The organism is Rhodobacter maris (genome assembly GCF_900217815.1).
In the GTDB taxonomy this organism is placed as follows: Bacteria; Pseudomonadota; Alphaproteobacteria; order Rhodobacterales; family Rhodobacteraceae; genus Rhodobacter; species Rhodobacter maris.
In genome coordinates this window covers 1-55958 of sequence record NZ_OBMT01000006.1, presented here as the reverse complement: position 1 = coordinate 55958, position 55958 = coordinate 1, and the positions used below count along the sequence as shown (strand labels likewise).

Here is a 55958-nt window from a genome sequence, read left to right as displayed (position 1 = left end):
CGGATCGCGGGGAACATCACCGCCGAGGCCCTGGTGGCGCAGCTTTTGCCGGAAGCCCCCGGCGGACGCTTTGCCGATGGCTTCTTTGCCGGGCCCTCCGGGTCGGACTGGTCGCATCCGGTGCCCGCGGGCGCCTGAGCCTTCGGCACAGTCTCGCAAGGGGGCGCGGCGCAAGCTTCGCCCCCTTTGCGTTGGCGGATCGCAATTTTGTGCGCCCCGTCACACCGCCCCGGCTGATCTATGTCATGCAAGCCCCCGCGCCCTCTCGCTAATCTGGCACCGCCTGCCAGCAGCGCCAGCGGAGGACGAGCATGAGCACACGCGTACCGGATTTCACCCCCTCGGTCAGCCCGCAGGGGAATCGTGGCACGGGGCCCGTGCGCAGCCAGCACCCCGGCTATGTGACGCTCACCGCGCCCTGCACCGCGGCCTGCCCCGCGGGCGAGAACATCCGCGCCTGGCTCGCGCTCGCCATGCAGGGCCGCTACCGCGCGGCCTGGGAAAAGCTCACCGAAGACAATCCGATGCCCGCCGTGCATGGCCGTGTGTGCTACCACCCCTGCGAGGCGGGCTGTAACCGCGGCGCGGTGGACAGCCCCGTCTCGATCCACGCGGTCGAGCGGTTTTTGGGCGATATGGCAACGCGCGAGGGCTGGGAGTTCCACAAGCTGCGCTCGGAGACCGACAAGCGCGTGCTCGTGGTGGGCGCGGGGCCTGCCGGGCTTTCCGCCGCCTATCACCTCGCCCGCCTTGGCCATAAGGTCGAGATCCGCGAGGCCGGGCCGGTGGCGGGCGGGATGATGCATTTTGGCATTCCCGCCTACCGGATGCCGCGGGCCGAATTGGCCGCCGACATCGCGCGGATCGCCAATCTTGGCGTGCGGATCACGCTCAACCACAAGGTCACGGATCTGATGGCCGAGAAGGAACAGGGCGGCTTTGACGCCGTCTTTCTTGCCATTGGCGCGGGGCTTGGCAAGCGCGTCGAGATCCCGGCGCGGGATGCGGCCAAGGTCTTTGATGCGGTGAGCCTTTTGCATGACACCTCCGCCGAGGCGCCGCCGATGCTGGGGCGCCGGGTGGTGGTTTATGGCGGCGGCAACACCGCGATGGATGCCGCGCGCACCGCCAAGCGCCTTGGCGCAACGGAGACGATCATCGTCTACCGGCGCGACCGCGCGCATATGCCCGCGCATAGTTTTGAAGCCGACGAGGCGATTGAAGAGGGCGTGAAGATCCGCTGGCTCACCACGATCAAGGAAATCTCCGGCTCCGATCTGCAGGTGGAACGGATGGAGATCGACGCAGAGGGCCGCCCGCAACCCACCGGCGAGATCGAGACGCTTTCGGCGGATGCAGTGGTGCTGGCGCTCGGCCAGCAAAGCGACAGCGGCTTTTTGCACACGGTGCCGGGGCTCGACTTCACCCCCGATGGCGCGCTGATCGTTTCGGGCGAGATGATGACCGGCGCGGAGGGGGTGTTTGCCGGCGGCGACATGGTGCCCGCGCAGCAATCGGTGACGATCTCGACCGGGCACGGCAAGCGCGCCGCGCGCTACATCGACGCCTGGCTCCGGGGCGAGCACTATTCCGAGCGCACGGCGCCGCCAGTGGCAGATTTTGCCACGCTGCATCTGCCGGTCTATTCCGATGCCGAGCCGAGCGCCCAGGCGCGCCTTGCCGAGGCCGCACGGATGGGCGGCTTTCAGGAGATCATCAAGGGCCTCACCACAAAGGAGGCCCGCTATGAGGCGGCGCGCTGTTACTCCTGCGGGCAATGTTACGAATGCGACAATTGTTACGCCGCCTGCCCCGAGGAAGCCATTGTGAAACACGGCCCCGGCCGCGGCTATTCCATCGACCTGACCAAGTGCACCGGCTGTGCAAGCTGCTCCGAGCAATGCCCCTGCGGCGCGCTCGACATGATCCCCGAGGAGGCCCCCCATGCGTGACACGGCTGTGCAAAAGGACGCCTCGAAGGAAACGGAGGTGGCGCGCGCGGTGATGGATGGCAACACCGCTGTGGCCCATGTCGCTTACCGCGTGAACGAGGTCTGCGGCATCTATCCGATCACCCCCTCCTCCACCATGGCCGAACTCGCCGACGAATGGGCGGCGCGCGAGATCCCCAACATCTGGGGCAATGTGCCGGTGGTGCAGGAGATGCAATCGGAAGGGGGGGCCGCGGGGGCGGTGCATGGCGCGCTACAGGCGGGCGCGATGACCACCACTTTCACCGCCTCGCAAGGGCTCATGCTGATGATCCCCAACATGTTCAAGATCGCGGGGGAACTCACGCCCACGGTGTTTCATGTTGCCGCCCGCGCGCTTGCTACCCATGCGCTCTCGATCTTTGGCGATCATTCCGATGTGATGGCGGTGCGGCCCACCGGCTTTGCCATGCTCGCCTCCGCCTCGGTGCAGGAGGCGCATGACATGGCGCTGATCGCGCAGGCGGCCACCTTGCGCGCCCGCGTGCCCTTTGTGCATTTTTTTGACGGGTTCCGAACCAGCCATGAGGTGAACACGCTCACCCTCATTCCCGATGCGCAGATCCGCGCGATGATCGACGACGATCTCGTGCGCGCCCACCGTGCCCGCGCGCTCTCGCCCGAGAACCCGGTGGTGCGCGGCACGGCCCAAAACCCCGATGTGTTCTTTCAAAGCCGGGAGGGGGCAAACCCCTGGCATGCCGCCGTGCCCGGCATCGTGACGGCAGAGATGGAGCGCTTTGCCGCGCTCACCGGGCGGCGCTATGGGCTGTGCGATTATCTGGGCGACCCGGAGGCCGAGCGGGTGATCGTGATCATGGGCTCGGGCGCCGAGGTGGTGGAGGAAACGCTCACGGCGCTGAACGCCAAGGGCGCAAAACTCGGCGCGATTGTCGTGCGGCTTTACCGCCCCTTCCCGGCAGAGGCCTTCCTCGCCGCGCTCCCTGCTGCTTGCACCAAGCTTGCCGTCCTCGACCGCTGCAAGGAGCCGGGCGCGCCCGGCGAGCCGCTCTTTCTTGATGTGGTCACCAACCTTGCCGAAGCCACCGCAACCGGCCTCCGGCCCGCCATGCCGCGCGTGGTGGGCGGACGCTATGGGCTTTCGTCGAAGGATTTTGACCCCGCGCAGGTCAAGGCGGTTTATGACGAGTTGGCGAAGGCCGCGCCGAAACAGGGCTTCACCGTCGGCATCACCGATGATGTGAGCTTCACCTCGCTCCCCGTCGATGCGGGCTTTGTCACCGAACCCGAAGAGACCGTGCGCGCGGTCTTTTATGGCCTTGGCGCCGATGGCACGGTGGGGGCGAACAAGAACTCGGTGAAGATCCTCGCCGAGGAGGCCGGGCGGTTCGCGCAGGGCTATTTTGTCTATGACAGTCACAAATCGGGCGCGCAGACGGTCTCGCATCTGCGCTTCGGGCCGCGGCCGATCAAGGCGCCCTATCTGATCCATGCGGCGAATTTCGTGGCCTGTCACCAGTTCCACTTCATGCAAAAGATCGACGTGCTGAAGGTTGCCGCCCCCGGCGCCACCTTCCTGCTCAACGCCCCCTTCGGGCCCGACAAGGTCTGGGACCGGCTGCCGCGCTCGGCACAGGCGGCAATCCTCGAGAAGGGGCTGAAGTTCTATGTGATCGACGCGAACCGCGCCGCGCGCGAGGTCGGGCTCGGGCGGCGCACCAACACGATCCTGCAGACCTGTTTTTTTGCCCTGTCGGGGGTGCTGCCGCGCGAGGCGGCGATTGCCCAGATCAAGGCCTCGATCAAGAAAACCTATGGCCGCAAGGGCAAGCGGGTGATCGAGCAGAACTGGGCTGCCGTCGATGGCGCGCTGGAGCGGCTCCATGAGGTGACGGTGCCCAAGGCGGTAAGCGCCACCGAGGACCGCGCCCCGGCGGTTCCCGCGACTGCGCCCGAGTTCGTGCGCAAGGTCACCGCGCTGATGATGGAGGACCGCGGCGACGAGATCCCGGTAAGCCTCCTGCCCGCCGATGGCACCTTCCCCACCGGCACCGCCGCCTGGGAAAAACGCAATGTCGCGGATGAGGTGCCGGTCTGGCGCGAGGATCTGTGCATCCAATGCGGGCAATGCTCCTTCGTCTGCCCGCACAGCGTGATCCGCGCGAAATACTTTGACGAAGACCTGCTGGAAGGCGCGCCCGAAGGGTTCAAATCCGCCCCCGTCAATGCGCGCGGCTACCCCGGCGCGCGGTTCTCGCTGCAGTTCCATGTCGAGGATTGCACCGGCTGCGGGCTTTGCATCGAGGCCTGCCCCTCAAAAAGCCCGACCGAACCGGGAGTGAAGGCGATCAACCTCACCGAGAAGGCGCCGCTTGTCGCCGCCGCGCGCGAGGCGATCACCTTCTTTGAGCATCTGCCGGTGAATGACCGCGCGCGGGTGGATTTTGCCAATGTGCGCGGGGTGCAGTTCCTTGAGCCGCTCTTTGAATTCTCGGGCGCCTGCGCGGGTTGCGGCGAGACACCCTATGTCAAGCTTCTGTCCCAGCTTTTTGGCGACCGGCTGATGGTGGCCAATGCCACGGGCTGCTCCTCGATCTATTCGGGCAACCTCCCCGTCACGCCCTGGACGAAAAACCGCGAGGGCCGCGGCCCGGCCTGGGCGAACTCGCTTTTCGAGGACAATGCCGAGTTCGGGCTTGGCTTCCGGCTTGCCGCCGACAAGCATCTCGACTTTGCGCGCAGCCTGGCACAAGAGATGGCGCCGGACCTGGGCGAGGATCTCGTTGCCGCGATCCTTGCCGCGCCGCAGATCCGCGAAAGCGAGATCCGCGCACAGCGCGAGCGAGTGGCGACGCTGAAAACCCGGCTGCTCGCGCATCGCGAAGCGCCAAGGGCGCAGCATCTTCTGAGCGTTGTCGATCATCTGGTGCGCCGCTCGATCTGGATCGTGGGCGGCGATGGCTGGGCCTATGACATCGGCTATGGCGGGCTTGATCATGTGCTCGCCTCCGGGCGCAATGTGAACGTGCTCGTGATGGACACGGAGGTCTATTCCAACACCGGCGGGCAGGCCTCCAAGGCCACGCCCTTGGGCGCGATTGCCAAGTTTGCCGCCGCGGGCAAGCGCACGGCGCGCAAGGATCTGGCGCTGCAGGCGGTGGCTTACGGCAACGTCTATGTGGCGCAGGTGGCGATGGGCGCGAACCCGCAGCAAACGCTGCAGGCCTTCCGCGAGGCCGAGGCCTATGACGGGCCCTCGCTCATCCTCGCCTACAGCCATTGCATCGCGCATGGCTTCGACATCCGGCAGGGGCTCGGCCAGCAAGACCGCGCCGTGGCCTCCGGCTATTGGCCGCTTTTGCGCTACGATCCGCAATTGCGCGGCACCGGCACCGCGCCTTTCAGGCTCGACAGCCCCCGCCCCGTTCTGCCATTCAAGGACTATGCTTATAACGAGCTGCGCTACTCGGCCCTTGCCGCGAGCCGGCCCGAGGAGGCAAGCGCGCTATTGGACGAGGCACAACAGGCGATCCGCGAGAAATATCGCACTTACGAAGATTTCGCCGCAATGGATGGCGGCCCCGGTCCGGCGCAGGTGCTGGGCGCGGCGGGCAAGCTCTGAAGGAACGACGATGGAACTGAGAACCCGCTATCTGGGGCTGGAACTGCAAAGCCCGCTTGTCGCCTCGGCGAGCCCGCTCAACGCCAAGCTCGACGTGCTGAAGGAACTCGCCGATCAGGGCGCCGGGGCGGTGGTGCTGCCCTCGGTCTTCGAGGAGCAGATCTGGCACGAGCAACGCATCCTCGACCAGCTTGTCGAGCACGGCTCCGAGAGCTTTGGCGAGGCCTTGAGCTACTTCCCGACGCAGGCGGCCTTTGCGTTTGAAAGCTCGAACCATCTGGCGCTGGTGGAGAAGGCCGCAGCCACGCTCCCCATTCCGGTGATTGCCTCGATCAACGGCACCACCGACAGCGGCTGGACCGATCTCGCGCATGATCTGGCCGAGGCGGGCGCGGCGGCCATCGAGCTCAATGTCTATTTCCTGCCCACCGACCCGGAGGTCTCGGGCTCCGATGTCGAGCGGCGCACGCTCGATGTGGTGCGGGCCGTGCGCGACACGGTGGAGATCCCGCTTGCGGTGAAGATCGGCCCCTATTTCTCCGCCCCCGCACATATGGCGCGGCGGATCGTGGCCGCGGGGGCCGATGGGGTGGTGCTCTTCAACCGCTTTTACCAGCCCGATATCGACCCTGTGGGGCTCACCGTGACGCCCTCGCTCGAACTCTCGCGCCGCTACGAGATGCGGCTGCCGCTTTTGTGGATCGGGGTTCTCTCGGGGCGGATTGCGGGTTCGATCGCTGCCACGACCGGGGTGGAAACCTCCGAGGATGTGGTGCGCTATCTGCTCGCGGGCGCCGATGTGGTGATGACCACTTCCGCACTCTTGCGCCACGGGCCTGCGCATATGGGCGTGTTGCGGCGCGGGCTTGAGGACTGGCTCGCGGTGCGCGGGCTGGCGGGTCCGGGCGCGATCCGCGGTCAGCTCGGCCATGGCGCGATCGCGGATGGCGATGGCTATGAGCGGGCGAATTACATCAAGGTGATGCAGAGCTGGCAGAAGAGCTGACAGCGTGCGGTGAAACCAGAGTCATAACATCTCGAATTAACGTCGCATAAACATGGCGCGCCTAGAGTGGCGGCAAATCCCCATGTTGGAGATATTATGTTGTTTCGCCGTTCCGCTCCCGCTCCGCACGTCGCCATGCATGCGGCGCTTGGCCGTGCAGCAGAAACCGCCCTTTCGGTGGTGCGCTTCGATCTCACCGGCCGGATCATTTCTGCCAATGACGCCTATTGTGCGCTTCTGGGCTATGCGCCGGGCAAGCTCGACGGCGAGATGCTCGGAAAGCTGATGCTTCCCGAAGAGGCGGCCAAGCTCGGCACCGGGCCGTTCTGGGAGGCGCTGCGCACCGGCGAGATCCAGCATCTGGCGGTGACCCGGCGCAATGCCTCGGGCGAACTTGTCTGGCTTGAATCGACTTATGTGCCGATGCGCGATGCCGCCGGCAAAGTGCATGAGGTGGTCAATTTCGCCGCCGACATCACCGAGAAGACACGCCAGCAAAAACATACCGAAGCGCTCGTCGCCACGCTCAACCGCTCGCAGGCGGTGATCGAATTCGATCTCGAAGGCCGGGTGGTCGATGCCAACGAGACCTTCCTGACCGTGATGGGCTACACCCGCGCGGAAGTGGTGGGCCAGCATCACCGGATTTTCATGGCGCCGGGCGAGGCCGAGCGCCCCGATTACGCCGCCTTCTGGACCAAGCTGCGCTCTGGCGAGCCCGCCTCGGGCGCCTTCCACCGCGTTGCCAAGGGCGGGCGGGAAGTCTTTTTGCGCGCGATCTACAACCCGATCTTCGGCATCGACGGCAAGATCTCGGGCGTGGTGAAATTCGCTCAGGACGTCACCGAAGAACGCCTCACCGCGCTCGACCGGGCCGGGCAGGTCAACGCGCTTTCCCGCTCGCAGGCCGTGATCGAATTCGACACGCAAGGCACAATTCTTTGCGCGAATGACAATTTCCTCGATGTGATGGGCTACCGGATCGAGGAGATCCGCGGCAAGAAACATGCGATCTTCATGCCGCCGACCGAACGCGACACCCCGGCCTATGCAAAATTCTGGGATGATCTGCGCGCGGGCAAGCCGCAGGTGGCCGAATTCTGCCGCATCGGCAAAGGCGGCAAGGAAGTCTGGATCCAGGCGAGCTACAACCCGATCCTCGACGAGGAGGGGCGGCCTTACAAAGTGGTGAAATTCGCCACCGATGTGAGCGCGCGCAAGGCGGCGATCCTGGATCTTGAGGGCGGCATCTCGGCGCTGCGGGCGGGCCGGCTCGATCACCGGCTGACGCGGCCGATGCCGGCCGAATTCGAGCATCTGCGCGCCAATTACAATGCCGCGCTCGAGCGGATGGAAGAACTCGTCGGCGCAATCATCGAAAGCGCAGAGGCGATCCGGATCGAAACCTCCAACCTCTCGGGCGCCTCCGCGGAACTGGGGCGGCGCACCGAAACGCAGGCCGCCTCGCTTGAAGAAACCGCCGCGGCGCTCAACGAACTCTCCTCCTCGGTCGAAAGTTCTTCGAGCGGTGCACGCACGGCCGCGGCCGCAGTGACCAAGGCGCGGCACCGTTCTACCGAGGGGCGACGCGTGGTGGAACAGACGATCTCGGCGATGGGCGACATTGCCCAAAGCTCCGAACAGGTCTCGCGCATCACTTCGGTGATCGACGATATCGCCTTCCAGACCAACCTTCTGGCGCTCAACGCCGGCGTCGAGGCGGCGCGGGCGGGCGAGACCGGGCGTGGCTTTGCCGTGGTCGCCTCGGAAGTGCGCGCGCTCGCGCAAAGGTCTTCGGAGGCCGCACGCGAGATTGCGGAGTTGATCGAGACCTCGGGCCGGCAAGTGCGTCAGGGTGTCGATCTGGTCAACGAATCCGGTCAGGCCCTGAGCGAAATCGACGCGCTCGTGACCGAGGTCGACGGTCTGGTGCAAGCGATTGCGGGCTCGGCGGTGGAACAATCCACCGGCCTTGCCGAGATCAATTCGGCGGTGCATCAGCTCGACCAGCTAACGCAGCAAAACGCCGCCATGTTCGAGGAAAGCTCGGCCGCGGTCTCGGTGCTCAACTCACAGGCAGGAGAACTCGCCACGCAGGGTGCGGTGTTCCAGATCGGCGGTGCAGATGCGCCGTTGCGCGCAGCCTCCTGAGCCCTTCAACAGGACTGAAAAGCGCCGCGCAACTCTTGCGCGGCGCTTTGTTTTGCCAACTGCAATTATTCGCAGGGTTCGGGGTTCGCGCGCCGCCAGCGCACCGAGGAAAAGAAGCTCAACCCGATGAACAGCACGCCAAGGAACCCGGTTGCCCATTCCGGCACCGGCATCAAGGTCTGCGCGAACATCGCCACGGAGAGCACGAGGATCGACCAGAAGGCGCCATGTTCGAGGAAGCGGAACTCGGAAAGCGCATGGCGCTCGACCAGCATCACCGTCATCGAGCGCACATAGAATGCGCCGATGCCGAGCCCGATGGCGATCAGGAACAGGTTCTGCGTCAGGGCAAAGGCGCCGATTACCCCGTCAAAGCTGAACGACGCGTCCAGCACTTCGAGATAGAGAAAGGCGCCGATGCCGCCACGCGCCATCTCGGACGAGAGCGAACCGCGGTCGATCACCTGGCCGATCCCCTCGACGGCGAGGAAGGTCAACAGCCCGGTGCAGGCGGCAATGAGGAAGCTGCGCTCCTCCTGCATCGGCTGGATCCAGGCGACGAAGAGCACCAACATCAGCACAAAGCCTATTTCAAGCCCGCGCACCGAGGCGCAGGCGCTCAGGCGCCGCTCAAGCGCCGGAAACCAATGCACTTCCTTGCCGGCATCGACAAAGTAACTCAACGCCACCATCATCAGGAAAGCGCCGCCAAAACCCGCAATCGAGACATGGGCGCCATCGATGATATGGGCATATTCACGGGGTTCGGTCGCGGCGAGCCGGATCGCCTCAAACGGGCCGACATGGGCCGCAACGACCACGATCACCAGCGGAAACAGGATCCGCATGCCGAAAACAGCAATCAAGATCCCCCAGGTGAGGAACCTGCGCTGCCAGATCGGGGTCATCCGGCTCAGCTTGTTGGCATTGACGATCGCATTGTCGAAGGACAGCGAAATCTCCAGCACCGCGAGCACGCAGGCGACAAAGAAGAAGGACATCGCGCCGGAGAATGTGTGCTCATAGACGAAGCCGAGCCAGAGCGCGAGCATCAGACCGAGTGCCGTGAAGCCAAAGGCCCAGCCGAAAAAGTGGAAGGCGCCGCGCATTATGTCCCCGCTTTGGCGGCCGGGCGCCGAACCCGGCCCAAGTGCTTTTGTCCGATGTAGGAAGCGGCGGGGGCGGCTGCAAGCCCCTGACCCGCCCCTGCGCGCTTGTGACCTGATCTCAGCGCGCGCGGCGGGCAAAGCCATAGAGCGCGATCAGTTCGCTCGCCACATGTGCCCCCGCAATCGCCGTGGCGCCGGTGGTGTCATAGGGCGGCGAGACCTCGACCACATCGCCGCCGACAAGGTTCACCCCCGCGAGCCCGCGCAGGAGCGCCGCCGCCTGCCAGGAGGCGAGCCCGCCCCAGACCGGCGTGCCGGTGCCGGGCGCAAAGGCCGGGTCGAGACAGTCGATATCAAAGCTGATGTAGCAGGGCCGGGTGCCGACAATGTCGCGGATGCGCGCGAGCGTCGCCTCGATCCCCTCTTGATGAACGAAGGGCGCATCGAGGATATGCACGCCGCAGGTGTCGGGGTTGTCGGTGCGGATGCCGACGGAGACAGTGGTCTCGGGCGCGACATAGCCAAGCTTCAGCGCCTTGTAGAGGAAGGTGCCATGGTCGATCCGGGCCATGTCGTCATCGGCCCAGGTGTCGGAATGGGCGTCGAAATGGATCAGCGCGACGGGGCCATGTTTCGCCGCCACCGCGCGCAGGATCGGCAGGGTGATGAAATGATCCCCCCCGAGCGTGATCGCCCCCGCTCCCGCTTTGAGAATCGTGGCGATGTGGTCGGTGACGCGGTCGGGGAAGCTCGCGGTATGGGCATAGTCGAAGGCGAGATCGCCATAATCGACGATGCTGAGTTCGCTTAGCGGATCATAGCCCCAGCCATAGGGCGCATCGAAGGCCTGCAGCGTCGAGGCCTCACGGATCGCGCGCGGTCCAAAGCGCGTGCCGGGCCGGTTCGTCACCGCCTGATCGAAGGGAACGCCCGTCACGGCGAGGTCTACACCGGCGAGATCCTTGGTATAGCGCCTGCGCAGGAAGGAGGTCGCCCCGCCAAAGGCATTCTCATAGGCAAGGCCGCGCAACTCCGCCCGGGTGAATGCCGTATCTATCTGATTTTTAGCGTCTTCCAGTGCCATGAGCGCCCTCCGTGAGGGGCCTACTATGCGCCATTCTCAGGTGGAAGTGTCAACCAAAACCTGCGTCAGCCCGCCGCATCTGGAACTATTCCAATTTTGATCTGGATCAAACCTTTCACACCGCCGTGAACTTAGATTTATTCTACCTTTCGATACGGAGGACAGGGTCCATGAAATTCAAACTCGCTGCTGCGCTGGCGTTCACGTCGGCGCTTGCCACCCCCGCCTTGGCCGATGATGCGGCTCTGCGCGAAGAAGCCAAGGGCCTCTTCGAAGTGATCCCGATGCAGGCCCCGCAACTGGCCGACAGCAATGCGATCACCCGCGACAAGGTCGACCTTGGTGCGATGCTGTTCTTTGACCCGCGGATGTCGAAATCGGGCGTGTTCTCCTGCCAATCGTGCCACAACATCGGCCTTGGCGGGGTTGACGGGCTCGAAACCTCGGTCGGCCACGGCTGGCAACAGGGGCCGAGGAACGCCCCTACCATGCTCAACGCCGTGTTCAACATCGCGCAATTCTGGGATGGCCGCGCCCCCGACCTCGCCGCGCAGGCGAAGGGCCCGGTGCAGGCGGGTGTCGAGATGAACAACACGCCCGACAATCTCGTGGCCACGGTGAAATCGATGCCGGGCTATGTGAGCGCCTTCGCCTCTGCCTTCCCGGGCGAGGCCGACCCGATCAGCTTTGACAATTTCGCGCTGGCGGTGGAGGCGTTCGAAGCCACGCTGATCACGCCGAACTCGAAATTCGACCAGTTCCTGATGGGCAATGACGGGGCGCTGAGCGCGGATGAAAAGGCCGGGCTGCAGCTCTTCATGGATACCGGCTGCGCGAGCTGCCACAACGGCATCAACATCGGCGGCAACGGCTATTATCCGTTTGGCGTGGTGGAAACCCCCGGCGCCGAGATCCTGCCCGAGGGCGATACCGGTCGGTTCAAGGTCACGGCGACGGCGGATGACGAATATGTCTTCCGCGCGGGGCCGCTGCGCAACATCGCGCTCACCGCCCCCTATTTCCACTCCGGCAAGGTCTGGGATCTGAAGGAAGCGGTGGCCGTGATGGCGAACTCGCAACTCGGCGCCGAGCTCGACGACACGCAGATCGACCAGATCACCGCCTTCCTGACCGCGCTCACCGGCGAGCAGCCGCAAGTGGTGCACCCGACGCTGCCGGTGCGCACCGCCGCAACGCCGAAACCGGCGCCGATGAACTGAGACGACCCGAGGATTGCGTCCCGAGGGTGAGGCGCGGGGGAAACCCCGCGCCTTTCGCTGGCCCGGAGCACCAGGCAGGAAGATTTTTGCCCCCAGAGGCGCGCGGGGGATTCCCAAGGCCCCACGTTTCTGGCAGGGTTTGCGCAACGTCCGGTAGAGGCGCAAGAGGCAGAGCATGTTCCCCAAAGGCCCGAAGGTCTTTCCCTTCGTCTATTATTCGCTCGCGGCGGTGCTGGCGATGAACTTTGCCTTTGCCGCAACGCAGGGCCCCAATGGCATCTTCCGCCGCGTTCAGCTTGAGGCCGAGATTACCCGCGCCGAGGCCACGCGCGATGCGCTTGAGGCCGAACATGCGCGGATGGCGAATCTCACGCACCGGCTGTCCGACGATTATCTCGATCTTGACCTGCTCGACGAACGCGCCCGCGACGTGCTTGGCACCTTGCGGGCCGACGAGATCGTGATCCGCTGACCCCGCCCGCTTTTGAATGCCCTGCCCCGCGCCCTTGGCTGCGGGGCTTTGTCGCAGCAGTCATTGCATCTGCGCCCGGCTTGCGCTAAGTAATGGTTTAACGTTGAACTATCACGAACCCGGGAGGCTGTCCGATGGCGACACGCAAAACCCCCGAGACATCGGCGCCGCAGTTGCCGAATGTCTCGAAGGAGGATCTGCTCAGATATTACCGCGACATGCTGTTGATCCGGCGCTTCGAGGAGAAGGCGGGCCAGCTTTATGGCATGGGGCTGATCGGCGGGTTCTGCCATCTCTACATCGGTCAGGAAGCCGTTGTGGTGGGCCTCGAGGCGGCGGCGAAAGAGGGCGACAAGCGCATCACCTCCTACCGCGACCACGGCCATATGCTCGCCTGCGGCATGGACCCGAAAGGGGTGATGGCCGAGCTCACCGGCCGCGCGGGCGGGCTCTCCAAGGGCAAGGGCGGCTCGATGCACATGTTCTCGAAAGAGAAGCATTTTTACGGCGGCCACGGCATCGTTGGCGCGCAGGTGCCGCTGGGCGCGGGCCTTGCCTTTGCCGATAAATACAAGGGCAATGACAACGTCACCTTCACCTATTTCGGCGATGGCGCGGCGAACCAGGGCCAGGTCTACGAGACCTTCAACATGGCCGCGCTCTGGAAGCTGCCGGTGGTCTTCGTGATCGAGAACAACCAATATGCGATGGGCACGTCGCAAAAACGCTCGACCTCCACGCCCGACATCCACACCCGCGGCACCTCCTTCGGCATCCCCGGCGAAGTGGTCGACGGCATGGATGTGCTTGCGGTGAAGGCGGCGGGCGAGAAGGCGGTGGCGCATTGCCGCTCCGGTGCGGGCCCCTACATTCTCGAAGTGAAAACCTACCGCTACCGCGGCCATTCGATGTCCGACCCGGCCAAATACCGCTCCCGCGAAGAGGTGCAGAAGATGCGCGACGAGCGCGACTGCATCGAAAATGTGCGCGAACTGCTGCTCTCGGGCGGCCATGCCACCGACGAAGACCTCAAGGCGGTCGATCGCGAGATCAAGGCCACGGTGAACGAGGCGGCCGAATTCTCCAAAACGAGCCCCGAGCCCGCGCTTGAAGAGCTCTGGACCGACATCACCGCGTAAGGGAAAGAACCATGGCAACCGAAGTATTGATGCCCGCCCTCTCGCCGACGATGGAAGAGGGCACGCTGGCGAAATGGCTGGTCAAGGAGGGCGACGCCGTCAGCTCCGGCCAGATCATCGCCGAGATCGAGACCGACAAGGCGGTGATGGAATTTGAAGCCGTCGACGAGGGCATTGTGGGCAAGATCCTGATCGCCGAGGGCACCTCGGGCGTGAAGGTCAACACGCCGATCATGGTGCTGATCGAAGAGGGCGAGAGCGCCGATGCGGCCCCCGCGCCCGCCGCCCCTGCCGCCGAAGCCTCTGTCCCGGCCGCCGTGGCCAGTGCCCCCGCGCAAGCCGCCGCCCCGGTCGAAGTGGTCTCGAAAGCCAGTGCCGACTGGCCCGAGGGCACCGAGATGAAGACCATGACGGTGCGCGAGGCGCTGCGCGAGGCGATGGCCGAGGAAATGCGCGGCGACGAACATGTGTTCCTGATGGGCGAGGAAGTGGGCGAATATCAGGGCGCCTACAAGGTCAGCCAGGGGCTTCTCGACGAATTCGGGCCGCAGCGCGTGATGGACACGCCGATTACCGAGCATGGCTTTGCCGGCATTGCCGTGGGTGCCGCCTTCGGCGGGCTCAAGCCCATCGTCGAATTCATGACCTTCAACTTCGCCATGCAGGCGATCGACCAGATCGTCAACTCGGCGGCCAAAACGCTTTACATGTCGGGGGGCCAGATGGGCTGCCCGATCGTGTTCCGCGGCCCGAACGGCGCCGCCGCCCGCGTCGGCGCCCAGCATAGCCAGGATTATGCCGCTTGGTATGCGCAGATCCCCGGCCTCAAGGTGGTGATGCCCTATTCCGCGGCGGACGCGAAGGGCCTTTTGAAATCCGCGATCCGCGATCCGAACCCGGTGATCTTCCTCGAAAACGAGATCATGTATGGCCGCTCGTTCGAGGTGCCAGTGCTCGACGATTTCACCATCCCCTTCGGCAAGGCGCGGATCTGGCGCGAGGGCACGGATGTGACGCTTGTCAGCTTCGGCATCGGCATGAGCCATGCGCTTGAGGCCGCCGACAAGCTCGCCGCAGAGGGGATCTCGGCGGAGGTGATCGACCTGCGCACGCTGCGCCCGATCGACTATGACACGGTGCTCGCCTCGGTGATGAAAACCAACCGCTGCGTCACGGTGGAAGAGGGCTGGCCGGTGGGCGCCATCGGCAACCATCTGAGTGCGGTGATCATGGAGCGCGCCTTCGATTACCTCGATGCGCCGGTCCTCAACTGCACCGGCAAGGATGTGCCGATGCCCTATGCCGCCAACCTCGAAAAACTGGCGCTGGTGACCTCCGATGAGGTTGTCGCCGCCGTCAAACGCGTCTGCTACCGGTAAGGAGGGCAAAATGGCTGTGGAAATCCTGATGCCCGCGCTCTCCCCCACGATGGAGGAAGGCACTCTCGCGAAATGGCTGGTGAAGGAGGGTGACAGTGTCACCTCCGGCCAGATCATCGCCGAGATCGAGACCGACAAGGCGGTGATGGAATTCGAAGCGGTCGATGAAGGCACGATGGGCAAGATCCTGATCGCCGAGGGCACCTCGGGCGTGAAAGTCAACACCCCCATCGCCGTGCTGATCGAAGAGGGCGAAAGCGCCGATGCGGTGCCCGCACCGGCGCCCGCACCCAAGGCCGAGGCCGAGCCGATGCCCGCCTTCCTTGAAGACGCCCCGGCCCCTGCTCCGGCCCAGGCCTCTGCCGCCCCCGCACAAAAGGCACCGGGCGCGCGGATCTTCGCCTCGCCGCTCGCGCGCCGGATCGCCGCCGAGAAGGGCCTCGATCTTGCCGCCCTCAAAGGCTCCGGCCCGCATGGCCGGATTGTCAAGGCCGATGTCGAGGGAGCGAGCGCCGCCCCGAAAGCGGCCCCTGCCCCGGCCTCTGCGGCCCCGGCGCAAGCCGCGCCTGCCGCACCGCCGGCCTCTGTCTCTGCGGCGAACGTCGCAAAGCTCTACGAGGGCCGCAGCTACACCGAGATCCCGCTCGACGGCATGCGCAAGACCATCGCCGCCCGTCTCACCGAGGCCAAGCAGACGATCCCGCATTTCTACCTGCGCCGCGCGGTGAAACTCGATGCGCTTCTCGCCTTCCGCGGAGAAATCAACCACCAGCTCCACGCCCGTGGCGTCAAGCTTTCGGTGAATGACTTCATCATCAAGGCCTCGGCCCTCGCGCTGCAACAGGTGCCTGCGGCCAATGCGGTCTGGGCGGGCGACCGGGTGCTGCAGATGAAAGCCTCCGATGTTGCCGTCGCCGTTGCGATCGAGGGCGGGCTCTTCACCCCGGTCCTGCAAGACGCCGAGATCAAGCCGCTCAGCCAGCTTTCGTCCGAGATGAAAGACCTCGCCACCCGTGCGCGCAGCCGCAAGCTCGCCCCGCACGAATACCAAGGTGGCAGCTTCGCAATCTCGAACCTCGGCATGATGGGGATCGAAAGCTTCGACGCGGTGATCAACCCGCCCCATGGCGCGATCCTTGCCGTCGGCGCGGGGGTGAAAAAGCCCGTCATCGGCACGGATGGCACGATCGAAGTGGCGACGATGATGTCGCTCACCCTCTCGGTCGACCACCGGGTGATCGACGGCGCGCTTGGCGCAGAGCTCCTCGCCGCCATCGTCTCGAACCTCGAGCACCCGATGGCGATGCTCGCCTGAGCGCGCCCCTCCCCCCCCTGAAAGAAGCCCTCCGCTTGCGGGGGGCTTTTTGCTTTGCCTCAAGGTGAAACGGATTGCGATATGTTAATTCCAAGGTGGACCCATCCAAAGCCGAAAGGACAGATCATGGACTGGACCACCGAACTTGACACGATCCGCAAGGAAATGGCCGATTACGCCACCAAGCAGCCCGCCACGCAAAAGGGCTTCGGCAGCTTGCACCATGAAGCCCTTGCCGAGGGCGTGCTCTCGACCAAGCAAAAGGAACTGATCTCGCTTGCCATCGGCATCGCCCGGCAGTGCTCCTATTGCATCGGTCTGCATGTGCAGGCCTGCATCGCCGCGGGTGCGACCCGCGCCGAGGTCGAGGAAACGGTGAATGTCTCCGTGCTGATGGGCGGCGGTCCGTCGCTGATGTATGGCCTGAAGGCGCTCGAAGCCTATGACCAGTTGAAGGGCTGAGCGGGGGGCCGAAAAAGCAGGGGGGACCCGGGGGGCCTGCCCCCCGAAAAGCAGGGGGTCCGGGGGGCGGCAGCCCCCCGGCGGGTCGCCTCGGCCCTGCCGAGGCGAAAGCCTCAGCCCTCGCAGTCGCAGCCGCGCAATTGCTGGTCCATGCTGACCGAAGGATGCGCGCAGCCCGCCTCGCCGACGATCTTCGCGGGCACGCCCGCCACGGTCTTGCAGCGCGGCACATCGGACAGCACCACCGAGCCCGCGGCAATGCGCGAATTGTCGCCCACGTGGATATTGCCGAGCACTTTCGCCCCCGCACCGATCAGCACGCCATTGCCAATCTTCGGATGGCGGTCCTGCTCTTCCTTGCCGGTGCCGCCCAAAGTCACCGAATGCAGCATCGAGACATTGTCGCCCACCACCGCCGTCTCGCCGATCACGATCGAATGGGCGTGGTCGATCATCACCCCCCGCCCGATCCGCGCCGCGGGATGAATATCGACGCCAAACATCTCCGAGGTGCGCATCTGCACGAAATAGGACATGTCGGTCCGTCCCGCGCGCCAAAGCCAATGCGCGATGCGGTAGCTTTGCAGCGCCTGATACCCTTTGAAAAAGAGGATCGGCTGGATGAAGCGATGGCAGGCCGGGTCGCGATCATAGACCGCCACAAGGTCCGCGCGCGCCGCCTGCCCAAGGTCGGGATCGGTGCTATAGGCCTCGTCGGCGATCTCGCGCAGGATCTGCTCGCTCATCTCGCCGGAAGCCAGCTTCAGCGAAAACCGAAATGCCAGCGCGCGCTCAAGCGTTGGGTGGTGCAGCAGCCCGGCATGAATCAGCGCGCCCAAAAGCGGCTCGTCGCGCACCGCCGCATGCGCCTCGTCGCAGATCTGGCTCCAGACCGGGTCAACAGTGGCAACTTTCGCTTGGGTCTTGGCCATCGGAGGCTCCTTCGTCTTCGCGCGATCCTAGCACAGCGCGCCCCTCTCAGATAGGGGACGCAGGGGTCCGGGAAAAGACCCGACGACGCCATAAGGTGACCGAAGCAAGAACAAGGCCAAGCGCTGCCAGCCGCGCGCCATCGGGTCGGAGCGGGCGGCACCGCGGTTCGCAGCGCGCCCGCGCGCCGAGCGAACCAAGCCCCCAGCGCGGATGCACCCGCCCGAGCCGCTTGCGATAAAGGTCGGCGGCATGCGCCTCGTCGAGCCAGCGCACAAGCGTTTCGGCGCGCGCCTCGGGCGCAAGTGCCAGCGCCGCCTCGGCGGCCGCCAGCAGATCGTCAATGAGGATCGGGCGCATTTCAGGGCATAAGCGTGAGAGGGCTCGCCAAACCCGGCCCGAAAATGTCGGAAACCTGTGCAACCTCCACGACAAAAGCGCCAGCAATACCATCCTCCGCCCGCATCGCCCCCGTGTAGCTCCACGCGGGCACCGTCACAAAGGCCTCGCGCCGCAGCATTCCTCCGTCGAGCACGCGGATCCGGTAAAGCTCCTGGCTTTCGCCGAGCGGCACATCATGGCCCGCCCAGCTGTCGGCGTCGATCCGGCTGCGCCGCACCCAGCGCAACTCCCACCCCGTCCCCGTGACGGTCGCGCGCAGATGACAGGGGCTGAGCGGGCGCAGCCCCACTCCGGCAAAGGCCTCGATCCGATGCACATAGGAGGGGTCGTCATAAGGCCGCGCCGCCGCACCGATCCGGTAATGCCGCGCGAGGCCCCGCGCTGCGGCAGGCATCAAAATCTGCTCGGGTGCGTCGTTCAGGAGCACGACCCGGCTGCCCACCGGCCAGACCTCGGGCATCAGCGCATCACTGCCCAGTTGTCCGCGCAGCCGCATGCCAATGTCCCAGACCCGACTCGCCACGGGGCTCGCCTGGACAAACTGGAAAAGCTCCCAGCGCTCGGAGCTGCCATCGCCAATCGCCATCAGATTCGCACCGTTGAGCACCCGTTTTGCGCTCACGGCCTCCAGCGCCCCCGTGGCAAGCCGCACCCGCAGCGGCGCGCCGTGGTCCCAGAGCCCGGGCCTTGCCCGCACCAGCGGCGAGAGCGTGCGCCCGATCACGGCGCGCCCCGCCAGCGTCGCATTGAGCGTGTAACCCTCGTCCTCGTCCGAGGACCAGACCGCCACCGTGCCCGGCCAGGGCACAGCGGAAACGGCCAGATGCGGCGCATAAGGGTCTTCGTCGCCCTGCATCAGCGGCAGATCGAGAAAGACCGGCGTCACCGGCACCGGCGCGGCAAAGGCGGTGAGCGGGGTCGGATCCTCCACCTCGTCGGCCGGCCGGTAAACCCCCGGCTCGACCCGCACCGCCTCGACTTGCGCAAGTTCCCCCTGCTCAATCCGGTCGATGCGGTAGCGCCGCCGCCCCTCCGGCAGATCAAGCGCCACGACATCTCCCGCGCCGAGATCGCCCCACGAGAGCGGCAGCGCAAACCGCGCCCCATCCCGCGCCACCCGCGCCTCGGCGAGCCAGCGCTCGACCAGCCCCTGCGCCTGCGCCCGGTCGAGCGCGAGCGGCAACTCCTGCCCCGCCGCCGGCCCGCCCGCTTCGTCGGGAAAAATCGCCTCGACTGCCTCGGTCTCGAAATCCCCCTCCGCGCTCACGTAAGCCAGCCGCACCCGCCCGGCGATCTCGGCAGCGGCGGCACGGGTCGTTTCCAACGTCACATCGCTCTCGCCGAGCGCAAGCGTCGCCGGGTCCAGCACCGCCGTCACCCGGCCATCGCGCCCGCGAAAGACCAGCGTACCACCGCGCTCGAGCACCTCGAAACTGCCCCCGAGCATCAGCGCCTGCAGCCCCGCCCGCCCGGTCTGCCCGCCGCTCATGGTGAAGCCGCGCACGAGCCCGTAAAGCCCGCTTGTCTCCACATCCGTCACCCCGGCGCTCGCGCAGATCTCGCGCACCACATTGGCGAGCGGCTGCGCCTCCGCCCGCCCCGAGATCCAGTGCCCGCGCGCATAATTCGCCCCGTCGCTCCAGATCTCGCGCAAGGCCGGAAACTGCGGCCAGGGCCGCGTATCCCAGGCCCAGACATGGGCGCGCGCCATATCGAGCATCGGCCCGCCGTAGACATCGGAGACCGGATTGCGTGCCCCTATCCAGTAATCGGTGATCGCGCGCAGATATTGCGTCTGGATGAGCGCATCGCGCCGCCCGTCGGAAAACCACGGCAGCGCCGATTCCGAGCTTTTCGGGTCCAGAAACTTGTTGGGCTGGTTCGTTCCCTTGTCCACTGCCGCGCAGCCAATCTCGGTGAACCAGATCGGCTTCGAGCGCGGCAGCCAGGCTGTGGGGTTGGCCGCCCGCACGCCCCCCACCCGCTCGAAATGCGCATTCTCCCAGAAGCTCCGGATATCCTTCACCCGCCAGATCCAGGGCTCCTCGTGATCGCCATCGGTGATCGGCGTTCGGATCTGCGCCGCGCGATGCTCGGGCGCGGCGTAATACCAGTCGTAATATTCGCCGCCCTCGATATTCGCCTGCAGGTAATCGAGATTGTAAATCGCCCCCCAGCTCGCATCGAGATGGTCCTCGCCCTCGCGCCAGTCCGAGAGCGGCAGGTAATTGTCGATGCCGACAAAGTCGATATTCACATCTGCCCAGAGCGGGTCGAGCTGGAAGAAACGATCGCCGTTCCCCGGCGCATAGCCCGCATATTCCGACCAGTCAGCGGCATAGCCAAGCTTGCAGCCTGTCCCCAGCACGGCCCGCACCTCGGCGGCAAGGGCGATGAACTCCGCCACCGCCGGAAAGCTGTTCGCCGGTCCCCGGATCTGCGTCAGCGCGACCATCTCTGTGCCGATGCAGAAGGCATCGACCCCGCCCGCCAGCGCGCACAGATGCGCGTAATGCAGGATGAACCGGCGCAGCCCCCCGTCCTCGGGGCCGGAATAGACGACCTCGCCATCGCCAATAGCAAAATCGGAGGCCCGGGCCGTGCCGAAGAACGCCGCCACCTGCGCGCTTGCCGCCGCCGTGCCATCCACCGAGCCGTCCCGGCCCGGCGCAACGTCAAGCGTGATCCGCCCGCGCCAGGGCAGTACCGGCTGATCCTCGGCATCGCTCCAGGGGTCGGCAAGGCCGTTCTGCGCCAGCTGATCCATCAGGATGAACGGGCAGAAGGTGACCGCCTTGCCCGCCGCCTTCAACGCCGCAACCGCCTCAAGCACGGCCGCATCGGCGGGTGTGCCGCCATAGATGGAGCGGCCTTCCGCATCGCGCGGCACCAGCTCCGCCGTTTCACGCGTCAGCCCCGCGACGCGCCAGGGCATGTTCGCCCCCTCGACATCGTCCGCCGTCACCTTCGGCGCCACACGGCACGTCCCACAGCGCAGATCCGAGCCAAACCAGCACACCACGAGCGAGACCGCCTCACAGGCAGGCAGCTCCTCGCCAAGCCGAGAGAGAGAGAGCGCAAAATCGCTCAGCCCCCCCGGCGCGTTCTGGTTCACCGCAACTGTCGCCCCCTCCGCGTCGCTCACGTAAACAGGCGTGGTCGCAAGCGCATATTCGCCAGTGCCGGGGATGAGCGCCACGGCCTGCACCCCTGCCGTCAGGTCCGGCGCGGCCTCAAGATTCGCACCTTGCGCCGCGCGCAAAACCTCAAAGCTGAACTGCGGCACCCGGTTGCCATAGGGCGAAAGCTCCAGATCCTCGATCACCACATAGGCGATGCCGCGGTAGGCGGGCGCCTCCCCCTCTACCGCGACAATCTTCGGATCGGGCAGCTGGTCCTCGCCGCCCTTGTAGACGCGCAGGTTGAGCCCGTCGCGCGCGACCTCGATGCCATCGGCCCAGATCCGGCCAAGGCGCAGGATCTCGCCCTCACAAAGCGCCAGCGCCAGACTGACCGAATAGGAATAGCGTGTCGTCGTGCTTGCGGGCGATCCCTTGCCGCTCTTCTGCACCGCCCTCGTCTCGAAAAACCGCGTTGCCCAGATCACCTGGCCTGCGACACGCATCCGCCCCCAGAGCCGCCCCACGGCCTCGCCCTCGGAGGCGGAGGCGAGCCGGAGCCGCTCCACCCGCCCGGTCTCGACACTCTGCGAGCCCTGCCCCAGGAGCCGCTGGTCGATCGCGCGGCCGAGCGTCGCCCCCACCGCGCGCCCGATCACCGCCCCCGAAAGCCCCAGCACCGTGCCGCCAAAGCCCGCGCCAATCGCGGCCCCCGCCGCGCCAAGAACCAGTGTCGCCATTCACCTCGGCTCCCTCGGAAATTCAAACCGCGCCACGATGCGCCGCGCCCAGGGCGCGGAAAGCGGGCTCTCGATCACGCCATGCCCGGTATAGGCATGCACGAAACTCGCCCGCGCGCCGATCTCCGCCGCGATCCCCAGATGCTTCGCCACCGCGCCCGGCCGCATCCGGAACAACAGCACCTCGCCCGGTGCTGCCGGCAGCACGCCCACCGGCCCCGGTACCGCGACCAGATGACGGCAGGCGGCGCGCCAGAGCGCCTCATCCCGCCCCGGCTCGGACCAATCCGCGCTATAGGGCGGCACCGGCTCCGGCTCGGCGCCGTAAAGCGCGCGCCAGACCCCGCGCAAAAGCCCAAGGCAATCCGCCCCCGCGCCGCGGCAGGAAGCCTGATGCAGATAGGGCGTGCCGATCCAGTGCCGTGCCTCTATGAGCGCCCGCGCCCCGGTCTCGCAGTTCATGGAAACAGGCTCCCACCGTCATTCGTGCCGCTCTCGACCGGGTAGGAGACCAGCCAATCCTCCCCCGGAATATGCGGGAAGCCACGAAAATTCAGGAAGTTGTCGAACTTGAGCTGGCAGGTTTCGGCGCGCTTGTCGCAACCGGGTTCGAGCCGCAGCAGATCCCCCGGCGCGATCTCGGCCCCCGGCTCGGCCCAAAGTTCGATCCGCCGTGCCCCGTCCGCCTGCAGCCGGTCGGTCTTCACCACCGCCACAAGCCCCGCCGCGGCGCCCGAACGCACGACGGCCCGCCCTTTCTCGAACCAGCGATCCTCGAACCCCGCGCCCTGCGCGATCCGCAGCCCCCCCTCCGAGACAGCCGCAACGGCAGCTTCGAGCGCATAGCCATCCTTGCCGAGCTTGAAGCGACACGCGGCATCGCCCAGCACCGCCGCGCAGCGCGGATGATAGATCCGCCCCTGCTCGCGCCCGAGTGCCTCGCTCAGGCCGCGCAGTTCGGCACTGAAGGCCCCGGCCCCGCGCGTGACCTCGCCGATATGCCCGCGAAAGAGCACCGCGCGGCTTTCCACATCGGCCCAGTTCACCAGCCAGATCGTCACCTCCGCGCCGTCATAGCGCCCGGCCAGCAGATCCGCCTCGGTGATCGCATCGTCCCGCAACGCGCCATAGCCCTCCGTATTGTCGATCGAAAGCCCGGTCGCCTGCAAAAGCGCCCGTGCCGTCATCCCGCTTTCGGGGGCAAACGCGACCCCCTCGAACGCCAGCGCACAATCGTGATCGGTGAACCCCAGCACCCCGCCATCGCGCCGCCGCACGCGCCAGGCCCGCGCCAGCGTGGTGCAGCCGCTCGCCAGATGCGCCTTCAATGCCTCCGGATAGGCCATCAGACCCGCACCTCGACCACCGGCACCTGCGGCAGGTCGCCCGCCTGGAACGACTGCACCGAGACCGCAATCCGGTCGGTATCAAACCGCACCGGCACGTCGAACTCGAACCCCGCGGTGATCCGCGCCCCCTCTGCAGGCGGCTCAAAGAACGTCACATAACCGTCTGTAAAATTTACGGAAAAGTTCACCGCCTCGGCCTGATGGTCGCCCTGAATCCCGGCAGTCACCGTGCCCTCCACAGGCTTCGTAACGGGGCGGTAATACTCCGCGCCGCCCGAGGCATAGAGCTTGCGCAGGGCGAACGCCCGCGTGACCCCGTCGCCCAGCCCCAGGAACTGATCCTCGTAATCGGGCGTGCGCGAGGCGGCGCAGCTCTTGTAATCGGCCCAGTCCTTCCAGCGAAAACCGTGCAACTGCCCGCCGCGGGCCTCGAAAAAAGCAATCAGCCGCCCAACATCGTCAAGCGAGCGCAGCCCCACCCCGGCATCGTAATGCCGCCGCGCATGGGCCCAGGGGCTGTTGCGCTCCTCGAACCCGTTCGCCAGCGTGACGATCTCGGTGCGCCGCTCCGGCCCGCCGACCGAGCCGAAGCTCAGATTGGCGGGAAAGCGAACCTCGTGAAACGCCATGATCCCTCCCGAACCCTCAAGCGTTGCGTGCGCCGCGCGCAAGCGCGCGGTTGATCTGCTGCGCGATCTGCCCCGAAGAGCGCGCAAAGCCCGCCACATCGGGCGTGCTGACCTGCATCACCACGGTAATCGCCCGCCCCGCCTGCGCGCTCACGCCAAGCCGCCCGTCAGCGCCCCGCGCAAGCGGCAAGATCGCCTCCGGCCCGGCCTCGCCCATCAGCCCGGTGGCGCCGCGCAAGGCAAAGGGCGTGGCGCCCGAGACGACACCGCCCTTGGCGAAGGGCAACACCTGCCCCGCGTTGAACGCGCCCCCTTTCGCAAAGCCGAAAACGCCGCCCAGAAGCCCGTTCAACCCGCTGGCCAGCGCACCGCCCACCGCCTCCTGCACCGGGCGCATCGCCACCGAATAAGCCGTGCGCGACAGGCTTTCGCCAAGGGTTTCAAGCGCATCCGAAAGCTTCACCCCGTCGAAGACCACGCCATCGAAGGCACGCCTCAGGCTTCGCCCGAAGCTGCTTGAGAGCGAACTCACCTCGCGCCCGGTATAGGTGAGGCTCTCGCGCATCCGCCCGAGTTCTTCGCTGAAGCTCCCCGCCACTGCCTCGGCCCCGCCCAGGCTGCGCTCAAGCTCCAGAGCCTGCCGGCTCAGCCCGTCAAGCCCGTCCACATCCACCATTGCGATCCTCCTCCGTCCCCGCCGACCGGTCGGGCCAGCGTTGCGCCAGCGCCGCGAGCCCCGCCCGGCTCATCGGCGCCGTCCCCGGCCCCAGCATCAGCGCCAGCTCCGCCGGTGTGAGTGCCCAAAAGACGGCCGGGCTCAACCTGAGCCCGCCGATCCCGGCCCGCATCAGACCCGCCCAATCGAGCCCCTGCGCCATTTCAGCCCCCCGCAGGCGGCGCGAAGGCGCGCGCCAGCAACTCCGCCGCAATCCGCGCCGCCGCCACCGGCCCGCCCTCGATCTCGGCGCAGCGCATATCCTCCGCGCGCCCCTCCCATCCGCCCCCCCTCAGCCCCGCAACAATCAGCGCCAGCACATCGCGGCTCGAAAACGCCCCGGTCTCGAATCGCCGCACGAGATCGAGCAGGCTTTCGGCCCCGAGCCCCGCCTCCAGTTCCGCCAGTGTGCCAAGCGTCAGCTTCGCCACCCGGGGCGCCCCATCAAGCACCACCGCCACCTCGCCCGCAAAAGGGTTCACCATCTCACAGCGCCGTGAAGCTCAGGGCGCCCGCCGAGGCCATCGCCATCTCATAGGTGGCCTCGCCATTGTGGCTGCCCGCATAGTCGATCGAGGTGATCATGAACGGCCCTTCCACCACGCCGAAATCGGGGATGATCACCTGAAAATCCGGTCGCTCGCCGTCAAAGAAGATCTGCCGCGCGCGCTCATCGGTGCCCGCGTCCTTGAACACGCCCGCGCCCGAAAGGCTCGCCGAACGCACGCCCGCCCCCGCCAGCAACTCGCGCCAGCCGCCCGCGCTCTCGAGCGAGGTCACATCGACCGTCTCGGCGTTGAAGCTGATGCGCGTGGCGCGCAGCCCCGCGATGGTCTCAAATTGCCCCGCCCCGGTGAGGTCGAGCTTGATCAGAAGATCCTTGCCGTTCTGCGCCGCCATATTCCGTCTCCGAATGTTGAAATTCCGCTCTCACACCAGCACCTTGTGCGGCGGGGCTCAGTCCTCGACCCGGGCCCGGAAGGTCAGGTCGATGCGCCGAATATCGGCCTTTTCCACCCGCCGCGCGCGGGCGCGCAAAAACCACAGCCCCACCAGATGCCCGCGCGCCAGAACCGGATCGGCGCCCTCAAGCGCATCCGAGATCGCCGCCGCCACCGCCTTGGCAACGGCAAAGCCCGCCTCGTCGGTGATCACCGAAATCACTACATCATGCACCGCCCCCGCCCCGGTCTGGTCAGAAGCGTCGGTCACATCCTCGGGGCCAAGGCTCACATAAGTGCCCGTCACCGTGCCGGGCGGGATCGCATCATAGATCGCCGTACCGACCAGCGCGCCCAGCGCCGCATCGGCCAAAAGCACCTGATAAAGCGCGCCCTGCAGCGCGGCCGCCACGCGATAGCTCATGCCGCCACCTCCTCGCGGGCAAAACAGGTCAGGTAATGCCCCTCCGCATCCGCCTCGGCGACGGCGAGGATGCGAAAGATCCGCGCCCCCTCGCGAAAGCGCTGTTCCGGGCGCGGCCGTCGCGGGCTGCCCACGGGGGCGGCGCGCACGACGATCCGCCAGGGCACCGAGGCGAGCGTAACAAATTCCCCCGCCCGTTCGCTCCCCGTGCCCGCACTCACCTCGGCCCAGAGCGTGCCAAGCGGCTGCCAGTCGAGCGCAAATCCCCCCGCGCCGTCGCTCACCCGCCTGGCCTCTTCCAGCACCAGCGGGCGATTGCGCCGCGGCGCCCTCATCCCCGCCCCCCGAGCACGCGCACGGTGCGCCAACGCTCGATGAGCGCGCTCACGCCAAAAGGCAGCGCCGCGCCCTCGCCCGCGCCATCGTGGCGGAACTCGTAATATTGCGCGGCGAGCAAAAACACCGCCTGCGCAAGGTCCACCGGCAGATCCGCCCAGACCGGCCCGAACCCCGCGGTGAAGTCGATCTCGACCCGCCCGCCGGCAGGAATGGCGGGCAAAGCCGCCCCCCGCGCCTCGATCCGCGGGCGCGCGAGATCCTCGATGAGCCGCCAGGCGGCGGCATCGGCCAGGCTCTCGCCGCCTGCACGGTCGATCACCCGCAGCGCGGCCACCGCGCGCACTGGCGCAATCGGCAGGGTCTGCAGATCGCCCCAACGCCACGCCGTCAGCACCAGCGTGAAATCGCGCGCAATCAACGCTTTCGCCGTGCGCCCCTCGATCGCCGCCAAGGCCGCGCGCAAATAGGCCAGCAGCGCCGCATCCTCGGCCCCGGTGTCGGAAAACCCGGTGCCCAGCCGCAGATGATCGCGAAATTCGGCCAGCGGCAGCACCGCATCGGGCACCGCCGTCAACTCCTTAAGCATCCTCAGACCCTCCCTGTCGCCCCCTTGCGCCGGGCCGGAGGCCCGCGCCCCCGGCCCTCCCCCCTCAGGAGGCGGCGAATTTCAGAAGCTTGATCGCGGCGAAATCGCTCACATCGCCGCCCACGCGCTTGGAGGCATAAAAGAGCACATGCGGCTTGGCCGAGAACGGGTCGCGCAGAACCCGCAGGTCGGGGCGCTCGGCGATCGTGTAGCCATTGGTGAAATCGCCGAACGCCACCGCATAAGCGCCCGAAGCGATGTCTGGCATGTCCTCGGCGATCAGCACCGGATAACCCATCAACCGGGCGGGCTCCCCCGCCGCAAGACCGTCCGACCACAGAAACCGGCCATCGGCATCCTTCATCTTGCGCACCGCGCCCGCGGTTTTGGAGTTCATCACGAAACTCGCATTGGCGCGATATTCGGCGCCGAGCGCATAGACGAGGTCCACCACCGCATCCGCCGCATTGAGCGCTGCAAAATCGCCATCCGCCCCGGTCGCCACATAGCCAAGCGCGCCCCAGGCCCAGCTCCCATTGGCCACTTTGGGATGGGTCAGAAAGCCCGTGGGCTTGTCCACCCCGTCCCCCGAGACAAAGGCCGTCGCCTCGGCGCGCGCGAACTTGTCGGCGATCCGATGCGCGAGCCAGCTTTCAATGTCGAAGGCGGTATCATCCAGCAACCGCTGGCTCGCCTTGGGCAGCGCCGAAAGCTCATGGAGCGGAATCGAGATCCGGTCGATCTGCGGCGTCGCCGTCTCGCTCAGGCTCGCGGTCTCGGTCGCCCAGCCCGACCCCATCTCGGTGTGATCGACGAGCACGTCAAACGAGCTCGCATCGACATTCACCACATTGGCGATCTGGCGGATCGAGGCGGTGGCGCGCAGCACGCCGCGGATCGTCTCGGAGGTCTCGGGGTCGACGAGATAGCCGCCCTCGGCCGCCACCGCGGTATTGAGCGCCTTGCCCTCCAGCGCCAGCCCGCGCAGCCCGTCATCATCGCCCGAGCGCAGATAGGCGGCAAAGGCCTTCTGATGGGGCGCCTCCTCGGCGGCCGTGGTGGCAAGCGCATGGCGCCCGGCAAAAGATCTCGTCTTGAGCATCGTCAAACGCTCCTCCTGATTTTGCATCCTGATCCTCATGTCGTCCTGAAAGCCTTTGACTTCCTTCAGGAACCCGGAAAGCGCCGCTTGCGCCTCGGCCACCGGGTCATCGCTTTCGAGCGGCCCGGAACGGGCCTTCTGGTCGGTGCTCATGCTTGTCCTCTTGATCTCAGGCGGGCGCGACGCGCGCCGCCATCTCTGCACTGGCATTGCGCAGCACCGCGGCGAGCGCGCGCCAGGCCTCCGCCTCCGGGCCCCCGCTCTTCGCCGCCACCCGCGCCTCGCGCAGCATCGGGAAGGTCACGAGCGAGACCTCCCAAAGCTCGAGCTCCGAAAGCAGCCGCTGCCCCTTGCCGTCGCGCTCCGCCGCAATCGTGCGATAGCCGATCGAGAGCCCGTCAATCGCTCCCGCACCGATCAGCGCCGCCGCCTCGCGCGCCCGCGCCACCTCGGGCAGGAGCCGGCCTTTGACGTAAAGCCCCCGCGCATCCTCGACGATCTCCTCCCAGACCCCGATCGGCTCGGCCGGATCATGCTGCCAGAGCATCTTGACCGAGCCGCCCCGCGCCTTCAGCCGCGCGAGCGCACGGGCAAAGGCGCCCGGCTGCACGCAATCGCCGCCCTGATCGGGCTGGCCGAAAAGGCTCGCATAGCCCTCAAGCCTCAGCCCGTCGGCGACCTGCACCGGCGCCTGCCCGGCACAGAATTTCACTTCCAGCCTCTCGTCGTGATCCATGCTCTCCCCTCATTTCGGCACATATTCCACGATGCCCTGAACCGCCTGCGTCAGGATCACCGCGACCACGCCGTAAACTGTCATCCAGAGCCGCTTCTCGAGCCGCTCGATCAGCGCCTCGATCCGCTCAAGCCGCCGGTCCACCTGGGTGAACTGCAGCTCCATGATCCGCTCCGTCGCCTCGAAGCGCTGCTCATGCACTTCGAAAGGTTCCTTCAGATAGCGCGAGCCCCCCGTCGCCATCCTCACTCCGCCGGGGCCGCGGGCAGCCCCAGAAGCCCCCGCTTCTCGGCATCGGAAAGGAAGCTCGCGCCGCTGATCCGCGCCCAAAGCTGGTCGCGCTCGCCCGAAAGCGCGGGGATCTGATCAAGATCCGGGCGCAGCACGACCGTGACGCCAAGAAAACCCGAGAGCCACCAGGCCAGCGCGGCCGAAACGCGGGTCAGAAGCGGCAGCACGGTGAGGCGGTAAAACGCCCGGTTCGCCTCGGCATAATTGGCATAGGTCGCATCGCCCGGAATGCCCAGAAGCATCGGCGGCACGCCAAACGCCACCGCAATCTCGCGCGCCGCGGCGGCCTTCGTCTCGTGAAACTCCATGTCGGAGGGCGAAAAGCCCATCGGCTTCCAGTCGAGCCCACCTTCGAGCAGCATCGGCCGCCCGGCATTGCGCGCGCCCTGATGATGCGTCTCCATCTCGAACACGAGCCGGTCGTATTGCTCCGGGCTCAGCGCCCCCTGCCCGTCCGCCCCCTTGTAGATGATCGCGCCGGAAGGACGCGCGGCATTGTCCAGAAGCGCCTTCGACCAGCCACTCGCCGCATTATGCACATCGACCGCCACCGCGGCCGCCTGCATCGGGCTGAGCCCGTAATGGTCGTCGCTCGGATGGAAGCTCTTGATATGGCAGATCGGATCGGGGTGGCCGGTCATGTCGAAGCGATGCCTGCGCCCCGCCACGGCGTAATCATAGGCCACCGGCCAGCCATCCGCCCCGGGCACGACACTCATCCGGTCCGAGCGCAGCACATGGATCTCGCGCGGCAGCCCGGGGTCAGGGCATACCGCCTCCAGATAGCCGTTGCCCGAGAGCAGGATCTGGCCAAGAAGCGCCTCGAACAGCTCCGCCCGCCCCTGCCCGGCATTGGGTCGACTAACAAGATCGAGCACCGGATGGGCCTCGTAGCGCCGCGTCTCGTCGGCGCAGATCAGCGGCACCGCCGCCCCGGCCTCGGCAATCAGCTTCACCGCGCGAAAGCCAACGGGGTTTGCCGTGAACCCCGCCCGCGTCAGGCTCGCCGTGTCGCGCGCGCCCCAGACCGGCCGCCCCGCCCCCGAGGCCATCGCCACGATCCGCCCGGTGACCGAGGCCTTGCGTTCGGGGGGCGCTGCGGCGGCAGGCCTGCGAAAGAACTTCAATGCCATTGCGGTCTCCTTCTCGCAGCCCTGGACCGGGCGAAACAAGGGGCCGGAAAACCCCGGCCCGGCGGCATGCGGATCAAGGGCAGCGGCGGGGGTTTCACACCCCCGCACCCCCGTGGGATATTTCAGGCAAGATGAACGGCAGGCCTCAGAGGCCGCGCACCTGCGGGCGGCGCCACTGCGCAGCCGGGGCGATCATCAGCTCCGTCATCGCCCAGACCAGCGCATCGAGCCGGTCGGGCGAGCCGGGGCCGCGGTAGCCCGCCACCGTCATGCGGCACATCTGGTCTTCGAGCGCGCCAAGCCGGGCGGCGCGCAGATGGCGCACCCTTCCCTGTTCGTAAAGCGCCGCCACGGGCTCGGCACGCAAGGATTTGCCCCGCGCCGCGCGCAGCGCCCTGAACGGGATCAGCGGGTCGATCTGGCGGATCACGCTCTCGATCAGATCGCCGCCCTGGTTCACCTCTGCCACCAGCCGCTCCGCGCCCCAGCGCTCCATCGCCGCCACGCCCGCCCGCGCCCAGTCGGTGGGCCGACCGCGCAGCGTCGCATCCTCCAGCACATAGGCGCGCCAGTCCTGCACCGGGCCGCGCGTCACCGCTCCGGCCACCACAATCCCGCATGCGTCCGAGCCCGCCCCCGCCGTCACCGCCGGATCGAGCGCAACCACGATCCGGTCGAGCGGCGGCAGCACGTCGATCCGGGCGGCCTCAAGCGCCGCCGTGGTCCAGAGCGCGCCCTCGACATCCTCGAGCAGCACCCCCTCCAGCTCCTGCCGCCCAAGCCGCGTGCCGCCATAGCGCGCCGTGACCTCCTCCAAAAAGCTCTGCGCGAGATAGGCCCGGTTTGCCTCGGTCGGCGCATGGGTGACGACTGTCGAAGGATTGTTCAAAATCGCTTTCAGCGCGCCCACATTGCGCGGCGTCGTGGTGATCACCTGCTGCGGATGATCGCCCAAGCGAAGCGCGAATTGCAGCATGTCCCAGGCCTCCTCGGCGCGCCTCCACTTGGCCAGCTCATCTGCCCAGGCGGCATCGAATTGCGGCCCCCGCAAAGCCTCCGGCTCCTGTGCTGAAAAGGCCTGCGCCGTCGCCCCGTTCGGCCAGACCAGACAGCGTCGGGTCGCCTCCCAGACCGGGCGGCGATCGGGGGGCGACGAGGCGAGGATGCCGCTCTCGCCAAACACCATCACCTCGCGCACCTGATCATAGGTCTCCCCCAAAAGCGCGATGCGGCGCGCCTGCCCCGGCGCCTCGGGCGTGGCGCCCTCCACCACAGCCCGCACCCATTCCGCGCCCGCGCGGGTCTTGCCCGCCCCGCGCCCGCCCAGGATCACCCAGCTTTTCCAATCCCCAAGCGGCGGCAGTTGATGCGGCAGCGCCCAAAACTCGAACAGCCAGGGCAGCGCGAGCAGCGCCCCCTCGCTGAGCCCGCTCAAAAACGTATCCACCTCATCGGGCGTCGCGCAGGCGAGCCAGGCGGCGCCCGATCTCAGCGCGGGCCGCGTCGAGGTCGAGGGCATGGCCTTCGACGGCCCCGGCAACCTGCTTGCGGAGTTTTTCGACACGTCCCCGTTCCTCCATCACCATCTGGAAAGCGACCCGCAGATCCTTGACCGCCTGCGCCGCGGTCTTCACATCTGTAGTCTCCGCCTTGGCCGAGCCGGCCCTTGCGCGCAGCCCCGCCATCGCCGCCGCCAGCTCGGCCGCGATCTCACGATAAAGCGCCTCCGTTTCCGCCAGCACATCGGCCGGAGGATCCAGTCCACCCGTTTCTCCGGTTTTCATATGTTCGCTGATCCGCCCGTCATGCCATCCGCACGCGCGCCAAGACGACGCACGAAATGAAAAAAGCGCACACGGGTAACCCGCGGCGCTTGCCCACCTCTCCTAGCATATAGCTTTTCTACCAAAGAGCGTGCGCAATGTCAAGCGCTAAATCCAGGGTTGCGCGCACAGGGTCACAAAAACCCCAGACGCTGCCGGGGTTTTGGAGAATTTTCCTGTGCGATCAGTTGCCTGAGCTTTGGGATTCGATCGCGCGCCAGCGTGCCACATTGGCGTTATGTGCCTCGAGCGTTTCGGCAAACACATGCCCGCCCGTGCCATCGGCGACGAAATAGAGATAGTCGGTCGCTTCCGGGTGCAGCGCCGCTTCGATCGCGGCCGTGCCGGGGTTGCAAATCGGCGTCGGCGGCAGCCCGTCGATCACATAGGTGTTGTAGGGCGTCGCCTTGCGCAGCTCGGATTGGCGCAGGCCCCGGCCCAGCGCCCCCTGCCCCTTGGTCACGCCATAAATCACCGTCGGGTCGGTTTGCAGCTTCATACCGCGCGCAATCCGGTTGAGGAACACGCTCGCCACCGCCGGGCGTTCTGCCGCCACGCCGGTCTCCTTCTCGACGATCGAGGCCATCACCAGCGCCTCCTCAGGGGTCTTGTAAGGCAGCCCCTCGGCGCGGTTCTCCCAGGCGGTCGCCAGCGCAATCGCCTGCCGCGCCGCCATATCCGCCAGCAGATCCTCGCGCTTCGCACCGCGCTTGATCTCGTAGCTGTCGGGCGAGAGCGTGCCCTCGGCCGGGATCTCCTTCACCTCGCCAGTGAGGAAATCAGCCGATTTCAGCGCCTCGACCACCTGCCAGCTCGTCGCGCCCTCGGCAAGCGTCACACGCAGCCGGGTGTCCGCCTTCGCCACGTCCGCGGCAAAACCCTCGGGCGCGGTCTCGGCCTTCGGGTCGAACTTTGCGGCCTCGACATATTGCCCCGTCGCCGGGTCGATCTCGCGCAAGATCATCTGCTGACCGTTCACGCCGATGCGATAGTTCAGCTCGGTGCCGCAAGTCGAGGGCCCGCCAATGGTGAGCTGCTCGACAATCCCCTCCATGGGGGCATAGGGTTTGATCAGATAGGAGCCGACCTTCAGCTTGTCGGCCTTGCCCGCATAATCGGCGCCCGCACGAAAGATATAGGCCGAGGAAATCGCCCCCTTCGCGCGCAGCTCTTCCGAAATGTCGCGAAACTTCGCGCCCGATTCAACCTGCAGGCAGATCCCCTGCGCGAGCGGCCCGGGTTCTTCATATTGCTGTTTCGCCCAGGTCACCACCCCGCCGAGCACCACCAGAAGGGCGATTGCCAGCGTCAGGAAATTGGAGACCACATTGCGCCACAGCAGCATCAGTCGCGCACCTTGCCAAGGATCACCGAGGCATTGGTGCCGCCAAAGCCGAAGCTGTTCGACATCGCAACGTCAATCTTGCGCTTGCGGGCTTCCTTCGGCGCAAGGTCGATCACCGGCGCGCCGGCGGGGGCGTCAAGGTTCAGCGTCGGCGGGGCCACCTGATCCCGGATCGCGAGGATGCAGAAGATCGCCTCCACCGCACCGGCCGCCCCAAGCAAGTGCCCGATCGCCGATTTTGTCGAAGACATCGTGGTTTGCGCCGCCGCATCGCCCAAAAGCCGCTCCACCGCCTTGAGTTCAATCGTATCGGCCATGGTCGAGGTGCCATGCGCGTTGATATAATCAATATCCGCCGGAGTGATGCCCGCGCGCGCAATCGCCGCCTTCATCGCCCGCAGCCCGCCATCGCCATCTTCCGCGGGCGCGGTGATGTGATAGGCATCGCCCGAGAGCCCATAGCCCAGCACCTCGGCATAGATCTTCGCACCACGCGCCTTGGCGTGCTCGTATTCTTCCAGCACGACCACGCCCGCGCCCTCGCCCATGACAAAACCGTCCCGGTCCTCGTCCCAAGGCCGCGAGGCGCTTTGCGGGTCATCTGCGCGCTTCGTCGACAGCGCCTTGCAGGCGTTGAACCCGGCGATCCCGATTTCCGAAATCGGGCTTTCCGCGCCGCCCGCCACCATCACATCGGCATCGCCGAGCATGATCAGCCGCGCCGCATCGCCAATCGCATGCGCCCCCGTGGCACAGGCCGTCACCACCGAATGGTTCGGCCCCTTGAAGCCAAAGCGGATCGAAACCTGCCCCGAGGCGAGGTTGATCAGCGAGGCCGGAATAAAGAAGGGCGACACGCGCCGCGGCCCCTTCTCCTTGATCAGGATCGCGTTTTCCGCAATCGTCTGCAGCCCGCCGATGCCTGAGCCGATCATCACGCCGGTGCGCTCGCGGGCCTCAAGGTCTTCCGGCTCCCAGCCCGAGTCCTTCACCGCCTGCGTCGCCGCCGCCATCGCATAAAGGATGAACTCGTCAACCTTGCGCTGCTCCTTCGGCTCCATCCAGTGATCGGGGTTGAAGGTGCCGTCAGAGCCGTCGCCCCGCGGCACTTCGCAGGCATATTTCGTCGTCACGGCAGAGGCGTCAAAGCGGGTGATCGGCCCCGCCCCCGACTGCCCGGCCAGAAGCCGCGACCAGGTTTCCTCCACTCCGCAAGCCAGCGGCGTGACCATCCCCAGACCCGTAACGACAACCCGACGCATGCGCGGACCCCTTTGATAAGTTTCGTCCCCGGCCTTCTACACGCGCCCTTCCCCCCGCGCAACGCCATGCACCGCCGCAGGCGGGCTTTCGCCCTGCCTTTTCAAGGTTCGGGATAGTCCGCCAGCACCTCGTAACGCGCGCCCTCCCGGCTCAGATGCGAGGCCAGGAGCGCGAAACGCTCCACCCGCCAACCCGGCAACACCACATCGCCGCGCGCCTGCATCAAGGCGCCCAGCTTCGCCGCCGCGCCGGGGCCGAAGCTCTTGCCAAACCGTGCAATCGTCACATGCGGGCGGAACCGGCGCCGCTCAAGCACCACCCCCGCGCGCCGCACGGCTTGCGCAACTTTCGCCTGCAGCGCTTCCAGCGCCGGGTTTGGCCGCGCGTTCAGCACGAGCGTTTCAACCCGATCCGGCGCGCCATACGTATCGAGCCCCGCCAGTGCGATCTCAAACGGCACAAAACGCAGCACCTCCAGCGCCTCATGCACGGCCTCCAGTGCAGGCCGCTCCAGATCGCCCAGAAACGCAAGCGTCAGATGCAGGTTCTCCTCGTCCACCGGGCGGCCACAGCCAAGCTGCGCCTGCAGCTCCGCCACCCCCTCCCAAAGCGCCTCGGCGAGCATCACCCCCACAAAGACCCGCATCATCCCCCTCCATACGAAAACGGCGCCCCAAAGGGCGCCGCCTGAGCCAAGCTCTCCCCGATCAATCGAGGTGAGCGTGCAGGAACCAAAGGTCCTTGTCCATCTGCCGCGAGGCGGCGGTGAGCACGTCGGCGGTGTCGGCATCGCCCGCCTTCTCGGTCGCCTCGATGCCGCGGCGCAGCTTCGCGCCGAGCTGGCGCATGCGCTCGGAAAGCTCCGAAATATGCGCCTCCGCCTTGGTCAGATCGAGCGGATAGGGTTGCAGCTCGGAGAATTTCGTCACCGCCTCAAGCGTGCCGAGCGCCACCCCGTCGAGGATCTGCACCCGCTCCGCGAGGGTGTCGATCTGCGCCTGCACACGCCCGTGAACCTGATCAAGGAGCTCGTGCACGGCAATGAAATTCGCCCCCCTGACGCTCCAATGCGCCTGTTTCAGCGCCAGAGCGAGCGCGATCTCATCCGCCAGACAGGCATTGAGCACCTCGATCGAGACCTTGCGCGCATTGGGTTCGAGCCCCTGCAGATCCACCGAAAGCGCCGCCGGTTTCGACATGTTTCTGAGGCTTTGAACATTGACGGTCATCGTCATCTCCTTTGCAGTTTCGTCTCGGCCCGCAGGCCGTTTGTGCAAAGGAAAACGGCGCCCGAGGGGGCGCCGTTCCATGAATTCTTTATTTTTCCGCTCAGGCGGCTTCGGTGATGAACTTCACCGCATCGCCGAAAGTCTGGATGGTTTCGGCCGCATCATCCGGGATCTCGATGCCGAATTCTTCTTCGAAAGCCATCACCAGTTCCACGGTGTCAAGGCTGTCCGCGCCCAGATCGTCGATGAAGGAGGCGGTCTCGGTGACCTTTTCCTCTTCCACGCCCAGATGCTCCACGACGATCTTTTTCACGCGATCCGCGATGTCGCTCATGTTTCTTCCTCAGTTCGGGGGCACGTTGGCCCAGCCCTTCAGTGCTCGTGCGAGCGGCTTGATTGCCCTGTCACTCAGGGCTGCCGCGAGCCGGGGGAGCCCCCCGTCCCGTCCTCGCCGCTCTTACCACGTTCCCGCCACAAGGCAAGCCGTTTTGCTCGCCCGGATTGCCCCGCGGCAGGGGCAATCCGTCACACCAGCTTCAGATCATCGCCATGCCGCCATTGACGCTGAGCGTCGCGCCGGTGACATAGCCCGCCTCGGGCGAGGCGAGGTAAAGAACGGCCGCCGCGATCTCTTCGGGCAGGCCCATTCGCCCGGCCGGGATCTGGCCGAGGATCTTGCCCTTCTGCTCGTCATTGAGCTTGTCGGTCATCGCCGTGGCGATGAAGCCCGGCGCCACGCAGTTCACCGTGATGCCGCGGCTCGCCACCTCATAGGCGAGCGATTTCGACATCCCCACGAGCCCCGCCTTGGCGGCGGCATAGTTGCCCTGCCCCGGATTGCCGGTCTGGCCCACAACCGAGGTGATGGTGACGATCCGGCCCCAGCGTGCCTTCATCATGCCGCGCAAAACGCCGCGCATCAGCCGGAATGACGAGGTGAGATTGACGTCGATCACCGATTGCCACTCGTCATCCGACATCCGCATGAAGAGGTTGTCGCGGGTGATACCGGCATTGTTGACAAGGATGTCAAGCGATCCCATCGCCGCCGCGGCCGCCTTGGGCAGCGCCTCGACCGAGTCGGGGTCCGAAAGGTTCGCCGGGCAGACAAACGCGCCCGCGCCCAGTTCGGCCGCCAGCGCCTCGAGCGGTTCCACCCGCGTTCCAGAGAGCGCAACCTTCGCACCCGCGCCATGCAGCGCCTTGGCGATCTCGCCGCCAATGCCGCCCGAAGCGCCCGTCACCAGCGCCGTTTTCCCAGTCAGATCAAACATCTGAAAACCCTTCCTGTGGTGGCTTTTCATTGTGCCACATATGCTTCCGGGGTCCGGGGGGCAGCGCCCCCGGCCTGCTCAGCCCTTGAGCGCCGCAATATCCTCGGGCGCGCCCACGGCCTTCAGCGCCGTCTCCTTCGCGATCCGCTTCACCATGCCCGAGAGCGCTTTGCCCGCGCCAACTTCCCAGATCTCGGTCACGCCCTGCGCCGCCATCCACAAGACCGACTCGCGCCAGCGCACCGAGCCCGTCACCTGCTCCACGAGAAGCGCGCGGATCAGATCGGGGCTGGAGACCGCCTCGGCGCGCACATTCGCCACCACCGGCACCACCGGCGCCGAGATCGCCACATCGGCGAGCGCCGCCGCCATCGCTTCGGCAGCCGGCCGCATCAGCGCGCAATGGAAGGGTGCCGAGACGGGCAGCATCACCGCGCGTTTCGCACCCCGTCCCTTGGCGATCTCGACCGCGCGTTCGACCGCGGCCTTGTGGCCGGACACAACCACCTGGCCCGGGTCGTTGTCATTCGCCGCCTGACACACCTCGCCCTGCGCGGCCTCGGCCGCCACCTCGGCAGCGGTGGCGAAATCGAGCCCGAGGAGTGCCGCCATCGCGCCGATCCCCACCGGCACCGCCGATTGCATCGCCGCGCCGCGGATGCGCAATAGCAGTGCCGTATCCGAAAGGCTCAACGCCCCCGCCGCACAAAGCGCGGAATATTCGCCGAGGCTGTGGCCTGCCACATAATCCGCCCCGCCGATGCCGAAACCCTCCGCCTCGAGCGCTTTCACCGCCGCCATCGAGGTGGCCATCAGCGCGGGCTGGGCGTTCGCCGTCAGCGTCAGATCGGCAATATCTCCCTCCCAGATCAACGCCGAGAGCTTCTCGCCAAGTGCCGCATCGACTTCCTCGAACACGGCCCTCGCCTCCGGATAGGCCTCGGCGAGCGCCTTGCCCATCCCGATCGTCTGCGCCCCTTGACCGGGGAACACCCATGCCACGCTCATGCCCGCCTCCTTGGTAAACCTGGCTTTCTCTAGCCTGACGTCGCGTCCGGTTCAACTGGAGCGGCCAAATGGTCGCGGGGTCAAACGAAAAGGGCGCTCCGAAGAGCGCCCTTCCCGTGCCTGTTCTGCCTCTCAGCAGGAATAGTACATCTGGTATTCGACCGGGTGGGGGGTGTGCTCATAGGCGTACACTTCTTCCCACTTGAGGGCCATGTAGCCTTCGAGCTGGTCTTTGGTGAACACGTCGCCCGCGAGCAGGAAGTCGTGATCTTTTTCCAGCTCTTCAAGCGCTTCACGGAGCGAACCGCAAACGGTCGGGATCGCGGCCAGTTCTTCCGGCGGCAGATCGTAGAGGTCTTTGTCCGAAGCCGGGCCCGGATCGATCTTGTTCTTGATGCCGTCGAGGCCGGCCATCAGGAGCGCTGCGAACGCCAGATAGGGGTTCGCCGCCGGATCGGGGAAGCGGGCTTCCACACGTTTCGCCTTCGGCGATTCGGTCCACGGAATACGCACGCAGCCCGAGCGGTTGCGCGCGGAGAAGGCACGCAGCACCGGAGCTTCGAAGCCCGGGATCAGACGCTTGTAGGAGTTGGTCGCCGGGTTGGTCAGCGCGTTGAGCGCTTTCGCATGCTTGAGGATCCCGCCGATGAAGTAGAGCGCCTCTTGGCTCAGGTCGGCGTATTTGTCACCGGCAAAGAGCGGCTTGCCGTCTTTCCAGATCGACATGTTCACGTGCATGCCCGAGCCGTTGTCGCCTTTCATCGGCTTCGGCATGAAGGTCACGGTCTTGCCATAGGCATGCGCGACGTTCTGGATGACGTATTTGTATTTCAGGATGTTGTCGGCTTGCTTGGTGAGCGAACCGAAGATCAGCCCGAGTTCGTGCTGGCAGGTCGCCACTTCGTGGTGATGCTTGTCGACGCTCATGCCCATGCGCTTCATGGTCGAGAGCATTTCCGAGCGCAGGTCTTGCGCTTCGTCGACCGGGTTCACCGGGAAGTAGCCGCCCTTGTGGCCGGCGCGGTGGGCGAGGTTGCCCATCTCGATTTCCGCATCCGTGTTCCAGGCCGCCGCTTCGGCGTCGATCTGGTAGGCCACTTTCGCCGGGGTCACCGAGTAGCGCACGTCATCAAAGATGAAGAATTCGGCTTCCGGGCCGAAGTAGGCGACGTCACCGATACCCGAGGACTTCAGATAGGCTTCCGCTTTCAGCGCGGTGCCGCGCGGGTCGCGCGAATAGGCCTCGCCGGTGTCGGGCTCAACAACGTTGCAGTGCACGCACATGGTTTTTTCGGCGTAGAACGGGTCGATGTAGACCGATTCCGCATCCGGGATCAGTTTCATGTCCGACTGGTCAATCGATTTCCAGCCGGCGATCGAGGAACCGTCGAACATGAAGCCTTCTTCGAAGAAGTCTTCATCCACGAGGTCAGCCATCAGCGTCACGTGCTGAAGCTTGCCGCGCGGGTCGGTGAAACGGACGTCGACATATTCGACTTCCTCCGCCGCCATCAGTTCGAGAGCCTTTTTCACTGCGCTCATTGCAACTACCCTTTCGTTGAGCATGGGTCTTGGGCCGAAGCCCGAATTTCGGAAAACCTCAGACCGCGTCTTCGCCGGTCTCGCCGGTGCGGATGCGGATTGCCTGTTCCACGGAGGAAACGAAGATCTTGCCGTCACCGATCTTCTCGGTACGTGCGGCGCCCACGATGGCCTCGATCGCGGTGTCGACCATCTCGTCGGGCAACACCATCTCGATCTTCACCTTGGGCAGGAAATCGACGACATATTCGGCCCCGCGATAAAGCTCGGTATGGCCTTTTTGCCGACCGAAGCCCTTCACCTCGATCACGCTGAGCCCCTGAATCCCCGCTTCCTGAAGCGCTTCTTTCACTTCATCGAGCTTGAAAGGCTTGATGATCGCCTCGACCTTCTTCATGCGCCGACTCCCCCTTTCGATCTTGCCGCACCTCTCACACCACTTTCCCGTCCGCCCCGCAATCGACTAGCCTCGCCCATGCCGGTGCCGCCCGGGGATTCCCGAAGTCGTGATGCGAATTTAATCGCAAAGATCCTTTTTTGAGCAAATGGAGAACTGGGAAAACGACAAATGCCACAAATCGTCACAACCGCCCAAATGCGCGCCATCGAACAAACAGCGATCGCCTCGGGCAGGGTCTCCGGACCCGCGCTGATGGAACGCGCGGGCGCGGGCGCTGTCGAGGCGCTCTTCGAGACCTGGCCCGACCTGGCTGCCGCGCCCGGCAGAGCCGCAGTGCTTTGCGGGCCGGGCAACAATGGCGGCGATGGCTATGTGATCGCGCGGCTGTTGCGGGCGCGCGGCTGGTATCTTGATATCTTCCATATCGGTGATGTGCGAAGACTTCCCCCGGATGCGGCGCAGGCATACGGGCTCTGGCGCGCATGCGGAAAAGTGCATTCTCTGCACACCTTGACACGGATCATCCGGAAAGCCGCACCCCCTCGTTATGCGCTCCTGATCGACGCAGGCTTCGGGATCGGCCTCTCGCGCCCGCTGCCCGAGCCTCTCCGCGCGATCTTCGCGGCGCAGAGCCGCCGCGCGCTGGCCCGGCGCGTGGTCGCAATCGACATTCCCTCGGGCCTTGACGCCGATACCGGCGCCGTGCTGCAGCCCGTCGACGCGCCGATGGACGAGGCGCCAGCCTGCGCGGGCCTTGCCTGCACCGCCGATCTCACCGTCACCTTTCATGCCGCCAAACCCGGCCATCTGCGTGGCGCAGGGCCCGGATTGTGCGGCAAACTCGTGGTGAAATCCATTGGTCTCTAAATTCTGCGACAGATTCACCCTTTTCAGACAAAGGTTGTAAGATATGCTTCGCCCGCAACCCCGGAGGCATCGATGATCCGCCAGATCACCCTGACCGAGACGATGCGCGCGGCGCTCCGCAAAGGCGTCGAAGATCACAAATTCTCCCACGGCCACGCGCTCGTTCTTGCAGGCGGTCCGGGGCGCGGCGGCGCGGCACGGCTCGCCGCCCGGGCCGCGCTACGCGCAGGCGCTGGCCTCGTGACACTCGCCTGCCCGCAGGTGAGCCTGGCCGAGAACGCCGCGCATCTGACGGCGGTGATGCTGACCGCGCTGCCCGATGCCTATACACTGCGCGGCATGTTCGCCGACACGCGGCTGAACGCGCTCTGCCTCGGGCCGGGGCTCGGCGCACCGCGCGCGCTCGAGATGGTGCCCGGCGCGCTCTGGGGGCGCCGCGCCACGGTGCTCGACGCCGATGCGCTCACCGCTTTCGAACATGATCCCGGCCCACTCTTCAACGCGCTCCATGACAAAGTGGTGCTGACCCCGCATCCCGGTGAGTTCCGCCACCTCTTTCCCGATCTTGCCAGGGCCTGGGAGGCGGGCGAGATGTCAAAGATCGAGGCCACGAGCCGTGCCGCGGTGCGGGCGGGCTGTACGGTGCTGCTCAAGGGGCACGAGACCGTGATCGCCTCCGCCGCCGAAGAGATTGCCGTCCATTCCGCGACCGGCGAGATGGCCGCGCCCTGGCTGGCCACCGCAGGCTCGGGCGATGTGCTCGCCGGACTGATCGTCGGGTTGATGGCCCGCGGGCATAGCCCGTTCGAGGCGGCCTGCTCCGGCACCTGGCTGCATGCCGCCGCGGCACGCCAGTTTGGCCCCGGGCTGATTGCCGAAGACCTGCCCGACGCGCTGCCGGCGCTGTTTCGGGACATCGGCCTCTAGCGCTCAGGCGGCGCCGCGCCGGATCTGCAAAGGCTGGCAGCCAAGCTCCACCCCCTCGGCATAGATGATCTCGGGCGCATCGAAATGCAGCCCGTAAAGGCGCATGCGCGCGCCGGTAAGGCGGGTGATGAACTGCCCGTCGACAAGCCGCGCCACCGCAACACATTCCTGCGCCTTGCCAAAAAGCGCCTCGGCGCGCCAGCCGCGCAACAGAACCTCCGTCCCCGCCCCGAGGATGAGCGCCGCCCCCGGCCGCCCTTGACCAAGCGTGCCCGGCGCCACCCGCACCAGATCGGTGATGAGCGGCAGCGTCGTCACCGCGCGCAAGACCCGAGCCCCCGCCCGGGTCACGATCCGGTCGCCGGGGCCCAGATATTCGACCGGCAGCAGCCCGTCGAGCGTCGCCACTTCGGCCCCCGCTGTCAGCCCGGAGCGCCCGGCACGCGATGTGCCACCCGGCGCAACCGGCAAGGTGAAAACATAGGAGAGTGCCGCAGCAACCGGCCCCGGGGCCCCGCTTGCGTGCCCGGTAGGGATGTCGTCCATCGGGTATCCTGCTCGTTCGGCCTTTGGCCCTGTGGTCTTTGCGACCTTGGGCGGGAGTCTAGGCGATGTGCCCGGCGCTGGCGAGCAAAAGGTTAATTTTTGCACGCGGAGCCGGCGCAGAAAGGCCGATCGTTTCTTTTGCGCCACAACGGGCAGACGCAAGACGCCCCCCCCTCCCGCGCCGGAAGGCACGCGGCAGGTCCGACGGCGAGGCTCCCCGAGCCGGCGGCGCCCCCCGGCTTCAGGCGCCAGCCGTGACGGACAGGCAGGGCAATCTCTCGATTTCCCCATCCGCCCCCTATCCAGCGCCCTTCCCTCTTGCTAGAAGCAAGCCGATGCGGGTGTGGCGGAATTGGTAGACGCACCAGATTTAGGTTCTGGCGCCTTGGCGTGGGGGTTCGAGTCCCTTCACCCGCACCACTTTGCTCCCCCCTATCCGAGAGTGTTGCAACGCCTTGTAAAGATAGCTGGTTTCTCCGGTTTGAACGCCCGTTTTCAGGCCTACCGGCAGCGGTGCGCTGAAGACCCATCACGCTCGGCGACGCCCAGCAAAGGAGGATAGCCCTCCCCTTCGGAAAACCCTTTCTGACGCCGCGCGAGCGGCGGCCAGGACTCGGAGAAAAACCCTCGCCCCAAGCCGGGGTGCACCGGCGCCGCCGAAAGAACTCCCTCTCTCCGACTCAAAAGGCACCCTTCCGGGTGCCTTTGTCTCGCGTGGCAATCAAGCCCCTGCGGGCCCCGCTCAGTCGATCGGCACCGCCACAAAGCGCGGCTCGCCCCCGCGGCGGATCAGCAGCAACACCGATTTGCGGCCGCCCTCCTTCGCTTCGCTCACCCGTGCCTCCAGATCGCCCACCGACAACACCGGCTGCTGACCCGCCTCGACGATCACATCGCCCTTGCGCAGCCCCTTGTCGAAAGCCTCGCTCGACTCGTCGACATCGGTCACCACGAGGCCGATCATCGCCGCGGGCAGATTGAGTTCGGAGCGAAGCTGATCGGAAAGCGGCGAGAGCGTCATGCCGAGCACCACGCCATCGCTGCCGCCCGGGCTGGCCTTGCCAGTGTCGGCCCCGGCCTCCGAACCCTCGGCCAGTTCGCGTTGCCCCAGCGTGACGAGCAGCGTCTGCTCCTTGCCCTCGCGCATCACCACGACCCGCACCGCCTCGCCCACCGGTGCATCGGCGACCCGGCGCACCAGATCCTTGCTGTCCTTCACCGGATTGCCGTCGAAGCTGGTGATCACATCGCCCGATTGCATGCCCGCATCCTTGGCCGGGCCATCGGGCACATCGGAGACCATCACCCCTTCGGGCGTCGAAAGGTTCATCGCCTCCGCCATGTCGGGGGTCACATCCTGGATCTTCACGCCGAGCCAGCCGCGCCGGGTGGCGCCGAATTCCTTCAGCTGGCTCACCACCTTGGAAACCACATTCGAAGCCATCGAGAAGCCGATGCCGATCGAGCCGCCGTTGGGCGACATGATCGCGGTGTTCACCCCGATCACCTTGCCCGCAGTGCTGAACAAAGGCCCGCCCGAGTTGCCACGGTTGATCGCGGCATCGGTCTGGATGTAATCGTCATAGGTGCCCGAAAGCTCGCGATTGCGCGCAGAAACGATGCCGACCGAGGTGGAGAAGCCCTGACCAAGCGGGTTGCCCATCGCCATCACCCAGTCGCCCTCGCGCATCGTGTCGCTGTCGCCAAAGCTCACAAAGGGCAAGGGCTTGTCGCTCTCCACCTTCAGAAGCGCGATATCGGTTTTCGGATCGGTGCCGATGAGCTTGGCGTCAAGCTTGGTGCCATTGGCAAATTCGATCGAGATCTCGTCGGCATTCTCGATCACATGGTTGTTGGTGACGATATAGCCGTCTTCCGAGATCACGAAGCCCGAGCCGAGCGCGTCGGAGCGATGCGGCCGCGCCGGGCCGTTCTGCCCCGGCACGTTCGGCATGCCGAATTCCTTGAAGAACTCTTCGAAGGGCGAGCCCGGCGGAAAGCCCGGCATGCCGCTCGCCGGCTCGGTGACAACGGTCGAGGTGGTGATCATCACCACCGCCGGTTTCACCTGTTCGACCAGATCCGCAAAGCTTTCGGGCGCGGCAAAGGCATGGGCGGGGGTGATCGGCGCCACGGTGAGCGCCGTCGAAAGGAGCGCCACGCCGAGGAGCGTCTTGACAAAATGAGAAGCCGCGGCGCGGGGCTGCTGGCGAGGGGCGGTGATGGTCATCAGGTTCTCTCCCGTGGTCCTTGCCGGCGCGGGGACCGGCCTGGCGTTGTTATGAAGCCTAAGCGGCACGGCCTTCAAATGAAAGCCCGTCGCGGCGCGTAAATTCGATGTGAGAGCCATGATGGGACGGGCGCGGCCCGATCAGGAGAAAAACCGCACCAGCGCCACCACTGCTACCCCGGCGGCCACTGCGGCAAGCCCGAGCCTGCGCCGCCCCTCGGGGCCGAGCGCAGCGATCAGCGCCAGCGCCTCTTCAATGCGACGAGGGGCCAGCGCAAGCGCCAGCCCCTCGATCACCAGCACAAGTCCGAGTGCGGTGACCAGCGATGCCATCAATTCCCGGCCGCCTCCGGGCCGAGCGATTTCACGAACCGGTCATAGTCGAAATAGAGGCTGTCCGGCTCGGTCACGAGCGAGGAGGAGCCCGGTTTCAGACTGTCGGCGTAAAACTGCAGCGCCCGGGTAAAGGCAAAGAAGGACGCATCCTTGCCATAGGCCTCGGCATAGATCGCGTTGCGCTCCGCATCGGCCTTGCCGCGCACGATTTCGGCCTGCTTGCGCGCCTCGGAGGTGAGTTCCACCACCTGACGGTCGGCGGTCGCGCGCACGCGCTGCGCCGCCTCGCCGCCGCGGGCGCGCTCATCCGCCGCCTCGCGCTGCCGCTCCGCACGCATCCGGTCATAGGTCGATTGCAGGTTCTGCTCAGGCAGGTCAGTCCGCGTCAGCCGCACATCGATCACGTCGATGCCAAGCGCATTCGCCTCGCGCCGGGCGATGTCACGGATCTGGTTCATCAGCGCGGTGCGGTCGTCCGACAGAACCGCCGTCGAGGGCACCGAGCCCATGACTTCGCGGATCGCGTTGTTCAGGATGCCGTCGAGCCGGTTCTTGGCGAAATTCTCGCCGCCATCGCCCACCGCCTCGCGGAACTTGACCGCATCGACAATGCGCCAGCGCGCAAAGGCATCCACCACAAGGCGCCGGTCGTCGAGCGGCGTCACCTCAAGCGGCTGGGTGGAAAGCGCGAGAATCCGGTCGTCGTATTTCACGACATTCTGCACCAGCGGGATCTTGAAGCCGATGCCGGGGGCGGTGCGCGAGGAGACCACCTCGCCGAATTGCAGCACCAGCGCCTTTTCGCGCTCGTCGACCGTGTAGACGGAGGACAGGGCAACGCCGAGCGCGATCACGCCGACGGGGATCAGAAGTTGCGCGCGCATCAGTTGCTCCCTCCGCTGGTCAAGCCACCCTGCGGGCGCAGCCTGTCAAGCGGCAGATAGGGCACCGCGCCCGCCGTGCCGTCGATCACCACCTTGTTCACGTCGCCCAGCGTCTGGCTCATCGTCTCGTAGAACATCCGCCGTTTCGTCACATCCGGGGCCTTGCGATATTCCTCGTAAACCGAGACGAAACGCGCGGCCTGACCCTGCGCATCATTGACCACCTGGGCGCGATAGGCCTCGGCTTGCTGCTGGATCTGCGCCGCCTGCCCGCGCGCCTCTGCCGTCACCTTGTTGGCATAGGCATCGGCTTCCTTCTCGAGCTTGTCGCGCTCCTGTTGCGCGGCCTGCACGTCGCGGAAACTGTCGATCACCTCGCGCGGCGGATCGGCGCGGTTGAAGTTCACCCGCACGATGTTGATGCCTGCCTGATAGCTGTCGAGCGTCTGCTGCGCCGCGGCGCGCAGATCGGCCGCAATCACGCCGCGGTCGCGGTTGAGAATGGGCGCGAGCGCCGAGCGCGCGATGATGTCGCGCATCGCCGATTCACTCACCGCGCGGATCGTGTCTTCCGGGTCGGCAAGGTTGAAGAGGTATTTCTGCGGGTCCGAAACGTTCCAGACGATCTGGTAGTTCACATCGACGATGTTCTGGTCGCCCGTGAGCATCAGGCCCGAATCCATCGCGCTGCCGCGCCCGGTGCCGATCTCGGTGGTGCGCTCGTCAGTGACCGGGATCACTTCGGCCGTCACCACGGGCCAGGGCGCGAAGTTGAGGCCGGGGTTCCCGGTCGCGCGGTATTTGCCGAACATCAGTTCGATCGAGCGTTCGTTTTGCTGCACGGTGTAGAACGAGGCCCAGGCCCAGGCGGCCAGAAGCGCCAGCGCCCCAAGCCCGAGCGTGCCAAGCGTGAAGGCCGGGCCATTGCCGCGCCCGCCGCCGCCGGGGCGGCCGCCATTGCCTGAGCGCCCGCCCATCAGCACGCGCAGCTGCTCGGAGCCCTTTTTCATGATCTGGTCGATCTCGGGGATGGAATTGTTGCCGTCCTGCGGGCGGCGCGGGCCGGGGCGGCGCGGCGGTTCGCGGTCATCGCCGCCGCCCGAGCCCCAGGGTCCTCCGTTCGTCATGCTGTCCTCACCTTGTGTCTCTTACGCCCCGAAGTGGGGATCATGCGTCAAATTTCAACCGTTTCGCTCATGTTTGCCGCAGGCTTTTGCCGCGTCAATGCCGGTCAGTGATGCCGCACCGGCGAACGCATCGTCACCAGCTCCTCGGCCATGGTCGGATGCACCGCGCAGGTGGCATCAAATTGTTCCTTCGTTGCCCCCATCTTCATGGCGATGGCGGCAAGCTGGATCATCTCGCCCGCCTCCGGGGCAACGATATGGCAGCCAATCACCTTGCGGCTTTCCTTGGCGACCACGAGCTTCATGAGGACACGGTCGTCGGCGCCCGCGAAGGCCGAGCGCATCGGCCGGAACGCACTCACGTAAACCTCGACCGGGCCGTGTTTGCGCGCCTCTTCCTCGGACAGCCCGCAGGTGCCGAATTCGGGACGAGTGAAGACCGCCGAGGCGATCAACGCGTGATCGGTTTTGCGCGGCTGCGCGCCAAAGATCGTATCGGCGAAGGCATGGCCCTCGCGGATCGCCACGGGCGTCAGGTTCACCCGGTCGGTCACATCGCCCACGGCATAGATCGAGGGGATATTGGTCTGCGACCAGTCATCCACCACCACAGCCCCGTTTGGCGCGAGCGCCACACCCGCCGCCTCAAGCCCGAGGCCATGGGTGTTCGGCACTCGCCCGGTGGCATAGACGATGGCATCAAATTCCTGACTGCGGCCATCGCCACAATGGGCCACAAAACCGCTCCCCGATGTCGTCACCCGGTCGATGACCACGTTCTCATGCACGTCAATGCCGCGCGCGCGCATCCGTTCCACGATCAGGTCGCGGCATTCGGTATCAAAGCTGCGCAGCAGGGGCGAGCGGTTCCACTGCGCAACGTCGCTTCCCAGCCCGTTGAAGACACAGGCGAATTCCGAAGCAATATAGCCGCCCCCGACAATCAGCAGACGCTTGGGCAGCGTATCGAGATGAAAGAGATCGTTGGAGGTCAGCACATGCTCGCAGCCGTCGAACTTCGGCACGAAGGGGCGCCCGCCCACCGCGATCAGGATATGCTTGGCCGAGACAACCGTGCCATCGGCGAGCCGCACCTCATGCGTGCCCGCCACCGTGGCGCGCTGATTGAAAACGTGCACGCCCGCATTTTCCTGACCGGCACGGTAGATGCGCTCCAGCCGGTCCAGCTCGGCATGAAGCTTGGCGCGGAAGGCGCGCCAGTCAAACGCGCCGATCGTCGCGCTCCAGCCATAGGCCTGCGCCTCTGCCACCGCCGCGGGCATCGAGGCGGCAAAAACCATCAGCTTCTTGGGCACGCAGCCGCGGATCACACAGGTGCCGCCCATCCGGTCTTCCTCGGCGAGCGCCACCTTGGCGCCATAGCCCGCCGCGATCCGCGCCGCACGCACGCCGCCGGAGCCGCCGCCGATCACGAAGAGGTCGAAATCGAAGCTCATCTGCCGTCCTTTCGCTCCGCGGTTCATTGCCGCCCGAAGGACTTAGCCCTCACCGCCCCGAAGGACAAGCCGAGCGGGGCGCGGCGGGCGTTATTTGCCCGCGGCCGCGATCGAGGGCACCCGCGCAGCCAGCTCCGCGCGCCAGGCCGCATCCTCTTCTTTCGTCAGAACCCAGCCCGGGATCGAGAGATCGCGCAGCCGCACCGCCGCCTTGCCGCCCGCTTTCGAGGGATCTTCATCCTTGTCATGCAGCTCGGCATAGCTGACGGAGGTATACTTGCCCCAGAACCGCGCCACCTCGAGCCGGTCGGGGCGGAACACCAGCGCCGGTCGCGGCAGCGACCAGAGCACCCAGGCGAGGAAAAAGCACAAAACCGCGCCGACAAGACCGGTGAGCGCGGACCAGACCATCCCCGCCTCCCCCCCGCCGCGGAGCATTTCCACGAGCGCGAAAGCCGGCGAAATCGCCTGCACAAGCCCGATCACGATGATCCCTGCCGCCCAGACATGGGGCATCTTTGCCCGCCCCTCGATCACCAGATCGGGCCGATGCTCGGGATGGTCTGCCTTCGCCTCTGTCGCCATGGTTTTGCCCCGGTCGATTGCTCAGTCGATATCGGCAAATATGTTGCCATCCTCGGCAAAGTCGATGCGCTCCTGCGTCACGGTGCCCTCGTTGATGTCGCGCAGCTCGACTGCGCCATCGGGGCCGCCAATGATCACCATGTCGCAGATGTCGATGAACAGCCCGTTCTCCACCACGCCCGGGATCTGGTTCAGCGCCATCGCGAGCTGACGCGGATTGGCGATGCGGTTGAGGTGCAGATCCACGATGTGGTTGCCCTCGTCGGTGATATAGGGCTGGCTGCCGGAGAGCCGCAGCGTCGTCTGCCGCCCCAGCACATCGACCGAGATCAGCATTTCCTCGATCAGCGCGCGGGTGGTCTGCCAGCCAAAGGGCACGACTTCGACGGGGAGCGGGAAAGCGCCGAGATTCACCACCTCTTTCGACGCATCCGAAATCACGATCATGCGGTCCGAGGCGGTGGCAACGATCTTTTCTTGCAGCAGAGCTCCGCCGCCGCCCTTGATCAGATTGAGCTCGCCGTCGAATTCATCCGCGCCGTCGATCGTCAGATCGAGCCATTTCGCCTCGTCGAGGCCGATGACCGGGATCCCCACCTGCCGCGCCAGATCCGCTGTGCGCGACGAGGTCGGCACGCCGGTGATCCGAAGCCCCTCCTCGCGCACCCGCTCGCCAAGGCAGCGCACCATCCAGGCGGCGGTGGAGCCGGTGCCGAGGCCAACCTTCATGCCATTTTCGACAAAATCCACAGCACGGCGGGCAGCGGCGAATTTCGCCTTGTCGATGGGGGAAAGCTCGGCGGGCATGGGATCTCCTCTCGGGCAAGCGCCGCCTCAGGCCCGGCGCGCGAATGGGCGATGGTCTGGGGCGGTTATAGCCAAGCCGGACCGGCCGTGCGAGCGATATTTACCCTTCTGCCGCGCCCCGGGGCACCGCCTCAAACCCGTTGCAACCCCGCGACCTGTGCGGGGCCGAGCCCGGCCCGGTGCTGCAAGATCAACCGGCCAACCTTGACGGGCGGCACGATCGGCCGCGCGGGCAGCCGCAAGAGCGGCGCGTCGCTCAGCGCGTCGCGCAAGCCCCGCGCCTGCACCGGCTCCATGATCCGGAACGCCTGCTGCCCGAGCAGCAGGCTCTCGGCGCGGGCATTCTCGGCAAAAATCACCTCATGAGCGGGCAGCAGCACATGCACCCATTCAATCCGCGGACAGGGCATTCGCGCCACACCGGGCAGGCCGACGAGCGTTTTTGCCGCCACCAGCACTTCCTCACCCGCGAGCGGCCCCGCCGTGGGGCGCAACAACACCCGGTGTTGTCCGGACAGAAAAAGCGGCCGATCATTGCCGAGCACGCCCGCAGAAATGCGCACCGGCGCCGAGGCCCCCATTCCGTTCACCCGCCAGCGCCCGACCCAATCCACCGCAGCAAAGCCATTGTCGGAGGTCTGAATCCGGTCCCCCGGCCCCAGGGTCTCGACCGGCTTCGGCCCGCGCCGGGTGGCGATCAGCGTTCCGGCCGCAAAACAGACCGCCATCTCGTTCGAGGGCACCGCCGGGTCGCTCGTTTCGATCGCGACAATCAGGTAGCTCTGCCCGGCAATGAGCCGCCCGGCACTTGCGATGCCCTGCACCGCACCTTCAGCTTCCAGCGCATGAAGGGTGACGTTGTCTGCCGGATCGGCAGAGCCGAGGGGTCGGATCACATAGGAAAAGGCGATCTCGACATCACCCGCGGCGCCAGGGTCGCAAGCGTCTCCGATAAAAGCCTTCGCAGTGGCAGGCCCGCGCCTCCCGTCGGCCTCTTTTGACAACGCATCCCCGTCGGAGGGATCGACACGGGGCAGATCGACGCGGTACGGCCGGGCCTCTGGCAACAGGGTGAAGGTACTCGCCCCCACCGCATCGACATTGGCGACCCCAGTCGATCCGAACGGATCGGGGCCGGAAAGGATCAGATCGCGGAGATGCCAGGCACCGAAGAAGGGCATACGGGGTCCAGAATTTTTTCCCATTCTCCGGAGCAGAAATGAAATTCGACTTAACGGGATTATTCTGTTTCCGCGGACTGCGCCAAAGCGACGCTTGCGCGGGGGGCCGCGCGCCCCTAGAACCCGAGCGAAAAGATCGGAGGAGCCCATGACCGACCAGCCGCAAAAGAAACTCGCCCTTGTCACCGGAGCCTCGCGCGGGCTCGGCTTTGCCATTGCCGAGGAACTTGGCAAACAGGGCTGGCATGTGCTCGCCGTGGCACGCACCGTCGGCGGGCTCGAAGCGCTTGACGACCGCATTCAGGCGGCAGGCGGCACCGCCACGCTCGCGCCGCTCGACATCTGCAAGACCGAGGAGATGGAGACCCTCGCCAATGGCATCCTGGGCCGCTGGGGGGGGGTGCAACTCTGGGTCCATACCGCGATCCATGCCGCACCGCTGACCCCGGCCGGCCATCTCGACGCAGAGGATGTGGAAAAATCGGTGGCGACGAATTATACGGCGCTCACCACGCTCATTCCGCTGATCGAACCCGCGCTCCGCGCGGGCGAGGGCAAGGCGCTCTTTTTCGAGGATGACCGCACCGGCCTGCCGTTCTGGGGCTCCTACGGTGCGACGAAAGCGGCGCAGATGTCGCTGGTGCGCAGTTGGCAGGCGGAGACCGCAAAAATCGGCCCGAAGGTCTGCATCGCCCAGCCGCAACCGATGGAAACCGCAGTGCGCGCGCGCTTCTTCCCCGCCGAGGACCGCGATCCGCTGATCGACTGCCACGCGGAGGCGCGGCGCATTCTGGCCGAACTGAATTAGGGGCGCAGCCCCTTCCTGGCCTGCGGCCAATGCCCCCAAGGATCGTTGCGCCCGGTCGGGCAGAGAACCGGCGCCGTTTCGGCTCGCTCCAAATATCCCGGGGGGGCTCCGCATCAGCGTAAAATGATCGTCGTCGAAGAATAGCCCCGCGGGTATGCTTCCAACAGAAGCATCGCGGGGGTTCAATGAAGATAGGTCAAATCGTCCAAAGCAGCGTTCGGGCAATCTTCAAATACTGCGAAGAGGTATTGGACGCGCGAAAATGTGGTTCATGGCGTCCCCGTGCGCGTGACGAGCCAATGGTTCAATCCTCCGACCAGCAAGAGCCTTCCCCTTGTGCAGCGCTACTTGGCCAGCAGAGGGCTCTCCGTAGATTTTCTCCCTGAGACCGCGACTTCCGATTCCCCGCCGCCGGACGATGCCATCCGCACTGCGCGAGGGCGCTACAAGGGAAATGCCATCGGGAACGCACAGAATTATCTGGTACGGAACATTCTGAGCCGTCTCGGCGATGAGCGGTTCAATGCGCGGCAATGGCAGGCAGTGGTGGACGCGTTCGGCCGCGCTTGCACCTATTGCGGCGCAGAAAACGTCGCAATGCCAGTGGCTTATAAGTCGTTCACCAAATCCGCGCCGTCGTGAGGTCCAGAAAATATCGGCCCGGAGAGACCGCTTCCGGGCCACCTGGCTGCAAGGGTAGTGTTCAGCCCACCCCGCATAACCCAGAAAAAAAGGGAAAATCCTGCCGAAGTAAGCCCCTGAGAACGCTTTCACGGAGGCAAGTGGCGGAGGAGCCAGTCTGGAGCTATCCCGTCTCCGCGAAATTCTCTGCAAACAGGGAAATTAGCAGCGAATTTCTGCTGTTTTCGGGCAATCAACGCCAAATTCTGCGGAAATATCCACGCCTATTCAATGCCTTATTCTGCATTCCCCAATGACAGGAGCAGAGAACTTTTGGGGGCCGAACAAGCTAATTTCTTCTTCAAGCAGGGAACTGGATCTCAGCGGCACGATCCTGCCGATGCAGACCTCCGGTGTCATTTGAGCGGCCTCGGACGCGATGGAATCTGCTATCGTGAAGGGGACTCATAGAATGACGAACGACCTTACCCGGGCCTCTGCGGCACCGGGGTTGGATGTTTTGTTCTGGCGCAGATGGAGGCCGAGCCCGGTGGTGAATCCCGCGTTCCCAGACAGTGCACGCGATGGTCCGTCCCTAGTTCGGGCGGCCGAGTACGTGCGCATGTCTACCGATCACCAGCGCTACTCGACTGAAAACCAGGCCGCGGCAATCCAAGCCTACGCCGCACGGCGCGGTATGGAGATCGTCCGCACTTACGCCGATGAAGGAAAGAGCGGGCTGCGGATCGAAGGCCGGGACGCTCTGAAACGTCTGATCGAGACCGTAACCTCCGGAAGCGCGGATTTCGACGTCATCCTTGTCTACGACATCAGCCGTTGGGGTCGTTTCCAGGACGCAGACGAGAGTGCCTATTACGAATATATCTGCCGGCGCGCCGGGATCGACGTGCACTATTGCGCCGAACAATTCGAAAACGACGGCAGCCCCATGGCCACGATGTTCAAGGGCTTCAAGCGTGCCATGGCTGGCGAATACAGCCGAGAGCTGTCGAGCAAGGTTTTCACCGGGCAATGCCGCCTGATTGAAAAAGGCTTTCGTCAGGGTGGTCCCGCCGGGTTCAGTTTACGCCGCCTGCTCATCGATCAGCACGGGGTTCCCAAGGCAACGCTCACCCAAGGCGAACACAAGAGCCTGCAAACCGATCGCGTCGTGCTCGTGCCGGGCCCCGAGGAAGAAGTTGCCGTCGTTCGGGAGGTCTACCGCGCCTTTGTTTCAGAAGGTCAAAACGAAGCACAGATCGCCGATGGGCTGAATGACCGTGGCATCCTGACGGACCTTGGTCGGCCCTGGACGCGGGGTTCCGTCCATCAGCTGCTGATCAACGAGAAGTACATCGGCACGAATGTCTGGAACCGGGTGTCGTTCAAGCTCAAGAAGAAGCATGTCCGCAACGATCCTGAAACTTGGATCAGAGCACCGAACAGCTTTCCGGCAATCGTCGATCCGACGCTCTACGAAGCAGCCAAGAAGATCATCGCCGCGCGCTCGGCCCGCATGTCCGACGCGGAGATGCTCGCTGCGCTGCAAACGCTGCTGGACCATCAGGGGGCCTTGTCGGGTCTTATCATCGACGAGGCCGACGAAACCCCATCGAGCAGCGCCTACAGCCATCGGTTCGGCAGCCTGCTCCGGGCCTATCGTCTCGTCGGTTTCAGGCCGCGGCGCGACTACCGCTACATCGAGATCAACCGCGAACTCCGCCGGCTCCATCCCGAAGTCATCGATGAAGTTCTGAGTGGGATCTCCGCTGCAGGCGGCGCCACCACACGAGATGCGACGACCGATCTCATGACTGTCAATGGCGAGTTTACCCTGTCATTGCTCATCGTCCGCTGCGCCCGCACCCAGGCTGGATCGTTCCGCTGGCGTGTGCGGTTCGATACCGGGCTCGTACCGGACATCTCCGTTGTCATCCGGATGGACGAACGCAACCGGAAACCTTTCGACTACTTCCTCTTCCCCCTCCTCGACATCGGCACCGGCAGACTTCGTCTTGCCGAGGACAATGGCCTCGCCCTCGACGGTTATCGTTTTGACAGCCTCGATCCGCTCTACGCGCTCGCAGAGCGCAAACCTCTCAGGGAGGTAGCATGACCGATCCGCCCCGCCCCCAGCATCTTCGAATGATCCCGATCGATCGGATCGGAGTTCTGAATCCACGTGCCCGCAACAAGCGGCTACACAGGGAAATCGTGGACAACATCGATGCCGTCGGGCTCAAGCGACCGGTGACCGTTCGCAGACACCCTGACGATCCCGAGCGCTACGACCTGGTTTGCGGCGAGGGCCGGCTGGAAGCCTTTCGACTGCTTGGGCAGGAGAAGATTCCGGCGGTCGTCATTGAGGCAGAGGACGCAGCCTGCATGGTAATGAGCCTCGTGGAGAACATTGCACGGCGCCAGCATCGTCCGATCGATCTGATGCTAGAGATCGGCAACCTTCACCAGCGCGGCTACACCGATGTCGACATCGCCGAAAAGATCGGCTGCACACAAAGCTGGGTGAACGTGATCGTCACGCTCCTCGAGCGCGGCGAGGAACGGCTTGTAGCGGCGGTCGAAACCGGCCTCATCCCTGTCAGCCTCGCCGTCGACATCGCCCGCGCGAAAGGCGACGATGTGCAGGCTCTCCTGATGGACGCCTATGAGGCTGGCCAGATCAAGGGCAAGAAGCTCGGCAAGATCCGCCGTCTGCTGAACCAGCGACTCTTGCAAAAGAAGACCGTGCCGGACAGCGGCTTGGGCCGACGGGGTGGAAGCCGCAAGCTCACCCAGGCCGATCTGATGAAACTCTACCAGCGAGAGGCCGACAAGCAGCGCATCCTGGTCCGGAAATCCGACGTTACCCAGGCCCGGCTGATCTTCATCGTCGAAGCCTTGAGGGATCTGCTTTCTCAGGGGGAGTTCCCAGAGCTTCTCCGCGATGAAGGCCTCATCGACATGCCCAGAGCTCTCGCCGACCGGCTGATGCCGGAGCCAGTCCGATGAGCGCAGATCGCCGCGGCACGCATGTCGTCAAGCTTGCCTTTGAATACGACACCATCGACCTCGCAATCGAACAGCTTGTTCCGTTGAAGGTGCTGCGCCCGGGCGCCAAGGAGAGCAAGAAATATGCGCAGATCCGTAGTTCGATTAAGGCGATCGGATTGGTCGAGGCGCCGGTCGTGGCGCGCAGCCTTGATGACGCAGCGAAGTTTTTCCTGCTCGACGGCCATATGCGGATCGAAGCCCTTAACAGGTCGCTGAAATAGTCGGCCTCGACCTTGGATGCAGAACATGATTCACCCCTTCTCACGGCGAGAGGGGATCATGATGCGGGGCACGGACGAG

Annotated in this window: 56 protein-coding genes, 1 tRNA gene and 1 pseudogene (1 of these 58 running past the window's edge); 19 read left to right on the top strand and 39 right to left on the bottom strand. The window is 65.8% G+C overall.

The window, feature by feature from the left end; genetic code table 11:
• From ubiV to CRO22_RS10075, 5 genes and pseudogenes are all read left to right on the top strand, one after another.
• Positions 1-138, top strand: the end of a protein-coding gene (gene ubiV / locus CRO22_RS10095) for a ubiquinone anaerobic biosynthesis protein UbiV (RefSeq protein WP_097070134.1). Its footprint begins 771 nt before the window's first position; the window shows 138 of its 909 coding nt (coding positions 772-909); the start codon falls outside the window, past its left edge; the stop codon is at positions 136-138.
• A 170-nt stretch (positions 139-308) separates the two neighbouring features.
• Positions 309-1952, top strand: a pseudogene (locus CRO22_RS10090) (NAD(P)-binding protein); the annotation flags it as partial.
• A complete protein-coding gene (gene nifJ / locus CRO22_RS10085) occupies positions 1945-5574 on the top strand; it encodes a pyruvate:ferredoxin (flavodoxin) oxidoreductase (protein ID WP_217991889.1) in 3630 nt (1209 codons plus the stop codon). The pseudogene CRO22_RS10090 and the gene nifJ, both read left to right, overlap by 8 nt.
• Before the next feature lie 10 nt (positions 5575-5584).
• The gene (locus CRO22_RS10080; protein ID WP_097070023.1) at positions 5585-6580 is read left to right on the top strand and encodes a dihydroorotate dehydrogenase-like protein; all 996 of its coding nucleotides are present in this window, start codon (positions 5585-5587) and stop codon (positions 6578-6580) included.
• A 96-nt stretch (positions 6581-6676) separates the two neighbouring features.
• On the top strand, positions 6677-8731 hold the full coding sequence (locus CRO22_RS10075; protein ID WP_097070022.1) for a methyl-accepting chemotaxis protein: 2055 nt from the start codon (positions 6677-6679) through the stop codon (positions 8729-8731).
• A gap of 65 nt (positions 8732-8796) precedes the next feature.
• Here the strand turns inward: CRO22_RS10075 and CRO22_RS10070 are convergent, their stop codons facing one another.
• Together CRO22_RS10070 and speB are read right to left on the bottom strand one after the other, a co-directional pair.
• Positions 8797-9840: a DUF475 domain-containing protein gene (locus CRO22_RS10070; protein WP_097070021.1), complete on the bottom strand. Its 1044-nt coding sequence runs from the start codon at positions 9838-9840 to the stop codon at positions 8797-8799.
• Between the two features lie 118 nt (positions 9841-9958).
• Positions 9959-10924: an agmatinase gene (gene speB / locus CRO22_RS10065; RefSeq protein ID WP_097070020.1), complete on the bottom strand. Its 966-nt coding sequence runs from the start codon at positions 10922-10924 to the stop codon at positions 9959-9961.
• A gap of 170 nt (positions 10925-11094) precedes the next feature.
• Here speB and CRO22_RS10060 point away from each other — a divergent pair, with 170 nt between their 5' ends.
• The 6 genes from CRO22_RS10060 to CRO22_RS10035 all read left to right on the top strand — a co-directional run bounded on the left by CRO22_RS10060 (position 11095) and on the right by CRO22_RS10035 (position 16911).
• Positions 11095-12144, top strand: a complete 1050-nt coding sequence (locus CRO22_RS10060; RefSeq protein WP_097070019.1) for a cytochrome-c peroxidase — start codon at positions 11095-11097, stop codon at positions 12142-12144.
• A 175-nt stretch (positions 12145-12319) separates the two neighbouring features.
• Positions 12320-12616, top strand: a complete 297-nt coding sequence (locus tag CRO22_RS10055; protein ID WP_097070018.1) for an FtsB family cell division protein — start codon at positions 12320-12322, stop codon at positions 12614-12616.
• Between the two features lie 134 nt (positions 12617-12750).
• Positions 12751-13755, top strand: coding sequence for a pyruvate dehydrogenase (acetyl-transferring) E1 component subunit alpha (gene pdhA / locus CRO22_RS10050; RefSeq protein ID WP_097070017.1), 1005 nt, complete (start codon positions 12751-12753; stop codon positions 13753-13755).
• Between the two features lie 11 nt (positions 13756-13766).
• A complete protein-coding gene (locus CRO22_RS10045; RefSeq protein WP_097070016.1) occupies positions 13767-15134 on the top strand; it encodes a pyruvate dehydrogenase complex E1 component subunit beta in 1368 nt (455 codons plus the stop codon).
• A gap of 10 nt (positions 15135-15144) precedes the next feature.
• Positions 15145-16449: a pyruvate dehydrogenase complex dihydrolipoamide acetyltransferase gene (locus CRO22_RS10040; protein ID WP_097070015.1), complete on the top strand. Its 1305-nt coding sequence runs from the start codon at positions 15145-15147 to the stop codon at positions 16447-16449.
• A gap of 126 nt (positions 16450-16575) precedes the next feature.
• Complete coding sequence (locus CRO22_RS10035) at positions 16576-16911, top strand: carboxymuconolactone decarboxylase family protein (protein WP_097070014.1); 336 nt, start codon at positions 16576-16578, stop codon at positions 16909-16911.
• Between the two features lie 113 nt (positions 16912-17024).
• Here the strand turns inward: CRO22_RS10035 and cysE are convergent, their stop codons facing one another.
• The 28 genes from cysE to CRO22_RS09895 form a co-directional block, all read right to left on the bottom strand.
• Positions 17025-17843: a serine O-acetyltransferase gene (cysE, locus tag CRO22_RS10030; RefSeq protein ID WP_097070013.1), complete on the bottom strand. Its 819-nt coding sequence runs from the start codon at positions 17841-17843 to the stop codon at positions 17025-17027.
• Positions 17844-17889: 46 nt separating this feature from the next.
• Positions 17890-18201 (bottom strand): DUF7742 family protein, encoded by a 312-nt coding sequence (locus CRO22_RS10025; RefSeq protein ID WP_097070012.1) that lies wholly within the window; start codon positions 18199-18201, stop codon positions 17890-17892.
• 1 nt (position 18202) lies between these two features.
• Positions 18203-22102: a baseplate multidomain protein megatron gene (locus CRO22_RS10020; protein ID WP_097070011.1), complete on the bottom strand. Its 3900-nt coding sequence runs from the start codon at positions 22100-22102 to the stop codon at positions 18203-18205.
• Entirely contained in the window at positions 22103-22564 is a 462-nt protein-coding gene (locus tag CRO22_RS10015; protein WP_097070010.1) for a C40 family peptidase, read from the bottom strand.
• Positions 22561-23448, bottom strand: a complete 888-nt coding sequence (locus CRO22_RS10010; RefSeq protein WP_097070009.1) for a DUF2163 domain-containing protein — start codon at positions 23446-23448, stop codon at positions 22561-22563. The genes CRO22_RS10015 and CRO22_RS10010 overlap by 4 nt, the downstream gene beginning before the upstream one ends.
• On the bottom strand, positions 23448-24080 hold the full coding sequence (locus CRO22_RS10005; protein WP_097070008.1) for a DUF2460 domain-containing protein: 633 nt from the start codon (positions 24078-24080) through the stop codon (positions 23448-23450). Before CRO22_RS10005 ends, CRO22_RS10010 begins: the two co-directional genes overlap by 1 nt.
• Before the next feature lie 16 nt (positions 24081-24096).
• Positions 24097-24756 carry a phage tail tape measure protein gene (locus CRO22_RS10000; RefSeq protein WP_097070007.1) on the bottom strand — a complete coding sequence of 220 codons (660 nt, stop codon included), beginning with the start codon at positions 24754-24756 and terminating at the stop codon, positions 24097-24099.
• Positions 24734-24958, bottom strand: coding sequence for a rcc01693 family protein (locus CRO22_RS09995; protein WP_097070006.1), 225 nt, complete (start codon positions 24956-24958; stop codon positions 24734-24736). The genes CRO22_RS10000 and CRO22_RS09995 overlap by 23 nt, the downstream gene beginning before the upstream one ends.
• A gap of 1 nt (position 24959) precedes the next feature.
• Entirely contained in the window at positions 24960-25280 is a 321-nt protein-coding gene (locus CRO22_RS09990; protein ID WP_097070005.1) for a gene transfer agent family protein, read from the bottom strand.
• 1 nt (position 25281) lies between these two features.
• Entirely contained in the window at positions 25282-25695 is a 414-nt protein-coding gene (locus CRO22_RS09985) for a phage major tail protein, TP901-1 family (RefSeq protein ID WP_097070004.1), read from the bottom strand.
• Between the two features lie 57 nt (positions 25696-25752).
• Complete coding sequence (locus tag CRO22_RS09980; RefSeq protein ID WP_097070003.1) at positions 25753-26160, bottom strand: DUF3168 domain-containing protein; 408 nt, start codon at positions 26158-26160, stop codon at positions 25753-25755.
• The gene (locus tag CRO22_RS09975) at positions 26157-26495 is read right to left on the bottom strand and encodes a head-tail adaptor protein (RefSeq protein ID WP_097070002.1); all 339 of its coding nucleotides are present in this window, start codon (positions 26493-26495) and stop codon (positions 26157-26159) included. Before CRO22_RS09975 ends, CRO22_RS09980 begins: the two co-directional genes overlap by 4 nt.
• Entirely contained in the window at positions 26492-27085 is a 594-nt protein-coding gene (locus tag CRO22_RS09970) for a head-tail connector protein (protein WP_097070001.1), read from the bottom strand. Before CRO22_RS09970 ends, CRO22_RS09975 begins: the two co-directional genes overlap by 4 nt.
• Positions 27086-27149: 64 nt before the next feature.
• On the bottom strand, positions 27150-28340 hold the full coding sequence (locus CRO22_RS09965) for a phage major capsid protein (RefSeq protein WP_097070000.1): 1191 nt from the start codon (positions 28338-28340) through the stop codon (positions 27150-27152).
• 16 nt (positions 28341-28356) lie between these two features.
• Positions 28357-28923, bottom strand: coding sequence for an HK97 family phage prohead protease (locus CRO22_RS09960; RefSeq protein ID WP_097069999.1), 567 nt, complete (start codon positions 28921-28923; stop codon positions 28357-28359).
• A gap of 9 nt (positions 28924-28932) precedes the next feature.
• Positions 28933-29166, bottom strand: a complete 234-nt coding sequence (locus CRO22_RS09955) for a GTA head formation protein, RCAP_rcc01685 family (RefSeq protein WP_097069998.1) — start codon at positions 29164-29166, stop codon at positions 28933-28935.
• Positions 29167-29168: 2 nt separating this feature from the next.
• Positions 29169-30347, bottom strand: a complete 1179-nt coding sequence (locus tag CRO22_RS09950) for a phage portal protein (protein WP_097069997.1) — start codon at positions 30345-30347, stop codon at positions 29169-29171.
• Positions 30348-30492: 145 nt separating this feature from the next.
• Positions 30493-31866, bottom strand: coding sequence for a DNA-packaging protein (locus CRO22_RS09945; RefSeq protein ID WP_176518609.1), 1374 nt, complete (start codon positions 31864-31866; stop codon positions 30493-30495).
• Entirely contained in the window at positions 31796-32131 is a 336-nt protein-coding gene (locus CRO22_RS09940; protein WP_097069996.1) for a hypothetical protein, read from the bottom strand. The genes CRO22_RS09945 and CRO22_RS09940 overlap by 71 nt, the downstream gene beginning before the upstream one ends.
• 223 nt (positions 32132-32354) lie before the next feature.
• Positions 32355-33509: an endolytic transglycosylase MltG gene (mltG, locus tag CRO22_RS09935; protein ID WP_176518620.1), complete on the bottom strand. Its 1155-nt coding sequence runs from the start codon at positions 33507-33509 to the stop codon at positions 32355-32357.
• 5 nt (positions 33510-33514) lie between these two features.
• The gene (gene fabF, locus CRO22_RS09930) at positions 33515-34777 is read right to left on the bottom strand and encodes a beta-ketoacyl-ACP synthase II (RefSeq protein ID WP_097069995.1); all 1263 of its coding nucleotides are present in this window, start codon (positions 34775-34777) and stop codon (positions 33515-33517) included.
• 101 nt (positions 34778-34878) lie between these two features.
• Positions 34879-35424, bottom strand: a complete 546-nt coding sequence (gene thpR / locus CRO22_RS09925; RefSeq protein ID WP_176518608.1) for an RNA 2',3'-cyclic phosphodiesterase — start codon at positions 35422-35424, stop codon at positions 34879-34881.
• Between the two features lie 61 nt (positions 35425-35485).
• Positions 35486-36007, bottom strand: coding sequence for a DNA starvation/stationary phase protection protein Dps (dps, locus tag CRO22_RS09920; protein ID WP_245860938.1), 522 nt, complete (start codon positions 36005-36007; stop codon positions 35486-35488).
• Positions 36008-36107: 100 nt separating this feature from the next.
• Entirely contained in the window at positions 36108-36341 is a 234-nt protein-coding gene (locus CRO22_RS09915) for an acyl carrier protein (protein ID WP_097069993.1), read from the bottom strand.
• 202 nt (positions 36342-36543) lie between these two features.
• Positions 36544-37281, bottom strand: coding sequence for a 3-oxoacyl-[acyl-carrier-protein] reductase (fabG, locus tag CRO22_RS09910; RefSeq protein WP_097069992.1), 738 nt, complete (start codon positions 37279-37281; stop codon positions 36544-36546).
• Positions 37282-37359: 78 nt separating this feature from the next.
• Positions 37360-38289, bottom strand: coding sequence for an ACP S-malonyltransferase (gene fabD / locus CRO22_RS09905; protein ID WP_097069991.1), 930 nt, complete (start codon positions 38287-38289; stop codon positions 37360-37362).
• A 132-nt stretch (positions 38290-38421) separates the two neighbouring features.
• The gene (glnA, locus tag CRO22_RS09900; RefSeq protein WP_097069990.1) at positions 38422-39831 is read right to left on the bottom strand and encodes a type I glutamate--ammonia ligase; all 1410 of its coding nucleotides are present in this window, start codon (positions 39829-39831) and stop codon (positions 38422-38424) included.
• A 58-nt stretch (positions 39832-39889) separates the two neighbouring features.
• Positions 39890-40228 (bottom strand): P-II family nitrogen regulator, encoded by a 339-nt coding sequence (locus CRO22_RS09895; protein WP_097069989.1) that lies wholly within the window; start codon positions 40226-40228, stop codon positions 39890-39892.
• A gap of 171 nt (positions 40229-40399) precedes the next feature.
• On the opposite strand from CRO22_RS09895, the gene CRO22_RS19395 reads away from it, so the two are divergent.
• Both CRO22_RS19395 and CRO22_RS19390 read left to right on the top strand, forming a co-directional pair.
• Positions 40400-41098 carry an NAD(P)H-hydrate epimerase gene (locus CRO22_RS19395; RefSeq protein ID WP_342745173.1) on the top strand — a complete coding sequence of 233 codons (699 nt, stop codon included), beginning with the start codon at positions 40400-40402 and terminating at the stop codon, positions 41096-41098.
• A 72-nt stretch (positions 41099-41170) separates the two neighbouring features.
• Entirely contained in the window at positions 41171-42025 is an 855-nt protein-coding gene (locus CRO22_RS19390; RefSeq protein ID WP_342745172.1) for an NAD(P)H-hydrate dehydratase, read from the top strand.
• A 3-nt stretch (positions 42026-42028) separates the two neighbouring features.
• Here the strand turns inward: CRO22_RS19390 and CRO22_RS09885 are convergent, their stop codons facing one another.
• On the bottom strand, positions 42029-42571 hold the full coding sequence (locus tag CRO22_RS09885) for a Hint domain-containing protein (RefSeq protein ID WP_097069988.1): 543 nt from the start codon (positions 42569-42571) through the stop codon (positions 42029-42031).
• A 337-nt stretch (positions 42572-42908) separates the two neighbouring features.
• On the opposite strand from CRO22_RS09885, the gene CRO22_RS09880 reads away from it, so the two are divergent.
• Positions 42909-42991, top strand: a tRNA-Leu gene (locus CRO22_RS09880).
• Between the two features lie 322 nt (positions 42992-43313).
• Here CRO22_RS09880 and CRO22_RS09875 read toward each other — a convergent pair.
• The 8 genes from CRO22_RS09875 to CRO22_RS09840 form a co-directional block, all read right to left on the bottom strand.
• Positions 43314-44801: a DegQ family serine endoprotease gene (locus CRO22_RS09875; RefSeq protein WP_097069987.1), complete on the bottom strand. Its 1488-nt coding sequence runs from the start codon at positions 44799-44801 to the stop codon at positions 43314-43316.
• Positions 44802-44942: 141 nt separating this feature from the next.
• Positions 44943-45134 carry a DUF2065 family protein gene (locus CRO22_RS09870; RefSeq protein ID WP_097069986.1) on the bottom strand — a complete coding sequence of 64 codons (192 nt, stop codon included), beginning with the start codon at positions 45132-45134 and terminating at the stop codon, positions 44943-44945.
• Positions 45134-46024 carry a protease modulator HflC gene (gene hflC / locus CRO22_RS09865; protein WP_176518619.1) on the bottom strand — a complete coding sequence of 297 codons (891 nt, stop codon included), beginning with the start codon at positions 46022-46024 and terminating at the stop codon, positions 45134-45136. The genes CRO22_RS09870 and hflC overlap by 1 nt, the downstream gene beginning before the upstream one ends.
• On the bottom strand, positions 46021-47148 hold the full coding sequence (gene hflK / locus CRO22_RS09860; protein ID WP_097069984.1) for an FtsH protease activity modulator HflK: 1128 nt from the start codon (positions 47146-47148) through the stop codon (positions 46021-46023). The genes hflC and hflK overlap by 4 nt, the downstream gene beginning before the upstream one ends.
• Before the next feature lie 104 nt (positions 47149-47252).
• Positions 47253-48605, bottom strand: coding sequence for a glutathione-disulfide reductase (gorA, locus tag CRO22_RS09855; RefSeq protein WP_097069983.1), 1353 nt, complete (start codon positions 48603-48605; stop codon positions 47253-47255).
• A gap of 90 nt (positions 48606-48695) precedes the next feature.
• The gene (locus tag CRO22_RS09850; RefSeq protein WP_097069982.1) at positions 48696-49190 is read right to left on the bottom strand and encodes a hypothetical protein; all 495 of its coding nucleotides are present in this window, start codon (positions 49188-49190) and stop codon (positions 48696-48698) included.
• 21 nt (positions 49191-49211) lie between these two features.
• Entirely contained in the window at positions 49212-49997 is a 786-nt protein-coding gene (gene rpiA, locus CRO22_RS09845; RefSeq protein WP_097069981.1) for a ribose-5-phosphate isomerase RpiA, read from the bottom strand.
• 131 nt (positions 49998-50128) lie between these two features.
• Positions 50129-51178: a Hint domain-containing protein gene (locus tag CRO22_RS09840; protein ID WP_176518607.1), complete on the bottom strand. Its 1050-nt coding sequence runs from the start codon at positions 51176-51178 to the stop codon at positions 50129-50131.
• A gap of 148 nt (positions 51179-51326) precedes the next feature.
• On the opposite strand from CRO22_RS09840, the gene CRO22_RS09835 reads away from it, so the two are divergent.
• The 5 genes from CRO22_RS09835 to CRO22_RS09820 all read left to right on the top strand — a co-directional run bounded on the left by CRO22_RS09835 (position 51327) and on the right by CRO22_RS09820 (position 55879).
• Positions 51327-51986 carry an SDR family NAD(P)-dependent oxidoreductase gene (locus CRO22_RS09835; RefSeq protein ID WP_097069980.1) on the top strand — a complete coding sequence of 220 codons (660 nt, stop codon included), beginning with the start codon at positions 51327-51329 and terminating at the stop codon, positions 51984-51986.
• Between the two features lie 282 nt (positions 51987-52268).
• Positions 52269-52628, top strand: a complete 360-nt coding sequence (locus CRO22_RS18660; protein WP_141399436.1) for a hypothetical protein — start codon at positions 52269-52271, stop codon at positions 52626-52628.
• A gap of 451 nt (positions 52629-53079) precedes the next feature.
• Positions 53080-54723, top strand: coding sequence for a recombinase family protein (locus CRO22_RS09830; RefSeq protein ID WP_281254751.1), 1644 nt, complete (start codon positions 53080-53082; stop codon positions 54721-54723).
• The gene (locus CRO22_RS09825) at positions 54720-55616 is read left to right on the top strand and encodes a plasmid partitioning protein RepB C-terminal domain-containing protein (RefSeq protein WP_217991888.1); all 897 of its coding nucleotides are present in this window, start codon (positions 54720-54722) and stop codon (positions 55614-55616) included. The genes CRO22_RS09830 and CRO22_RS09825 overlap by 4 nt, the downstream gene beginning before the upstream one ends.
• On the top strand, positions 55613-55879 hold the full coding sequence (locus tag CRO22_RS09820) for a ParB N-terminal domain-containing protein (protein ID WP_097069978.1): 267 nt from the start codon (positions 55613-55615) through the stop codon (positions 55877-55879). Before CRO22_RS09825 ends, CRO22_RS09820 begins: the two co-directional genes overlap by 4 nt.
• Positions 55880-55958 lie beyond the last annotated feature (79 nt).

Bases quoted from the DNA above. Each gene is read 5' to 3' on its own strand.
- speB (WP_097070020.1), bottom strand. From the start codon at position 10,924: ATGGCACTGGAAGACGCTAAAAATCAGATAGATACGGCATTCACCCGG.
- CRO22_RS10020 (WP_097070011.1), bottom strand. From the start codon at position 22,102: ATGGCGACACTGGTTCTTGGCGCGGCGGGGGCCGCGATTGGCGCGGGC.
- dps (WP_245860938.1), bottom strand. From the start codon at position 36,007: ATGACCGTCAATGTTCAAAGCCTCAGAAACATGTCGAAACCGGCGGCG.
- CRO22_RS09875 (WP_097069987.1), bottom strand. From the start codon at position 44,801: ATGACCATCACCGCCCCTCGCCAGCAGCCCCGCGCCGCGGCTTCTCAT.
- CRO22_RS19395 (WP_342745173.1), top strand. From the start codon at position 40,400: ATGCCACAAATCGTCACAACCGCCCAAATGCGCGCCATCGAACAAACA.
- nifJ (WP_217991889.1), top strand. From the start codon at position 1,945: ATGCGTGACACGGCTGTGCAAAAGGACGCCTCGAAGGAAACGGAGGTG.
- CRO22_RS09820 (WP_097069978.1), top strand. From the start codon at position 55,613: ATGAGCGCAGATCGCCGCGGCACGCATGTCGTCAAGCTTGCCTTTGAA.
- CRO22_RS10060 (WP_097070019.1), top strand. From the start codon at position 11,095: ATGAAATTCAAACTCGCTGCTGCGCTGGCGTTCACGTCGGCGCTTGCC.
- CRO22_RS09825 (WP_217991888.1), top strand. From the start codon at position 54,720: ATGACCGATCCGCCCCGCCCCCAGCATCTTCGAATGATCCCGATCGAT.
- CRO22_RS09830 (WP_281254751.1), top strand. From the start codon at position 53,080: ATGACGAACGACCTTACCCGGGCCTCTGCGGCACCGGGGTTGGATGTT.
- cysE (WP_097070013.1), bottom strand. From the start codon at position 17,843: ATGGCCAAGACCCAAGCGAAAGTTGCCACTGTTGACCCGGTCTGGAGC.
- rpiA (WP_097069981.1), bottom strand. From the start codon at position 49,997: ATGCCCGCCGAGCTTTCCCCCATCGACAAGGCGAAATTCGCCGCTGCC.
- fabF (WP_097069995.1), bottom strand. From the start codon at position 34,777: ATGCGTCGGGTTGTCGTTACGGGTCTGGGGATGGTCACGCCGCTGGCT.
- CRO22_RS09885 (WP_097069988.1), bottom strand. From the start codon at position 42,571: ATGGACGACATCCCTACCGGGCACGCAAGCGGGGCCCCGGGGCCGGTT.
- CRO22_RS09965 (WP_097070000.1), bottom strand. From the start codon at position 28,340: ATGAGCACCGACCAGAAGGCCCGTTCCGGGCCGCTCGAAAGCGATGAC.
- CRO22_RS10025 (WP_097070012.1), bottom strand. From the start codon at position 18,201: ATGCGCCCGATCCTCATTGACGATCTGCTGGCGGCCGCCGAGGCGGCG.
- CRO22_RS09995 (WP_097070006.1), bottom strand. From the start codon at position 24,958: ATGGCGCAGGGGCTCGATTGGGCGGGTCTGATGCGGGCCGGGATCGGC.
- CRO22_RS09895 (WP_097069989.1), bottom strand. From the start codon at position 40,228: ATGAAGAAGGTCGAGGCGATCATCAAGCCTTTCAAGCTCGATGAAGTG.
- CRO22_RS10015 (WP_097070010.1), bottom strand. From the start codon at position 22,564: ATGAACTGCGAGACCGGGGCGCGGGCGCTCATAGAGGCACGGCACTGG.
- CRO22_RS09915 (WP_097069993.1), bottom strand. From the start codon at position 36,341: ATGAGCGACATCGCGGATCGCGTGAAAAAGATCGTCGTGGAGCATCTG.
- CRO22_RS10080 (WP_097070023.1), top strand. From the start codon at position 5,585: ATGGAACTGAGAACCCGCTATCTGGGGCTGGAACTGCAAAGCCCGCTT.
- thpR (WP_176518608.1), bottom strand. From the start codon at position 35,424: ATGCGGGTCTTTGTGGGGGTGATGCTCGCCGAGGCGCTTTGGGAGGGG.
- CRO22_RS09950 (WP_097069997.1), bottom strand. From the start codon at position 30,347: ATGGCATTGAAGTTCTTTCGCAGGCCTGCCGCCGCAGCGCCCCCCGAA.
- CRO22_RS09980 (WP_097070003.1), bottom strand. From the start codon at position 26,160: ATGAGCTATCGCGTGGCGGCCGCGCTGCAGGGCGCGCTTTATCAGGTG.
- CRO22_RS09945 (WP_176518609.1), bottom strand. From the start codon at position 31,866: ATGCCCTCGACCTCGACGCGGCCCGCGCTGAGATCGGGCGCCGCCTGG.
- CRO22_RS10045 (WP_097070016.1), top strand. From the start codon at position 13,767: ATGGCAACCGAAGTATTGATGCCCGCCCTCTCGCCGACGATGGAAGAG.
- CRO22_RS09840 (WP_176518607.1), bottom strand. From the start codon at position 51,178: ATGCCCTTCTTCGGTGCCTGGCATCTCCGCGATCTGATCCTTTCCGGC.
- CRO22_RS10005 (WP_097070008.1), bottom strand. From the start codon at position 24,080: ATGGCGTTTCACGAGGTTCGCTTTCCCGCCAATCTGAGCTTCGGCTCG.
- CRO22_RS09990 (WP_097070005.1), bottom strand. From the start codon at position 25,280: ATGGTGAACCCTTTTGCGGGCGAGGTGGCGGTGGTGCTTGATGGGGCG.
- hflK (WP_097069984.1), bottom strand. From the start codon at position 47,148: ATGACGAACGGAGGACCCTGGGGCTCGGGCGGCGGCGATGACCGCGAA.
- CRO22_RS19390 (WP_342745172.1), top strand. From the start codon at position 41,171: ATGATCCGCCAGATCACCCTGACCGAGACGATGCGCGCGGCGCTCCGC.
- CRO22_RS09960 (WP_097069999.1), bottom strand. From the start codon at position 28,923: ATGGATCACGACGAGAGGCTGGAAGTGAAATTCTGTGCCGGGCAGGCG.
- CRO22_RS10055 (WP_097070018.1), top strand. From the start codon at position 12,320: ATGTTCCCCAAAGGCCCGAAGGTCTTTCCCTTCGTCTATTATTCGCTC.
- CRO22_RS10000 (WP_097070007.1), bottom strand. From the start codon at position 24,756: ATGGTGGATGTGGACGGGCTTGACGGGCTGAGCCGGCAGGCTCTGGAG.
- CRO22_RS09975 (WP_097070002.1), bottom strand. From the start codon at position 26,495: ATGAGGGCGCCGCGGCGCAATCGCCCGCTGGTGCTGGAAGAGGCCAGG.
- gorA (WP_097069983.1), bottom strand. From the start codon at position 48,605: ATGAGCTTCGATTTCGACCTCTTCGTGATCGGCGGCGGCTCCGGCGGC.
- CRO22_RS09835 (WP_097069980.1), top strand. From the start codon at position 51,327: ATGACCGACCAGCCGCAAAAGAAACTCGCCCTTGTCACCGGAGCCTCG.
- CRO22_RS09940 (WP_097069996.1), bottom strand. From the start codon at position 32,131: ATGAAAACCGGAGAAACGGGTGGACTGGATCCTCCGGCCGATGTGCTG.
- glnA (WP_097069990.1), bottom strand. From the start codon at position 39,831: ATGAGCGCAGTGAAAAAGGCTCTCGAACTGATGGCGGCGGAGGAAGTC.
- fabG (WP_097069992.1), bottom strand. From the start codon at position 37,281: ATGTTTGATCTGACTGGGAAAACGGCGCTGGTGACGGGCGCTTCGGGC.
- CRO22_RS09985 (WP_097070004.1), bottom strand. From the start codon at position 25,695: ATGGCGGCGCAGAACGGCAAGGATCTTCTGATCAAGCTCGACCTCACC.
- fabD (WP_097069991.1), bottom strand. From the start codon at position 38,289: ATGAGCGTGGCATGGGTGTTCCCCGGTCAAGGGGCGCAGACGATCGGG.
- CRO22_RS09955 (WP_097069998.1), bottom strand. From the start codon at position 29,166: ATGGCGACGGGGGGCTCGCGCTATCTGAAGGAACCTTTCGAAGTGCAT.
- CRO22_RS09870 (WP_097069986.1), bottom strand. From the start codon at position 45,134: ATGGCATCGCTGGTCACCGCACTCGGACTTGTGCTGGTGATCGAGGGG.
- CRO22_RS10040 (WP_097070015.1), top strand. From the start codon at position 15,145: ATGGCTGTGGAAATCCTGATGCCCGCGCTCTCCCCCACGATGGAGGAA.
- CRO22_RS09970 (WP_097070001.1), bottom strand. From the start codon at position 27,085: ATGCTTAAGGAGTTGACGGCGGTGCCCGATGCGGTGCTGCCGCTGGCC.
- pdhA (WP_097070017.1), top strand. From the start codon at position 12,751: ATGGCGACACGCAAAACCCCCGAGACATCGGCGCCGCAGTTGCCGAAT.
- CRO22_RS10075 (WP_097070022.1), top strand. From the start codon at position 6,677: ATGTTGTTTCGCCGTTCCGCTCCCGCTCCGCACGTCGCCATGCATGCG.
- CRO22_RS10010 (WP_097070009.1), bottom strand. From the start codon at position 23,448: ATGGCCTATCCGGAGGCATTGAAGGCGCATCTGGCGAGCGGCTGCACC.
- CRO22_RS09850 (WP_097069982.1), bottom strand. From the start codon at position 49,190: ATGGCGACAGAGGCGAAGGCAGACCATCCCGAGCATCGGCCCGATCTG.
- CRO22_RS10070 (WP_097070021.1), bottom strand. From the start codon at position 9,840: ATGCGCGGCGCCTTCCACTTTTTCGGCTGGGCCTTTGGCTTCACGGCA.
- CRO22_RS10035 (WP_097070014.1), top strand. From the start codon at position 16,576: ATGGACTGGACCACCGAACTTGACACGATCCGCAAGGAAATGGCCGAT.